This is a genomic window from Pseudomonas palleroniana, from assembly GCF_022836895.1.
Taxonomy (GTDB): Bacteria; Pseudomonadota; Gammaproteobacteria; order Pseudomonadales; family Pseudomonadaceae; genus Aquipseudomonas; species Aquipseudomonas palleroniana.
This window is the reverse complement of the sequence record NZ_CP092411.1, coordinates 2,829,939-2,887,609: the sequence shown is the minus strand read 5'-3', so window position 1 is coordinate 2,887,609 and position 57,671 is coordinate 2,829,939. Positions and strand designations below refer to the sequence as shown.

Here is a 57,671-nt window from a genome sequence, read left to right as displayed (position 1 = left end):
GGCGCCACCTGCTTGGGGCTGTAGGCATAACGGCCGGCGTGGAGGATCTGCATGCAGATCTTGCCGCCCGCTTCGTGCACGGCCTGGGTCACGATCTTGTGCTTCTGTGCTTCGGCATCGGTGGTCAGCTTGGCCGCACCGGCGTAGACCCCACCCTCATCATTCGGGCCAATGCCGCCGGTCACCATCAGGCCCACGCCGCCACGGGCACGCTCGGCGAAATAGGCCGCCATGCGTTCGAAACCGCCAGGCTTTTCTTCCAGGCCAGTGTGCATCGAGCCCATCAGGGTACGGTTGCGCAAGGTGGTAAAACCCAGGTCCAACGGGGCCAGCAGATGCGGGTAGGCAGCAGCGGTCATGGTCAAGCTCCACAACAGATCATCACGGGACGTGGGGCGTTCGTATGACACCCCATCGGTTTATGTCCCACAGACTAAGAGGCGCTGAACCCACGCTCAATGACTGAAACTGACAAGTTATTGATCCAAATGTACAGCGCCCCTTGGCAAGCCGCGCCATGGGCCCTACCCTAGTCGCGAACCCTGCACCCGGTCTGTTGTCTGTTGCCCCATGCGTAAACTTCTAGCTTTGAGCTTCACCCTGGCCCTGGTTGCCGCCGCCACCGCGTATCTGGTCTGGACCCAGGAGCGCCCTGTGGCGCATTACCTGTCGGACCTGCGTATTACCCTGGCCGTCAACGAAGGCATCCCGGCCGACCGTGGCAATTTGCTGGGCATCCAGCCGGAGCTGTTTCCCGCCGACTACCAGAGCCTGGAACGCCTGCACCTGAAACTCGCGGCCTACCTGCAAAAGGCCCGGGACCAGGGGCTGATCAACAGCAAGACCGTCGTGGTGCTGCCGGAGCATATCGGCACCTGGCTGATGCTGGGCGGCGAGAAAAACGAGCTGTACCAGGCCATCCACCTCAAGGACGCGATGAACTGGCTGTCGGCCAGCAACCCATTCCTGTTTGCCCGTGCCTGGCTCAGCGCCACCGGCGACAATCGCATGGACGATGCCTACCTGCGCATGAAAGCCGCATCGATGGCCCGCGACTATCAGGTACTGTTCGGCGGCCTGGCCAAAGAGTTCGGCGTCACCCTGGTGGCCGGCTCCATCACCCTGCCCAACCCGAACGTGAGCCAGGGGCAACTGCAGATCGGCCATGGCGCGCTGTACAACGCCAGCCTGGTGTTCGGCGCCGACGGTTTGCCCTTGGGCCAGCCGCAGCGCCAGCTCTATCCTATCTATGACGAACGTGGCTTTATCCAACCGGGCGCTGAAGACCTTGTCAGCGTGGTCGACACGCCGGCCGGGCGCCTCGGCGTTCTGGTCGGCAGCGACAGCTGGTACCCGGACAACTACCGCAAGCTCAATGAGCAAGGCGCACAGCTGATTGCGGTGCCGGCATTCGTGACCGGTCGCGACACCTGGGACCGGCCATGGCGCGGCTTCAAAAGTGTGTCCACGCCGCCTGAAATCAGCCTCAAGCCCGAAGAACTCAGCGAAGGCGAAGCCTGGCGCCGGCTCACCCTGATCAGCCAGCAGCCGATCAGCCAGGCCACGGCAGGCATGAGTGTATTTCTGCGCGGGCAGTTCTGGGACCTGGGCACCGCCGGGCACAGCTTCCTGAACAGCAACGGGCAGGTCAGTGCCGACAGCGACGCCCGTGGCGCACGCCTGTTGAATATCTGGCTGTAACCCGTGAAGCCGGTGCGCCTTGGGGATCTGTCGGTAGGCTTCGTGCACACCCTGGCCGATGCCATCCACAGCCACGGTATGGACCCGCAACCCTTGCTGCTGCAATACGGCCTGGACCCGGCACGCCTTGCCGAGGCTGGAGCACGCCTGTCGATCCCGCGTTATATGCGCCTGGGCCATGCGGCCATCCAACTGACCGGCGACCCCAGCCTGGGCCTGCGCATGGGCCAGCTCAGCCGCTTGAGCCAGGCCGGGCTGGCAGGTGTCACAGCCGCCCAGGCGCCCAACGTACGCGAAGCGGCACGTACATTGACGCGCTTCGAAGCCTTGTACGGCTCCAACTATCGCGGGCAGTCGAGCTTTCATGAGGATGCTGAAGGCGCCTGGCTGCGGTTTTATTCCATCAGCCCCTACAACGCTTACAACCGTTTTGTGGTGGACTCGATCATCGCCGGCTGGCTGCACCAATTGTCGGGCCTGGCCCAGCAGCCCGTGCGTGCGCAGCGTATCGACATCGAATTCGAAGCGCCGCAATACAGCGAACACTACCAGGCGCTAGGCGATGTTCACTTCGGCGCGGATGCCAACCAACTGCGCCTAGGCCAGCAAACCCTGGCCCTGCGTAACCCACAGCACTGCCCCAGCACCTGGCATCTGTTGCTGCAGTTGTGTGAAAGGGAGTTGGAACAACTGACCCGCACCCGCAGCCTGCGCGAGCGCATCACCCGTTTGCTCGGGCCGATGCTCAATGGCGGCCGGGAACCGGACCTTGAAGAAGTGGCGGCACGCTTGAAGCTGCCCACCTGGACCCTGCGGCGCAAGCTGGCCGAAGAAGGCACTCAGTTTCGCGCGATTCTTAACGACACTCGCCGCGACTTGGCGATGACCTACATTCGCGACACCGAACTGGCATTCGGCGAAATCGCCTATCTGCTCGGTTTTGCCTCGGCCCAGGCGTTTCAACGGGCGTTCAGGCGGTGGAACAACCAGACCCCAGGGGAATTTCGCCGCAGTCAGCGGCATTCCGCCTGAAGTCGGGGTTACAGCTCAGTGGCGTCATCCACCGGATCCAGCGGGTCCAATTCAAACGCCTGGTACTCCAGCAGTTCTTCCTGATAATCGTCCATGGGTCACTCCTCGCTAGGTTTAATGTGGCTGCAGATTAATGACCTGCACAGCCAGCCTAAAGTGCCGTCATGACGAAAAAAAGTCTGCGTCATGACGTTCCTGCACTCAAGGATTAAACGTAGCAGCATTACGGGGATTTAGCCCACCCGCGTCGAACAACTATTGCAATCATTGCAATTGCAATCAAAAGCGATTTTCTATTAGGGTAATGGCCTTCCTTGCCAGGTGTTCCTCTCCATGAACGTCGCCACCGCACATGCCGCTCGGTTCTGTATCGACGCCTTGAGCTCTGCCACCCTTGCCGGCAGTTCGCCTCTGGGCACTCTGATCAGCATAGCCAATACCCTTGAAGCCAGCCGTCAGGCCTGGGTGATTCGAGGCCAGTCACGCTCCCGGCGCGTGAGTCATTGGCCTACCTGGTTCGCACGCAATACCGCTGAGAGGCCCTTGCTGTATCTGCACAGCGCGCATTCGTCGGCGCAGTTGAGTGCACTGTCGGACATCACTCAACAGCGCGGCATCCTGTGTAACGACATTGAAAACCTGCCCTCGCCCTGGCCCAAGGGCGCTCAGCCTTCCTTGCCCCTGTGGCTGGCCACTCACCCGCGCTGTACGCCGTATGACCCCGCCTCGGGCGCGGAAACCCAAGCGATTGTATTGGCGGCGTTGCGTGCACTGTATGTCGACGGCAAGCCAGGGTTTTACTACCTCGCCCTCCATGATCATGAACTGGCAGCGCCCTTGAGTGAGCACAATCATGAAGCCGCATCCAAGGGCATGTACCCGCTCCAGCACGACCTATCTGCGGATGTACGGCTGCTCGGCGCCGGCCGGGCGCTGGCGGAGGTCGTGCAGGCCAAGCGCCTGCTGGAACAAGACTGGAATATCAGCGCGCAATTGTGGAGCTGCCCCAGCTATACACGCCTGGCTCGGGAGGCAGCGGCGGCGGCTCGCTGGAATCGCCTGCACCCCACGGCCTCCAGGCGCAGTTGCCATTTGCGTGATTGCCTGGCTGGGAGTACTGCGCCGGTGATTGCCGTCACCGGCTACCCGCAGGCGATTGTCGATCAATTGGCAGCGCACGTGGACGCGCGGTTCATCGCGTTGGGCGCGGGGTCAGTGCAAGCGGCGGCGCCGACCCGGTATTGGATTGTGCTGGCGGCCTTGAAAGCACTGGCGGATGAAGGCCATGTCGATGTCCGCCAGGTGGAAAAAGCGTTGAATCGGTACCGACTGCAATGAAGCGCAGGGCGAACTAAATGTGCGGGAGCCTGGCTCCCCCTATTTGAACTCAGGGTTTACGTCGACCACGAACCTGCACGCCAGCCTCCATCGCCAGCCCTGCCGTGCGCTCCAGCGCGTCCGCAAACGCCTGACGCTGAGCAGGTTCAATCTGCGACAGAAACAGCTCTTCCACTGTGCTTTCGTAGATCTTCCACATCTTTTTACGGAGCCCCCGGCCGGCATCGGTGATTGAGGCAAACGCCGCGCGACCGTCACCGTCTGAGCGGGAACGCACTACCAGGCCGTCCTTTTCCAGACGGTCAACCAGGCGCGTGAGGTTATAGCGCTCGATGGCCAGCACATCGGCCAATTCATGCATGCGGCGCGTACCGTCGGGGCCGCTTTCCAGGCCCCACAACGCGTCATACCAGGCATATGGCGGCAGGCCCGCCTCTGCCAGTCGACGCTCGATTTCACGGATGACCGTCCTGTGGGCCCTGACAAAACGAAACCATACATCAGGCTCTTTCGACGCCATGCAACACCATCCGCGGGAATTTCAAGAAGGTTGCAATAGTAGCCCATCCCGCGCTAGATTCCGCCATGTAGTTGCAATTGCAATCACTTATCGGCACTCCCACAAAGAGCCCGTCATACGAAATCCGCCTACCCTGGAGCCTCACATGACCCAGAACCACGCACTCAGACACGACGATGATCCCCTGGAGACACGCGAGTGGCTGGAGTCCATCGAATCGGTATTGTCCGCCGAAGGCCGCCCGCGCGCGCACTACCTGATCGATCAGTTGCTGGATTTCGACGTGGCGCGCCATGGCGACTTCCACGGGCGGGTCACCACGCCGTACGTCAATACCATCCCGGTAGACCGCCAGTTGCCCTACCCCGGCAACCTGGACATCGAACGCCGTACCAACGCTTTTATCCGCTGGAATGCGATGGCGATGGTATTACGTGCGGGCAAACACTCAGGCGTCGGTGGGCATATCGCGACCTATGCGTCAGCTGCCGTACTGTACGACGTAGGGTTTGACCATTTTTTCCGTGGCCGTACCGACAGCGTCGATGGCGACCTGGTGTATATCCAGGGCCACTCCGCCCCAGGCATCTATGGCCGGGCTTACCTGGAAGGCCGCATCAGCGAAGCACAACTCGACAACTTCCGCCGCGAGGCCGGTGGCGAGGGTATCTCGTCCTACCCGCACCCACGGCTGATGCCCGACTTCTGGCAGTTCCCCACCGTGTCCATGGGCCTCGGCCCGATCACCGCGGCTTACCAGGCGCGCTTTATGCGCTACCTGGAACTGCGTGGCCTCAAGCAACACCAGGGACGCAAGGTGTGGGCCTTCCTCGGTGATGGCGAAATGGACCAACCGGAATCCTTGGCCGCCCTTTCCATGGCCGGGCGCGAGAAGCTCGACAACCTGATCTTCGTGGTCAATTGCAACCTGCAACGCCTGGACGGCCCTGTGCGCGGCAATGCCAAGGTCATCCAGGAGTTCGAAAGCCTGTACCGTGCCGCCGGTTGGAACGTGATCAAAGTGATCTGGGGCAGTGGTTGGGACGCACTGCTGGAAAAAGACCAGAGCGGCCTGCTGCGCCAGCGCATGATGGAATGTGTGGACGGCGAATATCAAAACTACAAATCCCAGAACGGCGCGTATGTGCGCGAACATTTCTTTGGCAAATACCCGGAGTTGCTGTCGTTAGTTGCGGACATGTCCGACGACGAAATCTGGAAGCTGTCACGGGGCGGGCATGACCCGGAAAAGGTCTATAACGCCTACGCCGCCGCCATGCGTCACAAGGGCCAGCCCACGGTGATCCTGGCGAAAACCGTCAAGGGCTTTGGCATGGGTGAAGCGGGTGAAGGCCAGAACATTAACCATCAATTGAAGAAGATGGGCGCGGATGCGGTACGAGCTTTCCGCGATCGCTTTGGCCTGGACGTCACTGACGATCAACTCGCCGATATTCCCTACCTGAAGCTCGCCGCCGACAGCGTAGAAGCCCGCTACTTCGCCGCACGCCGCCAAGCGTTGGGCGGCTACGTACCGGCGCGCAACAGCGCGGTCGAGCCGTTGCAGATTCCCGAACTGTCGGCCTTCGCCACCCAGCTCAAGGACACGGGCGAGCGTGCGATCTCCACCACCATGGCCTTTGTACGCATCCTGGGCACGCTGCTCAAGGACCCACACCTGGGCAAACTAATCGTGCCGATCGTGCCGGACGAGTCGCGTACCTTCGGCATGGAAAGCCTGTTTCGTCAGATCGGCATCCATTCTGCCGTAGGCCAGCTCTATACCCCACAGGACGCAGGGCAACTGAGCTACTACAAAGAAAGCAAGGACGGACAGATCATGCAGGAGGGCCTGAATGAATCCGGCGCCATTTCTTCCTGGATTGCAGCCAGCACGTCCTACAGCAACCATGGCCTGATGACAGTGCCGTTCTATATCTTCTACTCGATGTTCGGCTTCCAGCGCGTCGGCGACCTCGCCTGGGCGGCAGGCGACGCGCGGGCGCGTGGCTTCCTGCTGGGGGCCACGGCCGGCCGCACCACCTTGATGGGCGAAGGCTTGCAGCATGACGATGGGCACAGTCACATCCTGTCGTCGGTGATTCCATGCTGCGTATCCTACGACCCGACGTTTGCCTACGAGTTGGCGGTAATCATCCGCGAGGGCATGCGGCGTATGTACGTGCAACAGGAGGATATTTACTACTACATCACCCTGCTCAACGAAAACTACCCACACCCGGCCATGCCTGAAGGCGTGGAAGACGGCATTCTCAAGGGCATGTACCGACTCAGTGCCAGCGACCAGGCCCAAGTGCAACTGATGGGCAGTGGCTCAATCCTGCGCGAAGTGATTGCCGCGGCTGAGCTGCTTGAAAAGGACTTCGGCGTGCCAAGCAATGTGTGGAGCGCAACCAGCCTGACTGAATTGCGCCGTAACGGCCATGAGGTGGAGCGCTGGAACCTGCTGCATCCGCAGAGCGAGCCGCGGGTGAGCTACGTCGAGCAATGCCTGGAACGGCAGACGGGGCCGCTGGTGGTAGCAACGGACTATATGAAGCTCTTCGCCGATCAGATCCGCCCTTTCGTCTCCGGCCGACGCTTTGTAGCGCTGGGAACGGACGGCTTCGGGCAATCGGATACCCGTGAAACCCTGCGGGCATTCTTTGAAGTGGACCGGCACTTCATCGCGCTGGCGGCCTTGAAGGCGCTGGCCGATGACGGTGTCATCGGCCGTGAAAAAGTCAGTGAAGCCATCAGCCGCTACGGGATCAACGTCGACAAGGCCAACCCCGCGGCCGTCTGAGTTACTGCCCAGGCGTCGGCAGGGGTGCAATCACCTCTGTCGGCGGCGGCAGGTCCGGGCGAGTAGGCGCCGGTGCAGGCTCTGCTTGCGGCACAATCGGCGCGGCCTCGACAGGCGGCGTGACAGGCTGAGAGCTGGCAGGCTGCGAGTTGGCAGGCTGAGAACCGGCTGGTTGCGAAACAGCGGGCTGCGAAACGGCTGCCGGTGCAGCGGCCGGCGATGAGGTGGTCGGCGCCTCCTTCGGTGGCTCGACCTTCTCGGTAGCCGGTGCAGCCTTGGGCTCCGGCACCCCCAGCTCGGCTTTCGGCTTCTCAGGGCTACTCTCGGCCCGCTTCGCTTCCTGCGGCAGGAACACGTCCACCAGCGCAAAGTAACGCTCATAGAACTTCGGTGCCGATACGGTCTCACTCGCCACCTTCACCATCGAGTCATCGGTGGAGCCGATCGGCATCGACACCGAGCCCAGCACACCTACACCCAGGCTCGCGGAGTTGTTGACCTTCTTCAGCGCATACCGGTCCTGCAAGGCGTTGGCGAACATCGTCGAGTGATTGTTGCCCTTGCCATCATTGGCACACACCACATTGAAGCTGATCTGCATGTGGGTTTCGCCGGTTTGCTGGAAGCTCTTGTTGCCCACCACCAGTTTGGGATCGCTGCTGGTGATGATGTAGCCCTGGCTCAGCAGCGCCCGCCGCGCCGCCTCGCAGGACGCCGTGGCACTGACCGGATAATCACGGGAAAACGTACCGGAATCGTCGAAGTTCTCATGTTCATAAATAGCGGTCTTGGGCGACGAGCAGCCCGCGGCGCCCGCCAACACAAGCGCCAACCCGAGGCTACGCACGTGAAATGATGTCGACATCGAAAATCCTGAGAAAAACAGTCAGGGCGGTATTGTGCAACAGAACGAGACCTTGGCGCGCATATTCCTGTCGGTAAAACGTCACAGATCTACAGATCAAGCACCATAAAAAAACCCCCGGTCTTTTCAGGCCGGGGGCTTTTCATTCAAACCGTCATCAGAACTTCTTGATGTCAGCCTGGGTTTCCAACTGCTTACGGTACGCCGCAAAGTCTTGCTGGCCGATGCGCGAAGCGAGGAATCGACGGTATTGCGCCTTTTCTTCGTCCGACGGGGCTGCCGCTTCGTTGACGCCGTTCAGGCGCACGATCACCAGGCTGCCATCAGCCAGGGTCACGGTAGTGAACGTCGGCTTGTCCTTGCTCGCAGGCTTGGGCATACGGAACAGGGCTTGCAGCACTGCTGGATCAACAGCCTCGGCGTTACGGGTCGCCGCTTCGGTGACTTTCCAGGCCTGGCCGTCGACCGGTTGGTCCAACGGGGTCTTGCCGTCGCGCAGGCTGGCGATCACTTCGTCAGCGTGAGCCTTGGCCGCCGCGCTGGCGCGCTCCTTGGTCATCTGGGTGCGAATCGCCGCAGCAACACGCTCCAGCGGCAATTGCGCCGGCTTGAGGTGCTCTTTGGCACGCAGCACGATGACGGTTTCCGGGTCCAGCTCGATGGCGGTGCTGTTGGCACCCTCATCCAGCACTTCCGGGCTGAACGCAGCGGTGACCACGGCACGGTTGGCCGCGATACCTTCACCACCCTCACGGCCAAATGGCGCGGAGGTGTGCACGGTCAGCTTCAGGTCGGACGCCGGCTGAGCCAGGTCGGAGGCTTCGAAAGCCGCGTCTTCCAATTGCTTGGTGGCTTCGACAAAACGCTGTTCAACCTGTTGGGTCTTGAGCTCGCGGGTCAGCTTGTCTTTCAGGCTGGCAAACGATGGCACCTGCGGTGCTTCAACGCCCAACAACTTGATCAGGTGCCAACCGAAGGTGGTGCGCACCGGGGCCGACACCTGGTCCTTGTTCAAGGCATACAGGGCAGTTTCAAAAGCCGGGTCATAGACGCCAGGGCCGGCGAAACCGAGGTCACCGCCATTGTTGGCCGAACCCGGGTCCTGGGAGAACTCCTTGGCCAGGGCTTCGAACTTCTCGCCCTTGGCCAGGCGCGCCTGGATTTCCTCGAGCTTGGCCTTGGCTTGCGCGTCGGTGGTCTTGTCATTGACTTCAATCAGAATGTGCGCGGCGCGACGCTGTTCAGCGAGGTTGGCGGTTTCTTTCTGATAGGCAGCCTGCAGTTCATCGTCCTTGACGGTGACCTGGTCGAAGAAGGATGACTTCTTCAGTTCCAGGTAGTCGATGACCACCTGGTCCGGGGTCATGAACTCTTTGGCGTGCTGGTCGTAGTAAGCCTTGACCTCGTCGTCGGTGAGTTTCACCGCCGCAGGGTCGGCCTTGACATTCACGGTGGCGAAATCGCGGGTCTGTTTTTCCAGACGGGCGAATGTGAGCACTTCGGCGTCGGTCACGAAACCGCTGCCGGCAATACCTGCGCGAACCTGGCCGATGAGCATTTCCTGGGTCAGCATCTGACGGAACTGCATACGGCTGTAGCCCAGCTGACGGATCACCTGGTCAAAGCGTTCGGGGTTGAACTTGCCGTCCACCTGGAATTCCGGCGTCTGCAGGATGACTTGGTCCAAGGCTGCTTCGGAGAAGCCGAACTTGGAATTCGCAGCGCCTTGCAGCAACAGCTTGCGGTCGATCAGCCCTTTGAGGGCCGCATCGCGCAGCAATTTCTCGTCCAGCAGGGAAGCATCGAAATCCTTGCCCAGCTGTTGCATCAGCTGGCGACGTTGCATATCGACGGCCTGGCTCAATTCGGTCTGGGTGATTTCTTCACCGTTGACCTTGGCCACGTCCTGCTTGTTGTTGGTCGAAGCCTGGAAAATGGCTTCGATACCGGTGAACGCCATCAATGCGACGATGATCCCGATAATGGTCTTGGCAATCCAGCCTTGTGAATTGTCCCTGATATTCTGCAGCATGCGTCCCCCAGAAACGGTTGAACTTCAAAATTAGGCAACCGTGGAGCGTGGGTAGAGTCCGGATAGAAGAAAGGCGCATCCGAGGATGCGCCTTCTCGTAACTGGCGGAGCGGACGGGGGTTTGAACCCACACCCCCGGCGTTGCGACCCGATGGATACCTGGGTCGGCTGTGCCGCTCCGCTGCCAGGCCAGACCTGCGTCTGACCCGGATAGGTAAGGCTTGAACGAGGCTTAGTTAACGGCTTCTTTCAGGGCTTTACCGGCTTTGAAACCTGGTTTCTTGGCAGCAGCGATTTGCAGTGCTTTGCCAGTCTGTGGGTTGCGGCCAACGCGAGCTGGGCGGTCAGTCACAGAGAAAGTACCAAAGCCTACCAGCACCACGGAGTCGCCAGCCTTCAGAGCGCCAGTGACGGATTCGATAACTGCGTCCAGCGCACGGCCAGCAGCAGCTTTCGGGATATCAGCGGATGCGGCAACAGCATCAATCAGTTCCGACTTGTTCACTCTAAGTCCCCTTATATATCTATTGAGTATGATTCTAAGTTTTTTGGTGAAAGCAAAAACCAGTGCTGAATGGCCTACAGACACTTAAGAGCCGCTTTATAACAAGGGCTCTAAAAATCTGTCAAGGAAGCCCCCAGGCTTAAACGCATTAATGCGTGCTAATTCTTTCCTTGGAATCAGACTCGCGTTTTTCATCCTTCGCGACAATCTCCGGAGCCACATCCGGCAAGGGCTCCGGCGCGTATTGCAGCGCAATTTGCAGGACCTCGTCAATCCATTTAACGGGTTTAATCTGAAGATCTTGCTTGATATTGTCAGGAATTTCCTTCAAGTCGCGGACATTCTCTTCAGGAATGATCACCGTCTTGATTCCACCCCGGTGCGCGGCCAGCAATTTCTCTTTCAGACCACCGATAGCCAGTACCTGACCACGCAGGGTAATTTCCCCGGTCATGGCCACATCCGCTCGCACCGGAATGCCGGTCAATGCCGACACCAGGGCCGTGCACATGCCTACGCCGGCGCTAGGGCCATCCTTCGGAGTCGCCCCTTCCGGCATGTGGATGTGCGTGTCGTGCTTCTCGTGGAAGTCCAGGGGGATGCCCAGGCTCTTGGCGCGGCTGCGCACCACGGTTTGCGCGGCAGTGATGGATTCAACCATCACATCACCCAGCGAGCCGGTCTTGATCAACTGGCCCTTGCCAGGGATCACCGCCGCTTCAATGGTCAGCAATTCGCCGCCCACCTGGGTCCATGCCAGGCCAGTCACCTGCCCTACCTGGTCCTGCTGCTCAGCCAGGCCATAACGGAATTTGCGCACGCCCAGGAAGTGCTCCAGGGAGTCTGCAGTGACCTTGACGCAGAAGCGTTTTTCCAGCGCATGCTCCTTCACGGCCTTGCGGCAGATCTTCGCGATCTGGCGTTCAAGCCCCCGCACACCGGCCTCGCGGGTGTAATAGCGCACGATGTCGCGGATCGTCTCGACCTCAAATTCGATCTCGCCCTTTTTCAGGCCATTGGCCGAAATCTGCTTGGGCGCGAGGTACTTGACGGCGATGTTGATCTTCTCGTCTTCGGTGTAACCCGGCAGACGAATCACCTCCATCCGGTCCAGCAAGGCTGGCGGAATGTTCATGGAGTTGGAGGTGCACAGGAACATCACGTCGGACAGGTCGTAATCGACCTCCAGGTAATGGTCATTGAAATTATGGTTCTGCTCCGGGTCGAGCACTTCGAGCAAAGCCGATGCCGGATCGCCACGCATATCGCTGCCCATCTTGTCGATTTCATCGAGCAGGAACAGCGGGTTGCGCACACCGACCTTTGTCATCTTTTGAATCAATCTTCCTGGCATCGAACCGATATAAGTTCGGCGATGACCACGGATTTCCGCCTCATCACGCACACCACCCAGGGCCATGCGCACGAATTTGCGGTTGGTGGCGTTGGCGATGGATTCGGCCAGCGAGGTTTTACCCACACCTGGAGGGCCGACCAGGCACAACACCGGACCACGAATCTTCTTCACGCGCTTTTGCACGGCGAGGTATTCGAGAATGCGTTCTTTGACTTCTTCGAGGCCATAGTGATCGGCGTCGAGGATATCTTCTGCACGAGCCAGGTCCAGGCGCACCTTGGTCTGGGCCTTCCACGGCACCTGCACCAGCCAGTCGATGTAGGAGCGAACCACGGTGGCTTCGGCCGACATCGGAGACATTTGCTTGAGCTTGTTCAGCTCGGCGGTGGCTTTGGCCAGGGCGTCTTTCGGCAGGCCGGCGGCATCGATACGCTTTTTCAGCTCCTCGATTTCGTTGTGGCCTTCCTCGCTGTCGCCAAGCTCCTTCTGAATGGCCTTCATCTGCTCATTCAGGTAGTACTCGCGCTGGCTGCGCTCCATTTGCTTCTTCACGCGACCACGGATGCGCTTCTCAACCTGCAACAGGTCGATTTCGCCATCCAGCAATGCCAGCACATGTTCAACGCGGGCGGCCAGGTCGATGATTTCGAGAATGTCCTGCTTCTGCTCGATCTTCAGCGCCATGTGCGCAGCCATGGTATCGACCAGGCGGCTTGGCTCATCAATGCTGTTGAGGGACGACAGGACTTCAGCCGGGACTTTCTTGCCCAACTGCACATACTGCTCGAACTGCGAGAGCAGGCTGCGTACAAACACTTCGGATTCGCGCTCAGGGGCTTCGACTTCGTCGATCAACGCGACTTCGGCACGCAGGTGACCATCCACCTCCATGAAACGCTCGACCGCGCCACGCTGCTCGCCTTCGACCAGCACCTTGACGGTGCCATCAGGCAGCTTGAGCAGTTGCAGCACGGTGGCAATGGTGCCGACGCGATACAGGGCTTCTTCGCCCGGATCATCATCAGCAGGATTCTTCTGGGCCAACAGCAGGATCTGCTTGTCGCCCGTCATCGCAGCCTCGAGGGCTTCGATAGACTTCTCGCGCCCCACGAACAGCGGGATAACCATGTGCGGATAGACGACGACATCACGCAACGGCAGGAGAGGCAATTCGCTGGTTGTCTTCATGATTTCGCCTCTATGACAGTTGAAAAATAAGCTTGGAGCCAAGATGGGGGCTGCATGCAAAAAAAACAAGCTCAATGCCAGCAGTTAAACGCATGAATACCTATGAATTTAAAAGCCGCCCTGAAAAACCACCCCAAAAGGCACACCAAAAACAAAGGGGCCCCGAAAGGCCCCTTGCTGGTACTGCAGCTGCAAAACGCTTACGCGTCCGGCGCAGCCTTGGCAGTCGGCTCACTGTTTTCGTAGATATACAGTGGCTTGGACTTGCCTTCGATAACGCTTTCGTCGATCACCACTTTACTCACCTCGGACTGCGAGGGGATCTCGTACATGGTGTCGAGCAACACGCCTTCGAGGATCGAACGCAGACCACGTGCACCGGTCTTGCGCTCCAATGCCCGCTTGGCCACTGATTTGAGCGCGTCGGTACGGAACTCGAGGTCCACACCTTCCATCTCGAACAGCTTGGCGTATTGCTTGGTCAGGGCGTTTTTCGGCTCGGTGAGGATCTGAATCAGAGCCGCCTCATCCAACTCGTCCAACGTGGCCAGGACCGGCAGACGGCCGACGAATTCCGGGATCAGACCGAACTTGACCAAATCGTCAGGCTCGACTTCACGCAGGGACTCGCCCACCTTCTTGCCTTCTTCCTTGCTGCGCACTTCCGCACTGAAACCGATGCCACCACGAGTGGAGCGCTGCTGGATGACCTTTTCGAGACCGGAGAACGCACCACCACAGATGAACAGGATGTTGCGCGTATCGACCTGAAGGAATTCCTGCTGCGGGTGCTTGCGACCACCTTGAGGCGGAACGGAAGCCACCGTGCCTTCAATCAGTTTCAACAGGGCCTGCTGCACGCCTTCACCGGAAACATCCCGGGTGATGGACGGGTTGTCCGACTTGCGCGAAATCTTGTCGATTTCGTCGATGTAGACAATACCCATCTGGGCTTTCTCTACGTCGTAGTCGCACTTCTGCAGCAGCTTTTGAATGATGTTCTCGACGTCTTCGCCCACGTAGCCAGCCTCGGTGAGGGTGGTGGCGTCGGCGATGGTGAACGGAACGTTCAACAGGCGAGCGAGGGTTTCGGCAAGCAGGGTTTTACCCGAGCCTGTCGGGCCGATCAGCAAGATGTTGCTCTTGCCGAGTTCGACTTCGTCGCCCTTCTTGTCACGCTGGTTCAAGCGCTTGTAGTGGTTGTACACCGCTACGGCCAGAACCTTCTTTGCACGCTCTTGACCGATTACATACTGGTCAAGGATGCCGCTGATTTCTTTAGGCGAAGGCAATTTATGCGCGCTGCTCTCGGCCTGGGCTTCCTGCACCTCCTCGCGGATGATGTCATTGCACAGGTCGACGCACTCGTCGCAGATAAACACCGAGGGGCCGGCAATCAACTTGCGTACTTCATGCTGGCTTTTGCCGCAGAAGGAGCAATAGAGCAGCTTGCCGTTGTCCTCGCCGTTGCGGGTGTCAGTCATTCGTTCGATCCAAATCCGATAGGCTTGCAACACAAGATGAAGGCTTATGCGGGCTTTTTCAAGCCCGCCGGTGGTCGGACATGCCGACCAGCCCTATTTTGAGCGGCTTATATTAAGCAGGGCGCTTGTCGATCACTGCGTCGATCAGCCCGTATTCACGCGCGGCTTCGGCACTCATGAAATTGTCGCGGTTGGTGTCACGCTCGATTTCTTCGAGGGTGCGCCCGCTGTGCTTGGCCATCAGCGTGTTCAGACGCTCACGAATAAACAGGATTTCCTTGGCGTGGATTTCGATATCCGACGCCTGGCCCTGGAAGCCGCCCAGTGGCTGGTGAATCATCACACGCGAGTTAGGCAGGCAGAAACGCTTGCCCTCGGCACCGGCAGTCAGCAGGAACGCGCCCATGCTGCAGGCCTGGCCGATGCAAGTGGTCGACACGTTCGGCTTGATGAACTGCATGGTGTCGTAGATCGACATGCCCGCCGTCACCGAACCGCCTGGAGAGTTGATGTAGAGATGGATGTCCTTGTCCGGGTTTTCCGCTTCAAGGAACAGCAGTTGCGCACAGATCAGGTTGGCCATGTAGTCCTCTACCGGACCAACCAGAAAGATCACTCGCTCCTTGAGCAGGCGCGAGTAGATGTCGTAGGCGCGTTCGCCACGAGCAGATTGCTCGACAACCATCGGGACCAGGCCGCCGGCGGCCTGGATATCAGAGTTCTGCTGAATATAGGAATTACGGAACATGCTCTGCAGTTACTCCCAAATAGTCATGTCTTGAAAACGCATAAGCCAGCGCGAGGCTGGCTTATGGTTGTATTTCCAACGAGTTGGACAATCAGTCGGCTTGTGCTGCTTCCGCCGGCTTGACTGCTTCTTCGTAAGAGACCGCTTTGTCGGTCACCTTAGCCTTCTGCAGAACAGTATCCACAACTTGTTCTTCCAGCACAACCGAACGTACTTCGTTCAGTTGCTGGTCGTTCTTGTAGTACCAAGCCACGACCTGCTCAGGCTCCTGGTAGGCCGAAGCCATTTCCTGGATCATTTCGCGAACGCGATCTTCGTCAGGCTTGAGGTCGTGTTGCTTGACCACTTCAGCCACGACCAGGCCCAGCACGACACGGCGCTTGGCTTGCTCTTCGAACAGTTCGGCCGGCAGTTGATCAGGCTTGATGTTGCCACCGAACTGCTGAACCGCTTGAACGCGCAGGCGATCCACTTCGTTGGACAGCAGAGCCTTAGGCACTTCGATCGGGTTGGCGGCCAGCAGACCGTCCATGACCTGGTTCTTGACCTTGGACTTGATGGCCTGACGCAGCTCGCGCTCCATGTTCTTGCGAACTTCGGTGCGGAAGCCTTCGATACCGGTTTCCTTGATGCCGAATTGCGCGAAGAACTCTTCGTTCAGCTCTGGCAGCTTAGGCTCGGAAACGCTGTTGACGGTCACGGTGAACTCAGCGGCTTTGCCGGCCAGGTCCAGGTTCTGGTAGTCAGCAGGGAAAGTCAGGTTCAGCACGCGCTCTTCGCCGGCTTTTGCGCCAACCAGGCCGTCTTCGAAACCAGGGATCATGCGGTTGGAACCCAGCACCAGCTGAGTACCCTTGGCGGAGCCGCCAGCGAATGCTTCGCCGTCAACCTTGCCCACGAAATCGATGTTCAGCTGGTCTTCGCTCTGGGCAGCGCGCTCGGCCACTTCGAAACGGGTGTTCTGCTTGCGCAGGATTTCCAGCATGTTGTCCAGGTCGGCATCAGCTACGTCAGCGCTCAGGCGCTCAACGGTGATACCGTCGAAACCGGCCACTTCAAACTCAGGGAACACTTCGAATACGGCAACGTATTCCAGGTCCTTGCCGGCTTCCAGGGACTTAGGCTCGATCGATGGCGAGCCAGCCGGGTTCAGCTTGTGCTCGACAACGGCTTCGTAGAAAGAAGCCTGGATCACGTCACCTACAGCTTCCTGACGCGCATCGGCACCAAAACGACGCTTGATTTCGCTCATTGGCACTTTGCCTGGACGGAAACCAGCGATCTTGGCCTTCTGGGCAGTCTGCTGCAGACGCTTGTTGACCGCAGTCTCGATACGCTCAGCCGGCACGGTGATGCTCAGGCGACGCTCGATAGCAGTAGTATTTTCAACAGAAACTTGCATGGATATTCCTCGTTGCACAGACGTTAGCCGGCCATTTCCGACCCCAATCAAGGGCATGCATTCTAGTGGGTCAAACTCAAGAAGTCACCCTACTGGAAATACGCCCGAAAACAGCCGGCAATTTATCGGTACGAAGGCACTGATGCCCCCCGCCCCGCTGACAAATACAGCCCATCACGCCAGGGCTCTGCGCCGCTCCTTCTATATATAGAGGAAGTCGTCATCCATCTCCCTGACGGCCCACCCCTCAGACGGGGCGGCAGGCAGTGCGGCATCATCGAGATACACAAATACGACGAAACGCCCTGCCCTTGCGACCCACTACCTGCAGTCGCGGAATATTCGAACCGCTGAAACCAAAAAAGGCGCCAGACTGTTAAATCTGGCGCCTTTCGAATATGGGGTGGACGAAGGGGATCGAACCCTCGACAACGGGAGTCACAATCCCGTGCTCTACCAACTGAGCTACGCCCACCATATTGCGTTAACAAAGAAACCAAACCACTTCTTTGTTGAGCCCTACCCTGCTTTTCAACGGGGCCAAGCTTTATTTGGTGCGGATGAAGAGACTCGAACTCTTACGCCTCGCGGCGCTGGAACCTAAATCCAGTGTGTCTACCAATTCCACCACATCCGCGCTTGAAGCTCTTAAAGCAAAGGCGCCAGATGATTAATCTGGCGCCCTTCTAAATATGGGGTGGACGAAGGGGATCGAACCCTCGACAACGGGAGTCACAATCCCGTGCTCTACCAACTGAGCTACGCCCACCATATAGCGCTACTTGTGCCAAAGCTGCCTAATGGCGCACCCGGCAGGACTCGAACCTGCGACCATCCGCTTAGAAGGCGGATGCTCTATCCAGCTGAGCTACGGGCGCCTTATTAATCTGTACTCTTGGAGGATTACAAACTAAGTGCTTCCAGCCTTGCAGAACAACTATTCTGCTCGACCTTCTTAACCAGTGCTAGGCTGTGCCCGACAAGTGCGACGAATAGTATAGAGGGCGTTGATACCCGTCAAATCTTTTTTGAAAAAAACTGATTTTATTTAAGGGGTTAGGGCAATTTGCAGACCAAGCGCCTTTGCCCTCACGTCATGGCGTGCGAGAATGCGCGCACTTTTCTTCCCCCTCTCGATGGTTAATCACGCGTAATGACTGCACAACTTATCGACGGCAAATCAATCGCCGCCAGCCTGCGCCAGCAGATCGCCAAACGCGTCACCGAGCGCAGCCAGCAAGGTCTGCGCACGCCCGGCCTCGCGGTGATCCTGGTCGGCAGCGATCCTGCCTCTCAGGTTTATGTCTCGCACAAGCGTAAAGACTGTGAAGAGGTCGGCTTTATTTCCAAGGCCTACGACCTGCCTTCCGAGACCACCCAGCAGGAGCTGACCGACCTGATCGACACGCTCAACGACGACCCGGCCATCGACGGCGTCCTGCTTCAACTGCCATTGCCCGAGCATCTGGATGCCTCCAAGTTGCTCGAACGCATCCGCCCGGACAAAGACGTCGACGGCTTCCATCCTTATAACGTCGGCCGCCTCGCACAACGCATCCCGCTGCTGCGCCCCTGCACCCCCAAAGGCATCATGACCCTGCTGGAAAGCACCGGTGTCGACCTGTACGGCCTCGATGCCGTGGTCGTCGGCGCGTCCAACATCGTCGGCCGCCCAATGGCCATGGAACTGCTGCTGGCCGGCTGCACCGTGACCGTCACCCATCGCTTCACCAAGGACCTTGCCGGCCACGTCGGCCGTGCCGACCTGGTGGTGGTCGCCGCCGGCAAGCCGGGGCTGGTCAAGGGTGAGTGGATCAAGGAAGGCGCCATCGTGATCGACGTCGGCATCAACCGTCAGGAAGATGGCAAGCTGGTCGGTGATGTGGTCTACGAGACCGCCCTGCCCCGCGCCGGCTGGATCACTCCCGTGCCAGGCGGTGTCGGCCCGATGACTCGTGCCTGCTTGCTGGAAAATACGCTGTATGCAGCAGAAACCCTGCACGACTGATAACCAGCCGTACTGAAAAAGCCCCGCGTTATCGCGGGGTTTTTTATTGCCGCTGCTAAAATACTTTTTTCTTTGTTTTTAAGTACTTTCGTCCGGGTTTAGAAGAACATTCGACAGTTATTGAGCCATAATCCTAAAATGTAACGGCATTTATCATAAAACCCGTTTCCGAACGGTATTTCCTTACTTTTTAGCGAGTTCACCCGCGTGAAAATTCGTCTCTCTATTGTCAGCCTATTTTTTGCATTTACAGGCACCTTCGCGCACGCAGCCGAAACCACCCAGGCCCCGCGCGATACTTCCAAACTGCAAATCGCCTCCGGCAGCGCCATGCTGGTCGACTTACAGACCAACAAAGTCATCTATTCCAGCAACCCCGACGTGGTGGTACCCATCGCCTCCGTGAGTAAATTGATGACCGGCCTGGTGGTGCTGGAAGCCAAGCAGAACATGGACGAATACATCGACATCAACATCAAGGACACGCCGGAAATGAAAGGCGTGTTCTCCCGTGTGAAAATCGGCAGCGAAATGCCGCGTAAAGAAATGCTGCTGATTGCCCTGATGTCCTCGGAAAACCGCGCAGCTGCCAGCCTGGCTCACCACTACCCGGGCGGCTACCCCGCGTTTATCGCGGCAATGAACGCCAAGGCCAAAGCGCTGGGCATGACCAGCACCCACTATGTGGAACCCACCGGCCTGTCGATTCACAACGTGTCCACCGCCCGTGACCTGAGCAAGCTGCTGGCCTATGCGCGCAAGTTTCCAATGCTCAGCCAGCTCAGCACCACCAAAGAAAAGACCGTGTCGTTCCGCAAACCCAACTACACCTTGGGCTTCTCCAACACCGACCACCTGATCAACCGCGCCAACTGGGATATCAAGCTGACCAAGACTGGCTTTACCAACCAGGCCGGCCACTGCCTGGTGCTGGTGACGAGCATGGGCAACCGCCCGGTTTCATTGGTGATCCTGGACGCCTTCGGCAAATTCACCCACTTCGCCGATGCCGGTCGTATTCGCAACTGGGTCGAGACCGGCAAGAGCACGTCGGTGCCGGACGTCGCGTTGCGCTACAAGGCCGACAAAAACCTGAAGAACCGCCCGATTGCCGCAGAGGTGCGCCGCTAAGCCCCCCGGTAACCACAACCGAACTCTTGTAGTGAGCGGGCTTGCCCCGCGCTGGGTGGCGCAGCCGCCCCAACAAGAACGCCGCGGTGTTTCAGGAATACCGAGGTGACCGGATTTGGGGCGGCTGCGCCGCCCAGCGCGGGGCAAGCCCGCTCACTACACTCGCGCCTTGGGCGCGGTTTTATTTGCGCTCCGCCAGCACCTTGAGCGCCTGCGCCGCCGCCCTCTCCTGCCCAGCCTGCGCCGTGGCGTTGGCCGCATCACGCCAGCGCTGTGCGTCCACATTGGCGGGCAACTGGCTCGGACGCTGGGTCAGGATGGCCCAGTGACCGGCGCTCTTCCACGCTGACTCAAAGTCGCTGAAGCTCATCGACAGCCGTCGCTCCATGCCCGAGCGCAGCAACACCGTGCTCTTTTGCTGATTGAACCCCACCACCACGACATAGCGGGTGCCCGACCAGAAACTCGGGTTGAGCCGCGCCATCACCGGGTAACCCGCGGCGACCTGCGCCAGCACCGCCGTCAGTTGGCTGTCCAGCGGATACACCATCAGCCCGTATTCGCGAGCCAGCACCTGCATGTTGCGCTCAAGGTCTGCCTCCGCGCCGGGTAGATGCAGTGGCTTATCCAGCAAGCCAGGTGTCATGACAATGCCTTGTTGCGACAGCATGCTGGCCAAAGCACTGGGGCCACTCAGGTAGGCCTCGCTGCGAAAGGTCGGCACACCATTGAGTTCGACGCGCTCCGGCAGGCCCGGCAGTTTCGACGGCTGCCCGGAACACGCCGCAAGCCCCAAGGTACATGCCAGCAACAGGGTGGTTTTAACGTTCGACCGTAACCGCAATTTTTTACTCTCTTGATCAACTGCCGGTGAGGCTCCAGATCATAGGGTGCTCTGCCACGTCGGTATAGCCTTGAGTCTCAGTAAAACGCCGGGGATAGAGCAAACAAGTTGGACAGACTCGACCATTGGTCAATAGCAGGCAACCGCCCGATAGCTAGACTGTCCATAAAGAAGTGTGTGTGCCCCAAGGGGCGAAAGGAGGCCAGAATGAGCCTTGCTACAACGATTTTCCTGTTGATCTGCGGTTGGCTGGCTGTCGCCAGTGCCATGTTGTGGGGCGTGATGCGCGTAACCCGTCGCCATCATCACCCCCACGTCACACCCGCCAAGCCACCAGAGGCGTCGGCGGCACGTCACGCTTAGCCTGGCATGCAATTGAAGTCCTGGGTCGCGGCAACTTCCTTGCCGTGACCATCCTTGAGCACGGCGCGCACGGTAGTGCCGAGGCTCGACTCCACCAGGGTGTAATGCTCACCCGCCTTGAAGTGCTTGTACTCGACCCGTCCCTGGCAGTCCTGCTGGTTGTCGTCGCCTGGCTCTTCTTCAAACAGGGTCACATCCAGGCGATGGTCGCCTGGCGGCACTTCAAAAAAACGCCCGTCATCCACGCGCTTGCCGTCGACGCGTTCGGCCATCAGGTCATTCGGGGCTTCTTCTTTCAAACCGATCCACGCCTCGCTTGGGTCCGCCTTGGGGATCGGGCCGGCACACGCCGACAACAGCAGCACAGCACCGAGGGCAGGAATCAAAAGCAAAGGTTTAAGTGACATGGCAGGGCTCCATAGGACATGAGTAAAAAGACGCAGCGAAATGTGTCGCGTCCGATGGATGACAAGCTTGGGGAGCAGCCCTTTGTAGAACAAATGAATACACATGAAAGGTTCTTAAGCGCTTAACTAAATGTTCCTTCATTTGGCTGAAAGGTGCGTGTTAGGTGGGTCGGGCAAGACTGCCGGGGTTTGCAATCCTGCTCCCTCGGAGGTTCACGCATGCTCGGGCTGGTAAAGACCGCACTGCAAAAGCCGTACACGTTTATCGTGTTGGCCATATTCATTTGCATCATCGGGCCGATGGCGGCCCTGCGAACCCCTACGGATGTGTTTCCCGATATCGGCATCCCCGTAGTCGCCGTGGTCTGGCAGTACAACGGCCTGTCACCGGACGCCATGGCCGGCCGGGTGATCTACACCTATGAACGCTCCCTGAGCACCACCGTCAACGACATCGAACATATCGAATCGCAATCGCTGCCCGGCATGGGCATCGTGAAGATCTTCTTCCAACCCGGCGTGGATATCCGTACCGCCAACGCCCAGGTGACCGCTGTTTCACAAACCGTGCTCAAGCAGATGCCACCCGGTATCACGCCGCCACTGATCCTCAACTACAGCGCCTCCACGGTGCCGATCCTGCAAATGGCGTTCTCCAGCCCCAGCCTCTCGGAAGCCAAGATCCGCGACCTGGTGCAGAACAACATTCGCCTGCCTTTAAGTGCCCTGCCCGGCCTGGCCATGCCTACCCCCATGGGCGGCAAGCAGCGGCAGATCACCCTCGACCTCGACCCCCAGGCACTCGCCGCCAAAGGCCTGTCGGCGCAGGACGTGGGCAATGCCCTGGCGCTGCAAAACCAGATCATCCCGGTGGGCACCGCCAAGCTCGGCCCCAATGAATACACGATTCTGCTCAACAACAGCCCCAAGGCCATCGATGAGCTCAACGACCTGCCGATCAAGACCGTCGATGGCGCGCTGATCACCATCGGCCAAGTCGCCCACGTGCGTGATGGCTCGCCACCGCAGACCAACATCGTGCGGGTCGACGGCCACCGCGCCGTACTGATGCCGGCGCTGAAAAACGGCAGCATTTCCACCCTGTCGATCATCGACGGCATTCGCCAGATGCTGCCGCGCATCAACGAAACCCTGCCACCTTCGCTGAAGACCTCGCTGCTCGGTGACGCCTCGGTGTTCGTCAAGCAATCGGTCGGTAGCGTAGCCCAGGAAGGCATCATCGCCGCGCTGCTGACCAGTGCAATGATCCTGCTGTTCCTCGGCAGTTGGCGCTCCACCCTGATCATTGCCGCCTCGATCCCCCTGGCGGTGCTGTCAGCCATCGCGCTGCTGGCTGTCAGCGGGCAAACCCTCAACGTGATGACGCTCGGCGGGTTGGCGTTGGCGGTCGGGATCCTGGTGGACGACGCCACGGTGACCATCGAGAACATCAACTGGCACCTGGAACAAGGCAAGGCGGTGAAAACCGCGATCCTCGACGGCGCCGCGCAGATTGTCGGCCCGGCATTCGTCTCGCTGCTGTGTATCTGCATTGTGTTCGTGCCGATGTTCCTGCTGAACGGGATTGCCGGCTACCTGTTCCGGCCGATGGCCCTGGCGGTGATCTTTGCCATGGCCAGCTCGTTCATCCTCTCGCGCACGCTGGTGCCGACCCTGGCGATGTTCCTGCTCAAGCCACATACGCCGGAACAAGGCGCGGGGCATCACCCGGAAGATGCATTCATCAACCACCACGAGGGCGAGCAGCACCAGAAACCGCGCAATCGCCTGCTGCAATCGGTGCTGAATTTTCAGCAAGGCTTCGAGCGTCACTTCTCGAACATCCGCGACACCTACCACGGCCTGCTGACCTTGGCGCTGGGCAACCGCAAACGCTTTATCGCAGGTTTCCTGGCGTGCGTGCTCGCCTCGTTCCTGCTGCTGCCGAGCCTGGGCCAGGATTTTTTTCCGGCCACCGACGCCGGCGCCCTGGCCCTGCACGTACGCTTGCCGCTGGGCACGCGTATCGAAGAAAGCGCGGCGGCGTTCGACCGCATTGAAGCGCGAATTCGCGAAGTGATCCCGCCGCAAGAGCTGGACACCATCGTCGACAATATCGGCATTCCGCTGAGCGGCATCGACATGGCCTACAGCAGCAGCGGCACTATCGGTCCGCAGGATGGCGACATCCAGGTCAGCCTGAAAAAAGACCATGCGCCCACCGCCGACTACGTTAAAAAACTGCGTGAAGCCTTGCCGCAGAGTTTCCCCGGCAGCCACTTCGCGTTCCTGCCGGCCGATATCAGCAGCCAGATCCTCAACTTCGGCGCCCCTGCACCACTGGATGTGAAAATCTCCGGGCGCAGCGATGCAGAAAACCGCGCCTACGCCGTGGAACTGGAACGTCGCCTGTCGCACATTCCAGGCATCGCCGACTTGCGTATCCAGCAGTCCACCGGCTACCCGTCGCTGCAAGTCAACGTCGACCGCATGCGTGCCAATGGCCTGGGGATTACCGAGAAGGACGTGACCAATAGCATGGTCGCCTCCCTCGCGGGCAGCTCGCAAACCGCGCCGACCTTCTGGCTGAACCCGGCGAACGGCGTGTCGTACTCCATCGTCGCCGCAACGCCGCAATACCGCCTGGACAGCCTGCCGTCACTGGAAGCCCTGCCGGTCACAGGGGCTGATGGGCAGTCGCAAATCCTCGGCGGCGTGGCAACCATCTCCCGCGTGCAAAGCCCGGCGGTGGTGACTCACTACAATATCCAACCGACCCTGGACCTGTACGCCAACGTGCAAGGCCGTGACCTGGGGGGCGTAGCCCGTGACGTGCAAAAAGTGCTCGACGATACCGCTTCCATGCGCCCCAAAGGCGCGGTGATCAGCCTGCATGGGCAAATCGACGCGTTGCACGAAGCCTTCAGCGGCTTGAGCTTCGGCCTGCTCGGTGCGGTTGTGCTGATCTACCTGCTGATCGTGGTCAACTTCCAGTCGTGGGTCGACCCGTTCGTGATCATCACCGCCTTGCCGGCTGCCTTGGCGGGCATCGTGTGGATGCTGTTCCTCAGCGGCACCTCGCTGTCGGTGCCGGCGCTCACCGGCGCCATCCTGTGCATGGGCGTGGCCACCGCCAACTCGATCCTGGTGGTGAGCTTCTGCCGCGAACGCCTGGCCGAACATGGCGATGCGCTAAAGGCTGCGCTGGAAGCCGGCTACACACGCTTTCGCCCGGTGTGCATGACCGCCCTGGCGATGATCATCGGCATGTTGCCGCTGGCCCTTTCCGAAGAGCAAAACGCGCCTCTGGGCCGGGCGGTGATCGGCGGCTTGATCCTCGCCACCACTGCCACTTTGTTGTTTGTTCCCGTGGTCTTCAGCCTGGTCCACGGTCGTCACTCTACTCGCGCTGTTGCTGGAGAAACTTCACATGTCGTCTGATCACAAACCCTCGCGCAAGCGCTTGATGCTCATGGGTGTCGGCGGCCTGACTGTGGCCGCCCTGTTGGTCGCCAACGGCCTGCACGCCCGCACACTGCACGAGCAATCGGTTACCGCCTGGACGGAAACCGCCGCCATCCCACAGGTGATGGTGTTCCAACCCCAACAGAACGCCGCCGGCGATACCCTGCGCTTGCCCGCGCACCTTGAAGCCTGGAGCAAGGCACCGATCCACGCCCGGGTCAGCGGCTATTTGAAGGACTGGAAAGTCGACATCGGCAGCCCGGTGAAAGCCGGCCAGGTGCTCGCCGAAATCGACAGCCCGGACCTCGATCAGCAGGTGGCACAAGCCCACGCCCGGCTGATTCAGCAACAGGCTGATGCACGCCTGGCGCAAACCACCGCCACACGCTGGCAAAACCTGCTGGCCAGCCACTCGGTGTCGCGTCAGGAGGCCGATGAAAAAACCTCCAATGCCGCCGCCGCCAAAGCCAACGCCGAAGCCGCCGCTGCCGATTACGCACGCCTGTCGGCGCTGGAGAGCTACAAGACCCTGCGCGCGCCCTTCAACGGCACCATCACCGCACGCAACACCGATATCGGCCAGTTGATCAAGGCCGATACCGATAGCGACCCGGAGCTGTTCGATATCGCCGACACGCATCAGCTACGCCTCTACGTGCCGGTGCCACAGAACTATGCGGCGGTGATCCGCCCGGGCCTTGAAGCCGAGCTGACAGTGCCCGAGCATCCCGGCGAACACTTCAAGGCGCGCCTGATCGGCGACTCCACCGCCATCGATCGCCGCTCCGGCACCCTGCTCGCCCAGTTCGTCGCCGACAACCCCAAGGGCGAGTTGCTGCCGGGTGACTATGCCGAAGCCACCCTGCCGATTCCGGCAGACACCCACGGCGTCAGCATTCCGGCCAGCGCGTTGATCTTTCGCGCCCAAGGCACCCAAGTCGCGGTGCTGGATGCGCAGAACCACGTGCACCTGCGGGACATCCACATCGGCCTCGACCTCGGCGAGCGCCTGGTCGTCGACCAAGGTTTGAAACCCGCCGACCGCGTGGTCGACAACCCACCCGACGCCCTGCGCGAAGGTGACCCGGTACAACTGGCCGATGCCTCCGGAGGTGCGCATGCGCCCAAGGCTTAAACCCCTCGCCGCATTGATGCTGCTGATGCTGCAAGGCTGCTCGATGGCCCCCGCCTACCAGGTGCCGGCGGTGGACCTGCCGGCCGGCTACCGTGAACAGACCAGCGACGGTCCGTGGCACAGCGCGCAACCGTCCGATCACCTGGCTCCCCAGTGGTGGAAGCTCTACCACGACTCGCGCCTCAATGACCTGCAACAACAACTGCTCAAGGCCAACCCGGACCTGGCTGCGGCGCTGGCACACTTCGATGCGTCCCAGGCCTACGCCAGCCAACTGCACGCAGGGCTGTTCCCGCAGATCACCGCCAGCGCACAAACCTTGCGTCAGCGCCAGTCGGATTCACGGCCACTGCGCGGCGCCACGCAGCCGTCGGTGTACAACAGCAATAGCGCAGGGTTTGCCCTGAGCTACGACCTGGACCTATGGGGCAAGATCCGTAATCAGGTCGCCGCCGGGGATGCCCAGGCGCAGGCGTCCGGAGACGACCTGGCGGTGGCACGCCTGAGCCTGCAACACCAGTTGGCGACCCTGTATGTGCAACTCAATGGGCTGGATGCGCAAGCGCGGATCCTCAACCGCTCGCTGGATGATTTCAGCCAGGCATTGCAACTGACCCGCAGCCGCTATGAAGGCCAGATTGCCTCGGAGCTGGACCTGACCCGCGCCCAAAACCAACTGGCCGAAGCCAAGGCACAATGGGATGAAGTGCATGGGCAACGCAACCTGACCGAACATGCCATCGGCGAATTGGTCGGCGTAGCGGCCAGCGACTTCACGTTGCCGGCGAGTGAGCAACTGATCGCTTTGCCAGGAATGCCTTCACAACTGCCCAGCCAACTGCTGCAACGTCGCCCCGACATCGCGGCGGCGGAACGCCGAGTGTTTGCCGCCAATGCCAATATTGGCGTGGCCAAGGCGGCGTGGTATCCGGATTTCAGCCTGACCGGCTTGATTGGCGGGCAGACCCAAGGCGTCGGCAACCTGCTGTCGGCCGGCAACCGATACTGGGCGCTGGGGCCGTTGGTAAACCTGCCGATCTTTGATGGCGGACGCTTGAGCGCCAATGAGCGCCAGGCCAAAGCCGAGTTTGAAGAAGCCTCTGCGCAATACCGCAGCCAGGTGTTGAAGGCCGTGCGGGAGGTGGAAGATAACCTGGCGCAGCTAAGGGATTTGCAACAGGAGGCACAGGATGAACAAGCGGCGGCGGCTGCGGCGCAGCATACCGAGTCTCTGGCGATGAACAGCTATCAGGCCGGGGCGGTGAGTTATCTGGATGTGGTGACCGCACAAACCGCAGCCTTGCAGGCGCAAAGGACATTGCAGGCGGTGCAGACACGGCAGTTACAGGCGAGCGTGGGGTTGGTCACGGCGTTGGGGGGTGGATGGCAACCTGACGCATGAGCTGAAGACCGCTATCGGGAGCAAGCCCCCTCCCACACTGGTCCTACGACCAGACACATTATGTATGCACGCCGCAGAGCCAATGTGGGAGGGGGCTTGCTCCCGATGGCGTCCGCCCAGACACATCCAGCCAAACCCCTGCCCATCAGTCTCTCGCTCCCCAATCTAGCCTCTCTAAACCCATCTAGAGAGGCCCAGGGAATGGCAGATCTACCCACTTCACACCGCCTGCGTATCGGTCGTTTCAGCGAACCGAACCGCATCTATCTCATCACCACCAACACCCACGAACGCTTACCCCTATTCAGCGACTTCCACCTCGGCCGCCTGGTGGTCTGGCAATTTCGGCTGGCCCAATACAAAGGGCTGGCGAACTCCATGGCCTGGGTCGTCATGCCGGACCATTTCCATTGGTTGCTCGAGCTGAAAAAAGGCTCGCTGGCGGATCTGATGTGCCAGGTGAAATCCAGAAGTACGCGAACCGTCAACGGTGCGAGTGGGCGCAAGGGACGACTGTGGCAGGAAAGCTTCCATGACCGTGCGCTGCGCAAGGAGGACGACTTGGTAAAAATGGCCAGATACGTGGTGGCCAACCCGCTGCGAGCGGGATTGGTGAAGCGCATAGGCGACTATCCGCTATGGGACGCAATCTGGATATAGCGCCAAACACGGCTCAATGTGAGTCCAATGTGGAAAGGGGCTTGCTCCCGATGGAATGCGTAGCAGGCCCATTTTTGAGGCCGCTGCGCGGCCTATCGGGAGCAAGCCCCCTCCCACAGGTTATCCATCGTCCGCTCTGTCGCTTATTAACTGACTGGCATTAGGGCTCACCCCCCGCCCACATTCCTCAGCTGCTTTCAGGCAGCGAGTTTGCCGCTGGCGATGGCGGCTGAAGCAGCAACCATTGCGCGCAACAAGACTGCACAGCCTGCCGCCAGATCATCCGGGGTGGCGTTTTCGATTTCGTTGTGGCTGATGCCGCCTTCACACGGCACAAAGATCATCCCTGCCGGGCCGAGTTCAGCGACGAAAATCGCGTCGTGCCCTGCCCCGCTGACGATGTCCATGTTCGACAGGCCCAAGCCATTGGCCGCGTCGCGCACAGCTTTGACGCAACCCTGGTCGAAATACAGCGGGGGGAAATCCGCCGTTGGCTCCATCTCGAAGCTCAGGCCATGTTTGGCACAGGTCTCATCGATCACCTTGCGCACTTGGGCAATCATCGAATCCAGTCGCGCCGGCTCCAGATGGCGGAAGTCCAGGGTCATGCGTACTTCACCCGGAATGACGTTGCGCGAGCCAGGATAGGCTTGCAGGCAACCCACGGTTCCACACGCATGGGGCTGGTGTCCCAACGCCGCTGCATTCACCGCCGCCACCACCGCTGCCGCGCCGACCAAAGCATCCTTGCGCAGGTGCATCGGCGTCGGTCCCGCATGGGCTTCAACGCCGCGCAGTTTCAGGTCGAACCACTTCTGCCCCAATGCCCCCAGCACCACGCCGATGGTTTTTTTCTCGTCCTCGAGAATCGGCCCTTGCTCGATATGCGCCTCGAAATACGCGCCGACTTTGTGCCCGCTGACCGGACGTGCTCCCGCGTAGCCGATCGCATTCAACGCATCGCCCACGCTGACCCCCTCCGCATCGACCCTGGCCAAGGTATCGGCCAAGGTGAATTTCTCGGCGAACACCCCGGAGCCCATCATGCACGGTGGAAAACGCGAGCCTTCTTCGTTGGTCCACACCACCACTTCCAGCGGGGCCTCGGTTTCCAGCTTCAGGTCATTGAGCGTGCGCAGCACTTCCACGCCCGCCAGCACGCCAAAGCACCCGTCAAACTTGCCCCCGGTGGGCTGGGTGTCGATATGGCTGCCGGTCATGACCGGTGGCAGGTTGGGATTGCGCCCGGGGCGGCGCGCGAAGATATTGCCGATGCCGTCGATGGTGACCGTGCAACCCGCCTCCTCGCACCACTGCACGAACAGATCGCGGGCCTTGCGATCGAGGTCGGTCAGGGCCAGGCGGCATACGCCGCCCTTGGGCGTGGCGCCGAGCCTGGCCAGGTCCATCAGGGACTGCCACAAGCGGTCGCGGTTGATGTGCTGATGGGTGGATTGCAGAACGTCCATCACAGCGTTCATGGGGGATCTCCTCAGGCTACATTTCTTATGGGTTGACCCGATTCCAGGCATGGAATGAGGCCAAAAATGTGGGAGCGGGCTTGCTCGCGAATGCGCTCTTCCAGACGACATTTGCAGCGACTGACGCGGCCTCATCGCGAGCAAGCCCGCTCCCACATTTGAATTGCATTTCAACCTCTCACAACGAGGATTTGGCCGTGACCGGGCTGATGCCGCGCTTGGCATTCAGGCCGTAATACAACACGCCGCCCAGTGCCGAACCGGTAAACCAGCCGTAGCTGTAGAACCAACTGAACGCGTCGCTGCCCAGCGACAGCAAGGTCAGCACCACCGGCACGCCGAAGGCGATAAAGCCACTCCAGTTCCAAGCAGGGTAAATGTCATCGCGGTACAGGCCGGCGAGGTCCAATTGCTGTTTGCGGGTGATGAAGTAGTCCACCACCATGATCCCGGCGATAGGCCCCAGCAGGCTTGAATAGCCGAGCAACCAGTTGGAATAGACGGTCTCCAGGCTCACATCGGAAACAATCAGCCCGAGCTTTTTCAGCAACTCGTGGCCCATCAATGCCAGCCCCACCAAGCCAGTCAAGATCACGGCGGTGGTGCGGTTGATCAGCTTGGGCGCAATGTTCTGAAAGTCATTGGTGGGCGACACGATGTTCGCCGCCGTGTTGGTGGACAACGTCGCGATAATGATCAACGCCATGGCAATCGCAACCCACACCGGGCTCTGGATATGCCCGATCAGGCTCACCGGGTCGGACACGCTGACACCCACCAGCTTGACCGACGCAGCTGTCATGATCACGCCGAGGGCGGCGAACAGGAACATGGTCAGCGGCAGGCCGAAAATCTGCCCCAGGATCTGGTCCTTCTGGCTCCTGGCGTAGCGGCTGAAGTCGGGAATATTCAGCGACAACGTGGCCCAGAAACCCACCATCGCAGTGAGCCCGGCCATGAAGTAACCGGTGAGGCTCGCGCCTTCAGGGCGCTTGGGTGGGATGGCCATGAGCTCGCTGAGCGACACATTCGGCATCGCCCACACCAGCAGACCGATCCCCACCGCCACCAGCAACGGTGCCGACAGGGTTTCCAGGCGCTTGATCGACTCGGCGCCACGCAATACCACCCACAGGTTCAGGGTCCAGAAGATCATGAAGCCGATCACTTCGCCAGTGCCGCCCAGGGACTTCCAGCCCTCGAAAATCGAGCCCAGGAACAGGTGGATCGCCAGCCCGCCAAACATCGTCTGGATCCCGAACCAACCGCACGCCACCAGCGCCCGGATCAGGCACGGCACATTGGAGCCGAGAATGCCGAAGGACGAACGCAACAACACCGGAAAGGGAATGCCGTACTTCGTGCCGGGAAACGCGTTAAGGGTCAGCGGGATCAGCACCACGATATTGGCCAGCAAGATCGCCATCAGCGCCTCGCCCACCGTCAGCCCGAAGTAGGCCGTCAGTACCCCGCCCAGGGTGTAGGTCGGCACGCAGATCGACATGCCGACCCACAGCGCGGTGATGTGCCATTTGTTCCAGGTGCGTTCATGCACCTTGGTCGGTGCCATGTCGTGGTTATAGCGAGGGCTGTCGAGGACGTCGGGGCCGGCGTCGAGTTCGTACAGGCCGTTGCGTTCAATGACTTGCGATCTGTTCTGTTGCATGGCCGCTCCACGGTTTTTTCGAATTATTGTTGCTCACCCAGGGTTTGAACCTGGGTGGCCGGAGTACCGCGTTAACAACATGACATCACGGGTCCGGCCAGCCGCCATTGCACTCAATAACCGTGCCGACCGCCCACCTCGAACCCACACCGCTTATATAACGTACTGATGTTTATCAACTTTCCGATTGAGCCTCAGGCACTCGCCGCGCTACTCAGGCTAAATAACGTGGAAGTTGTCAGAACCGTCAGGACTCAATCTGGTGCAACACAATTATTTTTATTTACCGGCCCCGTCAAGAGGCATCTCTCAAGCGTCTGATTTGCAATAAGAAATGTTGCTCAATTTAAGAACCTGTCAAGTGCGTCAAAATGGTGAGACATCGCTACATTTTGGTGATTTTTATTTTTTATCCTTATAAATCAATATATTAAATACGATATAAGCTTATAAAAAATCTTCTTGCCCAATCGAAAATCTCGGGCTAGTTTCTATTCCTGTCACCGATGACAAGAATTAACCGAGCATCGGAAAGCAGCATTACAACACTTAGAACTGGCACAAGCCGGTCAAGCCTGTGAGGAACTCGACATGTCGCTGTTGATCCGTGGCGCCACCGTTATTACCCATGATGAAAGTTACCGCGCCGATGTTTTATGCGCAGACGGTCTAATCCGGGCCATAGGGACTCAGCTGGATATTCCCGCCGGCACTGAAATACTCGACGGCAGCGGCCAATACTTGATGCCTGGCGGCATCGACCCTCATACCCATATGCAACTGCCCTTCATGGGCACCGTGGCCAGCGAAGATTTTTTCACTGGCACGGCGGCGGGCCTGGCGGGAGGCACCACCTCGATCATTGACTTTGTGATTCCCAATCCCCAGCAGTCATTGCTTGAAGCCTTTCACCAGTGGCGCGGCTGGGCACAGAAGTCTGCGGCCGACTACGGTTTTCACGTGGCGATCACCTGGTGGAGCGAGCAGGTACGCGAGGAAATGGCCGAACTGGTCAGCCATCACGGCATCAACAGCTTCAAGCACTTCATGGCCTACAAGAACGCGATCATGGCGGCCGATGACACGCTGGTCGCCAGCTTCGAACGCTGCCTGGAACTGGGCGCGGTGCCCACTGTGCATGCGGAAAACGGCGAGCTGGTGTATCACCTGCAACGCAAGCTGATGGCCCAGGGCATCACCGGGCCGGAAGCACACCCGCTGTCGCGGCCGTCCCAGGTGGAGGGTGAAGCGGCCAGCCGCGCAATCCGTATCGCCGAGACCCTGGGCACGCCGTTGTACCTGGTGCACGTATCGACCCAGGAGGCCCTCGACGAAATCACCTACGCCCGTGGCAAGGGCCAGCCGGTGTATGGCGAGGTCCTCGCCGGCCACCTGCTGCTGGACGACAGCGTCTACCAGCACCCCGACTGGCAAACCGCCGCAGGCTACGTGATGAGCCCGCCGTTCCGCCCACGCGGGCATCAGGAGGCGCTGTGGCGTGGGCTGCAATCGGGCAACCTGCACACCACCGCCACCGACCATTGCTGCTTCTGCGCCGAACAAAAAGCCGCCGGCCGTGACGACTTCAGCAAGATCCCCAACGGCACCGCCGGTATCGAAGACCGCATGGCGCTGCTGTGGGATGAGGGCGTCAACACCGGGCGCCTGTCGATGCAGGATTTCGTCGCGCTGACCTCCACCAATACCGCGAAGATCTTCAACCTCTACCCGCGCAAGGGCGCGATCCGGGTGGGTGCGGATGCCGACCTGGTGCTGTGGGACCCGCAGGGCACACGGACCATTTCCGCCAAGACCCACCACCAGAATGTCGACTTCAACATCTTCGAAGGCAAGACCGTACGCGGTGTGCCGAGCCACACCATCAGTCAGGGCAAGCTGGTCTGGGCCGATGGCGACCTGCGCGCCGAACGCGGCGCCGGGCGGTATGTGGAGCGGCCTGCGTATCCGCCGGTGTTCGAGCAGTTGAGCAAACGGGCTGAGCATTCCAGGCCGGTGGCCGTGAACCGCTGAGCGCGCATTCGCGAGCAAGCCCGCTCCCACATTCGACTGTGGGAGGGGGCTTGCTCCCGATGAGGCCAGTACTGGCAACAACAATGCCCGCCAGAGGCAACCCACAAAACCGTGAGGCCAACCCCGTGATCCAGACCCTGACCCACCTCCCCCACCCCCAAGAAGACGGCGCAACGCTGGCCAGCCATTTCAGCGACCTGGCGCCGCCCCTCAACCGTCGTCAAGCCCAGCTGGAAGCCTCGCGTTGCCTGTATTGCTACGACGCGCCGTGCGTGAATGCGTGCCCCAGCGAGATCGATATCCCCTCGTTCATCCGCAATATCCACACCGATAACGTGCAGGGTGCGGCGCAGAAAATCCTCTCGGCCAACATCCTCGGCGGCAGTTGCGCTAGGGTGTGCCCCACCGAAATCCTGTGCCAGCAAGCCTGCGTGCGTAACCACGCCGAGGAATGCGCCCCGGTGCTGATCGGCCTGTTGCAACGCTACGCGATCGACAATGCGCAATTCAGCGAACACCCGTTCCAGCGCGCCGCGCCCACCGGCAAACGCATCGCCGTGGTCGGCGCCGGGCCTGCGGGGCTCGCCTGCGCCCATCGCGCCGCCTTGCACGGGCATGACGTGGTGATTTTCGAGGCGCGGGAAAAAGCCGGCGGGCTGAATGAATACGGCATCGCCAAATACAAGTTGGTGGATGACTTTGCGCAAAAGGAGTTGGATTTCCTGCTGCAGGTCGGCGGTATCGAGATTCGCCACGGCCAGCGCCTGGGCGATAACCTGACCTTGAGCGAGCTGCACCAGCAATTTGACGCGGTGTTCCTCGGCCTCGGCCTGGCCGCCAGCAAACAACTCGGCCTGCCCCACGAAGAGGCTCCCGGCCTGTTGGCCGCCACCGACTACATCCGCGAACTGCGCCAGGCCGAGGACCTCACCCAACTGCCCCTGGCCGACCGCTGCATTGTGCTCGGCGCTGGCAACACCGCCATCGACATGGCCGTGCAGATGGCCCGCCTGGGTGCCCGTGATGTGAACCTGGTATACCGCCGTGGCCTGGCGGACATGGGCGCAACCCAGCATGAGCAGGACATTGCCAAGGCCAACCAGGTGCGCCTGCTGACCTGGGCCCAGCCCGAAGCCGTGCTGCTGGATGATCACGGTCGTGTGCGCGGCATGCGCTTTCTGCGCACACACATGGAAAATGGGCGTCTGCACGCGACCGGCGAAACCTTCGAATTGGCCGCCGACGCCATCTTCAAAGCCATCGGCCAGGGCTTCGACAACGCCGCCCTGCACGACCCGCTGGCCCAGCAACTGCACCGCGTCGGCGAGCGGATCTTCGTCGACGAGCAGTTGCGCACCAGTATTCCAGGCGTCTATGCCGGCGGCGATTGCGTCAGCCTCGGCCAGGACCTCACCGTGCAGGCGGTGCAACACGGCAAGCTGGCCGCCGAGGCCATGCACGCCCAACTCATGCTGAACGTGGAGGCTGCGTAATGGCCGATCTTTCGATTGTGTTCGCCGGTATCAAGGCCCCCAACCCCTTCTGGCTGGCCTCCGCACCGCCCACCGACAAAGCCTACAACGTGGTCCGCGCCTTCGAGGCGGGCTGGGGCGGCGTGGTGTGGAAAACCCTCGGGGAAGATCCGGCGGCGGTCAATGTGTCGTCACGCTACTCGGCCCACTACGGCGCCAATCGTGAAGTGCTGGGCATCAACAATATCGAGCTGATCACCGACCGTTCCCTGGAGATCAACCTGCGGGAAATCACCCAGGTCAAAAAGGACTGGCCGGACCGTGCGCTGATCGTGTCGCTGATGGTGCCCTGCGTCGAACAGTCGTGGAAAAACATCCTGCCCTTGGTGGAGGCCACCGGCTGCGACGGTATCGAGCTGAATTTCGGTTGCCCCCACGGCATGCCCGAACGCGGCATGGGCGCGGCGGTAGGCCAGGTGCCGGAGTATGTCGAGCAAGTCACGCGCTGGTGCAAGACGTACTGCTCGCTGCCGGTGATCGTCAAGCTCACGCCGAATATCACCGACATTCGTGTGGCGGCGCGGGCGGCCTATCGCGGCGGTGCGGACGCGGTCTCGCTGATCAACACCATCAACTCCATCACCAGTGTGGACCTGGAACGCATGGTCGCCCTGCCGGTGGTCGGCACCCAGAGCACCCACGGCGGGTATTGCGGTTCGGCGGTCAAGCCGATTGCCTTGAACATGGTCGCGGAAATCGCCCGTGACCCGCAGACCCAGGGCCTGCCGATCTGCGGCATTGGTGGCATCGGCAACTGGCGCGATGCCGCCGAATTCGTCGCGCTGGGGTGCGGCGCGGTGCAGGTGTGCACGGCGGCGATGTTGCATGGGTTTCGGATTGTGGACGAGATGAAGGATGGGCTGTCCCGTTGGATGGACAGCCAGGGCTACACCAGCCTGCAGGATTTTTCCGGGCGGGCGGTGGGCAATACCACGGATTGGAAGTACCTGGACATCAATTACCAGGTCATCGCCAAGATCGATCAGGCGGCGTGCATCGGCTGCGGGCGTTGTCATATCGCCTGTGAAGATACCTCGCACCAGGCGATCGCGAGTGTGAAACTGGCGGACGGCACGCATCAATACAGCGTGATCGATGATGAGTGCGTGGGCTGCAACCTGTGCCAGATCACCTGCCCGGTGGCGGATTGTATCGAGATGGTGCCGATGGAGACGGGCAAGCCGTTTTTGAATTGGACGCAGGATCCACGCAACCCTTATCGGGAGGCGGTGTAGGGCTTCAGGCCGCTATCGGGAGCAAGCCCCCTCCCACAGTTGATTGCATACCTCCAGGTGAATGCGGTCATTTGTGGGAGGGGGCTTGCTCCCGATGAGGCCACCACTCACAACACAAACCTCAAGGTTCCAACCCAATCCCCCGCAAAATCACACTGGTCACCGTCTGAATGGCCTTCTCGAACTGCATGTCCGACAGCGGCTGGTGATCATTCAGAATCGTCACCTGATGATCAAAGTCCGCATAGTGCTGGGTCGATGCCCAGATCATATACAGCAGGCTCGACGGCTCCACCGGCAGGATGCGTTTGTCTTCCACCCATTGGCGAATTTTCGCTTCCTTCATCTTGGCCCAGTCGTACAGGCTTTCATCCAGCGCCTGGCCCAGGGTCGGCGCGCCGTGGATGATTTCGTTGGCCCAGACTTTCGACCCATAGGGCCGCGTGCGCGAGCGCTGCATCTTGGCGCGGATGTAGCTGCTCAACACCACACGCGGATCGTCGAAGGTTTCGAAGCTGAGGGCGTCCTGTTTCCACACGTCCAGCAGGTCGAACAGCACCGCGCTGTACAGTTCGCTCTTGGTGGTGAAGTAGTAATGCAGGTTGGAGCGCGGCAATTGCACTTCTTCGGCGATGTCGGCCATGGCGGTGCTGCCATAACCTTTCACCGCGAAGACTTTTTCCGCCGCCAATAGGATTTTTTCGACGTTGACTCGACGAATTCCGATCTTGTGATTGCCCATAAGGGCTCCCTGACAACAACATGGCCTCAAGACTACCATCGGCTCCAGGGCGCGGCGACACACCACAATGAAACTTCTGACGCGAACCTTTCCCCTGGAAAACGGATTGGTTAGCATCGCTCTCCCGATCAAGGATCCAGATCATGACTATCCGACCTCGTGTCGCCACTGACGATCCCGTGCTCGGCGCACTGTGGGAACGCTCGGTACGCGCCACCCATGACTTCCTGCCAGAGGACGACATCCAACGTCTGCTGCCCCTGGTGCGCGACACCTATTTGCCCATGCCTGCCCTGGATGTGTGGGTGTATGAAGACCCGCAGGGTATCGCCGGTTTCATCGGCACCGGCGGGCATAACGTCGAGATGCTGTTTATCGAACCCGACCGCCGTGGCCAAGGCATCGGCCGGCAATTGCTCGATCACGCGCGTGCGCGCCATGACACCCTGACGGTAGACGTCAACGAACAAAACCCACAGGCCGTGGGGTTTTATCTGCACTATGGCTTCATCCAGGTCGCACGCTCGCCGCTGGATGGCGAAGGCAAACCCTTTCCCTTGCTGCATATGGCTCTACCGACTTCCTAACCTGAAGGTATCGAACAATGTTGATCAAGAAAGCCCTGACCACCGTCGCCCTGCTCGCATCGCTGCTGGGCGCCTCGGCCGCGTTTGCGCATGCCCACCTCAAGAGCTCGACGCCTGCGGCCGACAGCACCGTCGCGGCGCCTGCCGACCTGCGCCTGACGTTCAGCGAAGGCGTCGAAGCCGTCTTCACCAAGGTGTCGCTGAGCAAGGACGGCACCGAAGTCGCGATCAAGGGCCTGGAAACCCCCGACGCCGATAAGAAGACCCTGGTCGTCACGCCTGCCGCACCGCTGGCCGCCGGCAACTATCAAGTAGTGTGGAACGCGGTGTCGGTCGACACGCACAAGAGCAACGGCGAATACAGCTTCAAGGTCGGCCAATAATCCATGGCGACACTGCTGGTGCTGTGCCGCTTTGTGCACTTCATCGTCGTGCTGTTGATGTTCGGGGCCTGTGCCTTCAGGCCCTGGTTGTCAGGCACTGAACGGCAACCGGCACTTGACCGGCACCTGCTGCACATCACCCGCGTGCTCGCCGGGTTGGCGCTGTGTTCCGGCGTGGCCTGGTTGTTGTTGATCACCGCCAGCATGGCCGGCAGCTGGAACGCGGCGCTGCAACCGGCGACCGTGCAGTTGGTGCTGGGCAAAACCTTCTTTGGCCAAGTGTGGGCCTGGCATCTGTTGTTGAACTTGCTGCTGGTGATCGCGCTGGTCAAACCCTGGCCGGCCTTGCGCCTGCCGTTGATCAGCCTGCTGCTGGTCACGCTGGCACCGGTGGGCCATGGCGCCATGCTCAATGGGTTGAGCGGGCAACTGCTGATCCTCAACCAGGTGGTACACCTGGTGTGCGTCGGCGCCTGGCTCGGTGGTCTATTGCTGCTGGTATTGATCCTCAGGCACCCGCGACAGGATGCGCTGGCAACCATCATCAAGCGCTTCAGCGGCGTGGGTTATGGCTTGGTCAGCGGGTTGCTGGTGACGGGGCTGATCAATGTGCGCGTGCTCACCGGGCAGCTATGGCCCACGCCCTTGTTCAATGGTTTTGCCCTGATTCTGTTGATCAAGGTGCTGCTGGTGCTGGGCATGTTGGCACTGGCGCTGTTGAACCGCCTGCGTATCGAGCGCTGTGAGGAACGCCTGGACAGCTTGAAGGCCAGTGTGATGCTGGAGTGGTTACTGGGCGTAGCAGCGGTGGCGGCGGTGTCCCTGCTCGGCACGCTCCCGCCGATGCTCCTCGCCGACTGAGCCCCAACTTCCGGCCACCTCATCATACAACCCCCAGCACACAGAAAATCCCCTGTGGGAGGGGGCTTGCTCCCGATAGCGGTGTGTCAGCCACTGGAAGCATTGCTGATAGACCGCTATCGGGAGCAAGCCCCTCCCACAGGTCGGGTTGACAAGCTGGGGGGAGCGTAAGGATACTCGAGACAAGTCATACGACAACCTACAACAATAATGGAATCCACATGACCACAATCACCTCGCCCACACCCTTCAATCGCCTGCTGCTCACCGGCGCCGCCGGTGGTTTGGGCAAAGTCCTGCGTGAACGCCTGCGCCCCTATGCTCGGGTGTTGCGCCTGTCGGACATCGCCCCGATGGCCCCGGCCGCCGACGCGTCTGAAGAAGTGCAACCCTGTGACCTCGCCGACAAACACGCCGTGCACCCGTTGGTCGAAGGTGTCGACGCGATCCTGCATTTTGGCGGCGTGTCGGTGGAGCGCGCCTTTGAAGAGGTACTCGGCGCCAACATCTGCGGGACTTTCCACATCTACGAAGCCGCCCGCCGCCACGGCGTGAAGCGCGTGATCTTCGCCAGTTCCAACCATGTGATCGGCTTCCACAAACAAGGCGAAATCCTCGACGCCCACTCCCCTCGCCGCCCGGACAGCTACTACGGCCTGTCCAAATCCTACGGCGAAGACCTGGCCAGTTTTTACTTCGACCGTTACGGCATCGAGACCGTGAGCATCCGTATCGGCTCCTCGTTCCCCGAACCGCAAAACCGCCGGATGATGCACACCTGGCTGAGCTTCGACGACCTCACGCAACTGCTGGAACGTGCGCTCTACACCCCCAACGTCGGCCATACCGTGGTGTACGGCATGTCGGCTAACCTCGACACCTGGTGGGACAACCGCTACGCCGCGCACCTGGGCTTTGTGCCCAAGGACAGCTCCGAAGTGTTCCGCGCCCAGGTCGAAACCCAGCCACCCGTGGCTGAAAACGACCCGGCCAAGGTCTACCAAGGCGGTGCGTTTTGCGCGGCCGGCCCCTTCGGTGACTGAACCATGCCCGCTGAATTGATCGTCGACGCCCGCAACACCGTGGGCGAATGCCCAGTCTGGGTACCCGAGGAACAGGCGCTGTATTGGGTCGATATTCCCAACGGCGGCCTGCAACGCTGGAGCGCCGCCACCGGCCACCTCGCGGCCTGGAAAGCCCCGCAAATGCTTGCCTGCATCGCACGTAGCGACGCCGGCAACTGGGTTGCCGGCATGCAAACCGGGTTTTTCCAACTCACCCCGCACAACGACGGCAGCCTCGACACCACCCCCTTGGCGACCGTCGACCACCCGCGCGCGGACATGCGCCTGAACGACGGTCGCTGTGATCGCCAGGGCCGCTTCTGGGCCGGCAGCATGGTCTTGGACATGGGCCTTGGGGCCGCCGAGGGCACTCTTTATCGCTTCGCCGCAGGTGCAACGCCGCAGGCTCAGCTAAGCGGGTTTATCACCCTCAACGGCCTGGCCTTCAGCCCCGATGGGCGCACGATGTATGTCTCGGACTCGCATCCGTCGGTGCAGCAGGTCTGGGCGTTCGATTACGATCTGGAGAGCGGCACACCGTCCAATCGCCGTGTGTTCATCGACATGCACGCGCACCCCGGCCGCCCCGACGGCGCGGCCGTCGATGCCGACGGCTGCTATTGGATCTGCGCCAACGACGCAGGGCTGGTCCACCGTTTCACCCCCGAGGGCCGGCTCGACCGCTCGCTCAGCGTGCCGGTGAAAAAACCCAGCATGTGCGCGTTCGGCGGCAGTCGCCTGGACACCTTGTTCGTCACCTCGATTCGGGACGACCACAGCGAGCAGTCCCTGGCCGGCGGCGTGTTCGCCCTCAACCCCGGTGCCCAGGGGTTACCCGAACCTACGTTTGCGTGTCGCAAGCCTGGGTGACGCTGGCACCTGTTGAGCGGCGTGGTCTCAAGGCGGGCTGTTTTTCAAGCGCCCCGCGGTGTCGATACTGACGACCACCGACAACCCCGGCCGCAGCCGCTCGCTCTCGGCCTGGTCGGGGTCGACCGTGATCCGCACCGGCACGCGCTGGGCGATCTTGACGAAGTTGCCAGTGGCGTTATCGGCCTGCAACAGGCTGAACTCCGAACCGGTCGCCGGGGAAATATGCTGCACCGTGCCATGAAACTTGCGGTGGTTCAGCGCATCCACGGTGAAGGTCACCGGCTGGCCGACCTGCACGTTGTCCATCTGGGTTTCTTTCATATTGGCGATCACCCACAACTGCGGGGGCACCAGGGCCATCAACTGCGCGCCGGAATTGACATAGGCCCCAAGGCGCACGCCAATCTGCCCCAACTGGCCGTCACGCGGTGCGGTGATGCGGGTGTTGGACAGGTCGATGCGCGCCAGTTCCACCGCCGCCTCGGCACTGGCCACGGCGGCCTCCAGCGAACCGCGATTGACGATCACGGTTTGCAGATCCTGCCGGGCAATTTCCAGGCTGGCCTGGGCTTGGGCCACCGAGGCGATCGTCTGCGCGTTCGCCGCACGGGTCACGTCCAGCTCGCGCTTGGACACGGAACCGTCGCCGATCAGCTCTTCATTGCGGCGCAGGTCGGCAAGGCTCTTGCGCGACTGCGCCTGGCTATCGGCCAACGCGGCCTGGCGCAGCTTGATGGTGGCTTCGGCGCTGTTGCGCTGCTGCACTACATTGGCCAACGCGGCTTTCTGTACCGCCAGTTGGGCCAGTGCCTGGTCGAGGCGTTGCTTGTAGATGCGGTCGTCCAGGCGCACCAGCAGGTCGCCGGCTTTCACGTACTGGAAGTCCTGCACCGGCACCTCAAACACATAACCGCTCAGTTGCGGGCCGATGATCGTCACCTGGCCGCGCACCAGCGCATTTTCAGTGGTCTCCACGGCGCTGCTGAACGGCGGCAATTGCCAGGCATACAACACGATCAACACACCGACGATGGCAATCGCGGCAAAGCCCAGCGAAGAGACGATGCGCACCCGCAACGAGCGCGGTTCGGTAATGGTCGAGCCCGGTGGGGTGCTGCCTTCCGGGGTCGAGGCAATGGCGTTGGTGGTCGTGGTTGTCGATTCGGTCATGAAGAAACGCCGCTAGGTTGAACGGGAGGAGTGGCTGCTCGGGTGGTGCTCATCAGCCATAGGCTGCGCAAAAAGATCCAGGTCATGGTCAGTATCGCGATGATTGCGATCAGCATGAAGACATCGTTGTAAGCCATTACGTTCGCCTCCCGGGTCGCGGCCGTGGCGAGGCTGCGGATGCCCATCAGGTTACGCAATTCCGGGTCGGCGACGATACCGCCATAGGCCGAACCGCCGCTCTGTACCCGTGCGGCCACGCGGGGGTCGAGCAAGGTCAAGTGCTCGACGATCATGCTTGAATGATATTTCTCGCGCACGATCTGGAAGGTGCCGAGCAACGCCGCGCCGATCAGGCCGCCGAGGTTCTGGCAAATGCCGAACATCACCGAAAAACTCACCAGGTTGCGCGGGTTGGTCAGCACGTTCTTCGTGCCCAGCACCATGGTCGGCCCCAGGAAGAACGTACCGCCAAAGCCCAGCAGGAACTGACTGATATACAGGTTCTGCGGCCGGGTCAGGTTGCTGGAAAAACTGTCCATCACCGACCCCGTGGCCATCAGCGCCAAGGAAATCACCAGCGGCATCAGCAGGTGCGCGGGGTTGATGGTCAACGCGCTGACCACCAGCCCGGCGATCGCGCCGGCCAGCATGACCACGTACAGCGTGTGCATCTGTTGGTAGCTCATGTTCAACATCTGCATGAACCCCACCGCGCCGGTGGACTGTTCGGACAGCACCATGCGAATCAGGATCACCGCCAGCGCCAGGCGAATCATGGTGCCGCTGCCCAGCCAGCGGGTCATCAGCATCGGGTTGGCGCGGTTATGTTCGATGGCCAGGCCAGCCATGATCAGTATCAGCGAGGCGGCCGAGGCGATACCGATCCACGGCGCTTCCAGCCACCAGTCGATACGGCCCAGGGACAACACCGCGCACAGCAGCGCCACGCCGCTGGCGAGGATGGCGAAGGTGAGGAAGTCGAGTTTTTCAAAGGTCTTGAAACGGTCGCCCGGTGGCAGCTTGAGCAGGAACACGCAACCCAGGCAGATCAGCGCCAAGCCCAGCTCGAACAGGTACAGGCCGCGCCACTCGGCAATCTGCAGCAAGTCTTCGGAGAACAGGCGCGCCAGCGGCAAGGCCAACTGCGCGGTGCCCAACCCCAGGACCAGGGCTTTGAGGCGCCACTTGGCCGGGAATGCCTGGATCATGTAGTACAACCCCAGGGAACTCAGCGCCGCACCCACCATGCCGTGCGCCGCCCGCACCGCAATGGCCGAACTGAGGTCGTTGACGAACAAGTGGCCGAAGGTCACCAGCGCATACAGCACCAGGAACACTTCGGTAAACGCGCGCAGGCCGAACTGCTGGCGGAACTTCACCAGCAGCAGGTTCATGCACACGTTGGTCATCACATAGGCGGCGGGCAGCCAGGCCATTTCGGCGGTGGTCGCCCCCAGTGCGCCTTGCAGGTATTGCAGGTTGGCGATGACCAGGGCATTCCCCAGCCCCCCGGTGATTGCCACCAGCACGCCCACCAGCGCGAACAGCCAGCGTTTGTGGGTGGGGTGCAGCGGTGTCGACGGCGAACCGGGCAGGCTCGGGCGCTCGTGGGGTTCCCAGGTGTGAGGGGTGTATTTGTCCATTCGATGACCTAGATGAACCGACGGTTGAGGTCGGTAAAAGCACGACTCAGGGATAGTAAACCTGAGAGCCGCTCATCTTGCCATCTTGGGGTGGGGTTCACGTCAGTCTGTGGCTGCTCGGATGCCTCTAAAGCGCATTCCCGATCAGATCCAGCCCAGCCAACTCCAGTAAGTCGCCGCAAATACCAGCATCAACCCATACCCCACCAGCGTCACCCAGACCCCGACCTTGGCAAATTGCCTGGCCGTAAACGTCGCCGTGCCCAGGCACACCATGTTCTGCGGCGCATTGATCGGCAGGATGAACCCATAGCTCATGACAAACCCCAGCAGCATGGTCATCCCCAACCGGTTGAACTCCCCCGGCAAGGTCTGCAACACCGCAATCAGGATCGGCAACAACGCCGAGGTCAGGGCCGTGGCGCTGGCGAAGCCCAGATGGATCAGGATCAGGAACGCGCCAAGAATCGCAAACACGCCCAACGGCCCCACCTGATCCAGCCCAGTGTGCGCCACCACCTGCGAACCCAGCCATTGCCCGGCGTGGGTGGTCAGCAGCGCCGTGCCCAGGCTGATGCCCACGCCGAACACAATCACCGTGCCCCACGGAATGCGCGATTGCACATCCTTCCAGGTCATCACGCCCAGGCCCGGCAGCAGCAGGCATACCAGCCCGGCGTAAGTGGTCGAGGTGGTGTCGAAATTGTGCAGGCGCCCTTCCGTGGCCCAGGCCAACAACAGCAGTATCGACACGGCGAGCAGGCGTTTCTGCGGGCCGGTCATGGGGCCGATGTCCAGCAGCGACTGCGCCACCGCTTCTTTACCGCCGGGGATGCTGTCGGTTTCCGGCGGCAGCAGCTTGAGCACCAGGTACAACAACACGGCCGACATAATCAGCGCCCACGGCGCGCCGGCGATCAGCCAGTCGATCCACGACACGCGCTGGCCGAGCATCTTGTCCATGAAGCCGACGCTCAGCAGGTTCTGCGCCGCGGCGGTCTGGATACCGACGTTCCAGATGCTGGTGCCCTGGGCCACCACGATCATGATACCGGCGGCAATGTTCGAGCGTTTATCGACACCAAAGGCGGCAATCACGCCCATCATGATCGGCACCACACAGGCACTGCGCGCCGTGGCACTGGGCACCACCAGGCTGAGCAGGATCGTCACGGCAATCGCGCCGAGCAGGATGCGCCGGGTACTGGTGCCGACGCGGCTCAGGGTCACCAACGCAATGCGCCGGTCCAGGCCGGTGTGGGTCATCGCCGCCGCAATGAACAACGCGCCCGCCACCAGCGCCAGCGCGGGGTTGGAGAAGCCGGTCAGCGCCATGCTGATGGCCGGGCTGGAGCCGATCAGTTGCGTCGGGTCTTGCAGCGAGGGTGCAGTGCCGAGCAAAAACGCCATGAGCGAGGTGATCATGATCGCGCTGGCTTCATAGGACACCGCTTCGCTGATCCACACCACCACGGCAAACGCGAGGATCGCCAGCATACGCTGCCCAGCAACGGGCAGGTCGACCGGCAGCGGCAACCACAGCACGCCGACCATCACCAGTACGGCGACCACCAGGCCCAGGGGTAACTTGAAGGATGCAGCGGTTGTAGCAGGGGCGTTCATGGGCGGCTCCGGGCCTCTGGATCGGGCCTGGAGCATGAGGCAAAGCGTCGCGTCGCGTGTTGACAGGTATCAACACCCTAGGCCAATAACTGGCTCAACACTGCGCGCAACTTGCCCGGTTTGACCGGCTTATTCAGCAACGGCGCATCCAGCCGGCGCAACGCGCGGCGGCATTGGTCGGTGCGGTCGGCGGTAATGATCACCGCCGCAATCTTCTGCCCGAAATGCTCGCGCAGGTGCTTGACCACCTCGCACCCCAGCACCCCATGGTCCAGGTGGTAGTCCGCCAGGATCAGCTCCGGCGCCCTGCCCTGCAACGCCAGCAATGCGCCCGCCTGGTCGGTGGCGGTCAGCACTTCGCAGCCCCATTGGCCGAGCAATGCACGCATGCTGTCGAGGATGCTCACTTCGTTGTCGATCACCAGTAAACGCCGCCCCGGCAGCGGGTTGCCGGTCGTCGCTTGCACCGGCAGTTGGGTGATTGCCGCAGGCATCTCGGCGCTCATCGGCACCTCAATACTGAACATCGAACCGCGCCCCGGCCAGGACCGCACCGCCACCGGGTGGCCGAGGATCTCGGCGATCCGCTCGACAATCGCCAGGCCCAGCCCGACGCCCTTGCGGTCCGCCGCACGGCCGACGTCGAGCTGGTTGAACTCCAGGAAGATCGCCTCCAGCCGGTCCGCCGCAATACCACGCCCGGTATCCCAGACCTCGAGGCGCAGGCGATCGCCCCGGCGGCGCGCGCCGAGCAGGATACAGCCCTCATCGGTATAGCGGCAGGCATTGCTCAAGAAGTTACGCAAGATGCGCGTCAACAACCGCAAGTCGCTGCGGATCGCATAGCGGCCGGTGTGCACCCGCAGGTTCAGCCCCGACGCCTGGGCCACCGACTGAAACTCCGAAACCAGCGGCGCAAACAGCTCATCGAGCCGATACACGGCCATGTCCGGCTTGACCGCCGCCTGGTCCAGGCGCGAGATATCGAGCAAGTCCGTCAGCAGGTCCTCGGCGCCTTCCAGCGCCTGGTGCGTACGTTCCACCAGCACCTGCTCGACGCTGGGCAACTGCCGTTCGCGCAACGTGGAGATCAACAAACGGGCGGCATTCAGTGGCTGCAACAGGTCATGGCTGGCGGCGGCAAGGTATTTGTCCTTGCTGCGGTTGGCGGCTTCGGCGGCGTCGCGAGCGTCGCGCAGGTCCTGTTCGATCCGTTCGCGCTGGGCGATCTGCTGTTGCAGGTTGTGGTTGGCTTCCAGCAGTTCATCGGTACGTGCGGCCACCCGTTGTTCCAGCTCGTCGTTGAGACGGATGTAGCGCTTGCGTTCGGCCTCCAACTCATCCAGCCGTGCGGTGAGTTCCGGGTAATGGCTCTTGCGCGCCGACTGGTCGCCAAGGCCCAGCAACCCGGCGAGGGCGCGCTGCTGGTCGTCAGAGAGCTTCGCCATAGACGACCTCGACGTCACGCTGGCTCGACTCCCGAGGGTTGGTGAGGATGCAGGGGTCGTGCATCGCATGGCGCGACAGGAACGGAATATCCGCCACACGCACCCCATGCAGCCCCAGGGTTTCGTGGAAGCCAATCGCATGTTTCAGCGCGATCAGATGGTCCACCAGGCGCCCGCAGATCTGTCGATGGTTGAGCCCCCGGCAGTCGATGCCGAACGTCTCGGCGATCACCTGGAAACGCTCCGGCGCCGAGTTGTAATTGAACGCCACCACATGCTCCACCAGCACCGCGTTGCACAGGCCATGGGGCAAATCGAGAAACCCGCCCAGGCTGTGGGACATGGCATGCACCGCGCCGAGGATCGCATTGGAAAACGCCAGCCCGGCCTGCATGCTGCCGAGCATGATCTTCTCGCGCAGGGCGATATCGCCGGGGTTGGCGATCATCTGCACCAGGTTGCCGTTGATCAGGCGCATCGCTTCCAACGCGTGAGGATCGGTGAGCGGGCCGTGGCCGGTGGAGACGAACGCTTCGATGGCATGCACCAACGCGTCAATGCCGGTACAGGCCGACAGGAACGGGTCCATGCTGGCGGTGGTTTCCGGGTCGATCAGCGACACATCCGGCACCACCGCCTTGCTGACGATGGAGAACTTCATGCGCTCCTGCTGATTGGAGATGATCACGAACTGCGAGACATCCGCCGAGGTGCCGGCGGTGGTCGGAATCAGGATCAGCGGCGGGCTGGGTACGCGGAGGGTATCCACGCCTTCAAAATCGAGGATGCTACGGCCGTGGGCGACCACAATGCCGATGGCCTTGCCGCAATCCATCGGGCTGCCGCCGCCGATGGCGACAATCACGTCACAGTGGTGTTCACGGTACACCTCGGCACCGAGCATCACTTCCTCGACACGGGGGTTGGGCGAGACGGCGCTGTACAGGCAGTAATCGATGCCGAGCGCTTGCAGGCTGGCTTCGACATCGGCCACCCAACCGGCGGCAATCACGCCGGGGTCGCTGACCACCAGCACCTTGCGTGCGCCGAAGGTCTTGGCGTAATTACCGACGTTGTGCCGGCAGCCGGCACCAAAGATGATTTCAGGAGAAACGAATTTACGCAGCGGGCTCAGAGTCTGGCTCATGGGTAAGCCTGTTTTTATTATTCTGGAAGATGCGCTCCACACTAACCCATCCGGCTGCGATTGCAATCAGACCAAAGGGGCATCCTCCACACAGCACCGGCCAGCACAAGGCTGGCCGGCGGTGAATCAACGGCTGGCGAAGTACATGGTCACTTCGAAGCCGATACGCAGGTCGGTAAACGCGGGTTTAGTCCACATGGGCATGTCCTCTTGTTGTGCCGGAAGATCCCGGTCGGGTTATTAATGCATGGGGGGTGTGGGCGGCGAATGCTACTTTCGAAGTAGCGGTTGCAGTGCATTAGTCGCGGATGCAGGCAAATCAAAATGGGAGATGCAGAACCCGCCATGACCCAATGCCACTACCTCGACCAATCCCAACATTGAAATACGGTCCATGTGGGAGGGGGCTTGCTCCCGATAGCAGTGTGTCAGTCAACACCTATGCCACTGACACACCGCTATCGGGAGCAAGCCCCTCCCACAATGAATTGCATTGCAAGTTGAGGGTTAGAAGAAGCCCAGCGGATTGATGTCGTAGCTCACCAACAGGTTTTTGGTCTGCTGGTAGTGATCGAGCATCATCTTGTGGTTCTCACGCCCCACGCCCGACTTCTTGTACCCGCCAAACGCCGCATGCGCCGGGTACAGGTGATAACAGTTGGTCCACACCCGCCCGGCCTTGATGGCGCGGCCCATGCGGTAGGCGCGGTTGATGTCGCGGGTCCACAGGCCGGCGCCCAGGCCGAATTCGCTGTCGTTGGCGATCGCCAGTGCTTCGGCCTCGTCCTTGAAGGTGGTCACGCCCACCACCGGGCCGAAGATTTCCTCCTGGAACACGCGCATCTTGTTGTGCCCCTTGAGCAAGGTCGGCTGGATGTAATAGCCGCTGGACAGGTCGCCCTCCAGACGCTCGGCCGCGCCGCCGGTGAGCAGCACGGCGCCTTCTTGCTGGGCGATCTCCAGGTAGGACAGGATCTTGTCGTATTGCTGCTGCGACGCCTGGGCGCCGACCATGGTTTCGGTGTCCAGTGGGTTGCCGCGCTTGATCTTGACGATCTTCTTCATCACCTCGGCCATGAACGGCTCGTAGATCGACTCCTGCACCAGCGCCCGCGACGGGCAGGTGCACACCTCGCCCTGGTTGAAGAACGCCAGCACCAGACCTTCAGCAGCCTTTTCAATAAAGGCCGGCTCGGCGCGCATGATGTCTTCAAAGAAGATGTTCGGCGACTTGCCGCCCAGCTCGACGGTGGACGGGATGATGTTCTCGGCGGCAGCATGCATGATGTGCGCGCCCACCGGGGTGGAACCGGTGAAGGCGATCTTGGCGATGCGCTTGCTGGTGGCCAGCGCCTCCCCCGCTTCGCGTCCAAAACCCTGCACGATGTTGAGCACGCCCGGCGGCAGCAGGTCGCCGATCAGCTCGGCGAACACCATGATCGACAGCGGCGTCTGCTCGGCAGGTTTGAGCACAATGCAGTTACCGGCCGCCAATGCCGGTGCCAATTTCCACGCGGCCATCAGCAGTGGGAAGTTCCACGGAATGATCTGCCCGACCACGCCCAGCGGCTCGTGGAAGTGATAGGCCGCAGTGTGCTCGTTGATCTCGGCGGCGCCGCCTTCCTGGGCGCGGATGCAACCGGCGAAGTAACGAAAGTGGTCGGCGGCCAGGGGCACGTCGGCGTTGAGGGTTTCGCGCACGGCCTTACCGTTGTCCCAGGTCTCGGCCACGGCCAGCACTTCGAGGTGTTGCTCAATACGGTCGGCGATTTTCAACAGCACCAAAGCACGATCCTGGGCCGAGGTTTTGCCCCAGGCATCGGCGGCGGCGTGGGCCGCGTCCAGGGCCTTGTCGACATCGGCGGCGCTGGAGCGTGGGAATTCGGCGATCACTTCACCGGTGACCGGCGAGGTGTTGGTGAAATACTCACCCTTGAGCGGCGCGACGAACTCGCCGCCGATGTAATTGCCGTAGCGTGGCTTGAACGTGACGATGGCGCCGGGGGTGCCAGGTTGTGCGTAGATCATGATGAGGCCTCTGTCGGGGTCCGAGCCTGTCGGTGAACAGGCGATGAGCCGATGGTAAAGAGCCCTCGCTGCCGGGCGAATGCGCCGTTGGCAGGAGGGCCCTGGTCATTTGGTCGTAGAACTAGTGCTTGGCCACCAGCTCCTTGGGGAGCTTGAAGGTCCAGAGCATGCCGCCCTGGTTGAAGTCCTTGACCCGCTTGGCCACTTCGCCGCCCCACAGCGGCACCGCGCCGCCCCAGCCGGAGAGCACCGATACGTACTGCTCGCCGTCCATCTCCCAGGTCACAGGCGAGCCGAGCACGCCGGAGCCGGTCTGGAACTCCCAGACTTTTTCCCCGGTCTTGGCGTTGAAGGCTTGCAGGAAGCCTTCCGGCGTACCGGTGAAGACCAGGTTGCCCTTGGTGGTCAGCACCCCGCCCCACAGCGGCGCGAAGTTCTTGTGGCGCCAGACTTCCTTGCCGGTTTTCGGGTCGATGGCGCGCAGCACGCCGATATAGTCTTCATTCAGCGGTTTGATGGTGAAGCCCGCGCCGAGAAACGCCGCGCCTTTCTTGTAGGCGATGCCTTCGTTCCAGATGTCCATGCCCCACTCGTTGGACGGCACGTAGAACAGCCCGGTGTCGCGGTTGTAGGCCATCGGCATCCAGTTCTTCGCCCCCAGGAATGCCGGGGCGACAAACACCGAGGTGCCTTTGGTTTCGCTGCCGGGGGCGCCGGGGCGGCTGGCTTCGTTGTAGATCGGGCGGCCGTCTTTATCCAGGCCGCTGGCCCAGGTGATCTTGTCGACAAACGGGAAGCCGCGGATGAATTTACCGTTGGTACGGTCGAGCACGTAGAAGAAGCCGTTGCGGTCGGCGGTGGCCGCCGCCTTGATTTCCTTGCCGCCTTCGCTGTAGTTGAAGGAGATCAATTCGTTGACGCCGTCAAAGTCCCACCCGTCATGCGGCGTACTCTGGAAATGCCACTTGATGCTGCCGTCATCCGGGTTCAGCGCCAGGCGCGAAGAGGAATAGAGGTTATCGCCGGGGCGCAGGTGGGAGTTCCACGGTGCCGGGTTGCCGGTGCCGAACAGCAGCAGGTTGGTCTCCGGGTCGTAGTAGCCGCCCAGCCAAGGCGCGGCGCCGCCGGTTTTCCATAGGTCACCGGGCCAGGTCTTGCCCGGCGCACCGCCGGAAATGCCGTTTTCCACGGCCTTGCCGTCCTTGTACACGTAGCCCATATGCCCTTCTACCGTGGGCCGGGTCCACAGCAGGTCGCCGTTTTTCGGGTCATATGCTTCGATCTTGCCCACCACACCGAACTCGCCACCGGCCACGCCGGTAATCAGCTTGCCGTTGATCACCAAGGGCGCGGCGCTGATGGAGTAGCCTTCCTTGTGATCGGCGACTTTTTTACTCCATACCACTTTGCCGGTGTCTTTGTTCAGCGCCACGAGTTTGGCGTCGAGCGTGCCGAAGAACACCAGGTCGCCATACAGTGCCACGCCCCGGTTGATCACGTCGCAGCACGGGCGAATGTCATCGGGCAAGCGCGCGTCGTATTGCCAGAGTTTCTTGCCGGTGCGCGCATCGACCGCGAATACCCGCGAGTAGGAGCCGGTGAGGTACATGACCCCGTCCTTGACCATCGGCTGCGCCTGCTGCCCGCGTTGTTTCTCGCCACCAAAGGAAAACGCCCAGGCCGGGCGCAGGTCTTTGACGTTGTCGACATTCAGCGTATCGAGCGGGCTGTAGCGCTGGCCCTGGACGCCCAGGCCATTGGTTACGATCTGGCCGGGGTTTTTCGGGTCCTGGAGAATATCCTGATCGGTCACGGCGGCATGGGCCTGGCCGGCCAGCAGGAGGGCACCGAGCAACACACTCAAGGCGAAGGGTTGGCGGCGTGCGGGTTGGGTCATGACGGCTACCTCTGCGGTTTTTTTATACCCGGGAAATTTTCTCGGTCTACCGGCGATTCTTGAGCGCAGCGGCCGCCGTCACAATTGACCGCTGTATCGAGATTGCTAGTTCCTTAGTAGCGGGGCCGGCGTGTCGACCCGTTGCAATTGCTCGCGTTCGTAACGCGGGTACAGGTGGCTGACGCTGCGGATCAGCTCGTAGCGGTTCAGGCTGATCGCGGCGAAACGCTCGGGGATCGGGCTGCGGATCAGCTCGGCCATCTCGCTGCCCTGTGCGGCGCCGTCGCGCAGCAGCTGGTCGAGCCAGGTCAGGTAGTCGCGCATTTGCTCAAGGGGGCGCGCATCGCCGGCGACCGGGCCGTGGCCGGGCACCAGCAGGGTCCAGGGCAAGGCCTGCAGACGTTCGATATCCGCCAGCCAGGCCGCCAGCCCCGGGCTGTTGGGAGTGGTGAGCGCACGTTGGTAGAACACCAGGTCGCCGGCGAACAGCACACCGGTCTTGCTGTCGAGGATCGCCAGGTCCGCGCCGGTATGCCCGGTGAACGCCAGCAAGCGCAGATCATGGCTGCCGACGCTCAGCACACCCGGTTCGAGCACCTGGGTAGGCAGCAGCACTTCGGTCCCGCGCATCCAGTCACCGACCAGGCGATAGAGGTTTTCAGCCATGCCATCGCCCTGCTCGTGGAGCAAGCGCGTGGTGTCGGCCAGGGCGCCGATCGGCACCGCCTTGAACGCCTGGTTGCCCAGGGCGTGGTCGGGGTGATGATGGGTCAGCAGCACCTGGATCACCGGTTTGGCGGTGACACCGGCAATCGCCTGGCGCAGCGCTTCGCCGTAGCGCCTGGACGGCCCGGTGTCGATCACCACCACGCCGGCTTCGGTGACGATGAACGCAGTGTTGACGATGTTGCCGCCATTGGCCTTGTTGAAGTTGTCGGTGCTGCCTTCCAACAGCCAAGTGTCGTCGGCAATCAGACGGGGCTTGAGCGCGTAGTCGAGATCCGCCAGCGCGGGCAGGCTCAGGCACAGGCAACACAGCAGTATCCAGCGCATACCGCGCTCCTTGAGGTCAGGGGATGGCGGCGTCGATCTGGTTGCCGCTGTTGTCCCGCAGCAGCAGGCGCGTCGGCCCCGCCTTTTGGATGTCGAATGCCAGGTTGGGGTTTTCGCTGACCGCCGGGAACAACTCTAGCTCCGCCAGTACCTGGCCCTGAGCGTCGCGCAGTTGGGCGTGGTTGAGATAAAACTCCGGGATACCGCTGACCAGGCCATTGTCCATCGGGTGCGCCACCTGCACGCGCACGCGGCTGAACTCACCACGCGGATAACGCCCGCCCAGCACCTCGCCGATATGCTCTTCCCAGCCCGGCTGGGTGCGCACCACACTGGGTGCGGTGCAACCGCCACCGGCCGCGTCGATCAGGGCCGAGCCGACATGCCACACGCCATCATCGGTGAGCACCGCCGCGCGCAGCGGCGTGGCTTGTTCGATACGGATGCGGATCGACAACCACGGCAATACGCCGGCCTTGGGGTGGAAGTCGACGATCTTCGGCAACGGGTTGAGTTCGGCCCAAGCCAGGATGTTCACCACGTGGCCATTGAAGGCGCGGGCGTCGATCTCCAGCGGCACCTGCCGCGCATCTTCGGCAAACGGCGGCGCCAGCAGCTTGACCCGCTCGTCGAACACGAACGGTGCATCGCCCAAGAACTGCTTCTGATAAAACGCCCACATCACCGACGGCACCGGGTCCACCTGCGTGGCGTGGGCCGCAAGCGGCAGCCAGCACGCCAACATCAGCCTCAGGCGCCAGTTCATTGGTACATCTCGGGCACTTCATAGCGCAGGCCGTAATGCTGGTAGATGGCTTGCAGCGAGCCGTCGCGGATCAAGCCTTCCAACGCCTCCTCCACGGCATAGGCCAACTGGCGGTTGCTTTCATGCACCGCCATGCCGATCTCCCAGCGTTGTTTGCCCATATTGGGGTAGGCGTTTTCAGCCAAAGCCAGTTGCGGGTCGTGGGCCTCATGCACCTGCCAATCGATTTCACCGCGCATGGCCATCACCGCGTCGATTTTCCCGGCCTTCATCGCCGCAAAGGCCTGGGGTACGCCCGGGTAATGATGGGTCTTGCCGGCGAGCATGCCGTTGAACACCGAAGTGAGGTAGAACGACGGCACGCTGTCGACTTCGACGCCGATGGGGTGCTGTTCGAATACCGCCACACTGGCGACACTGTCCAAGCGCCGACGGTCATAGGCCACCTGCCATTGTTCATTCTGGTAGGGGCCGAACATCACCACCTGGCCGTTTTCCAGTTCGCCCTGGTCGTTGCGCCTCTGCGCATAGTCGTGATCGTAGGGTGCACGCAGCATCAGGTCGGCCAATTGATGATGGTGCAACGGGCTGCCGCGCCAGATGTAGTCGCGCAGGTCGTCGTCGAGCTTCTCCCCGGCGGGCGCCCAGATCAGAGTCAACCGTACGCCCAGGGCCTTGGCCAGCGCCTGCGCGAGCTCCACATCGACCCCGCGCGGCGTTGTGCCCTGTTCGAAGCTGTAGGGGGCGAAGTCCTTGTACACCGCCACTTTCAGCTCACCCGCGGCGATGATCTGGTCATAGCTGCGCACCTGCGCCTGGGCGATCTGGCCGCACAGCAAGCACAGGCCCAGCAGCGCTGCGAACAGGCGCATGGCTTACTCCTCGACGCGCACGGAGTCCAGGTAAGTGCGCACCGCCCACAAAGCCTCCTGGCTCAGGTAGTCGGCCATTTTCGGCATGTACACCCGCCCGTCACGCACTGCGCCATTGCGCACGCGCTCCACAAACCACTCATCCCCCGCCTCGCCGGCGTCCAGCAGGCGCAGGTCAGGCGCGATACCACCGGACTTGGCTTCCAGCCCATGGCACGCGGCGCAGTTCTGGTTGTAGGCGGAGGCGCCGATCTCCACGGCTTTATCGTGCTCGGGCGAGGTGCGATAAGGGTTCACGGCAGCCCAGCCGTCAGCGTCGACCGCCACCCCGGCATCCTTGATCGCCGTCAGCCCTTTGGTCTCCACCGCTTGCGGCACCACATTGCCATGGGCCAGCGCGGAACCGGCACCGATCACACCGACCAACAGCCCGGCCACGAGCAAGGCATTGCGTTTTGTTGTCATTATTTTTGCCCTCTGGATTGCACGCAAAACCTCATGGTTCGAGGTTATGGCAGGCATCTTAAAAACCCTGGGCCACGGGCCGTATGCTGCTTTGGTGGCCGCGCCCTCCTCCCTTGGTAGTAGGGCTTGTGGGGCAGGTCTGAAACAGCGGCGCTGCGGGACGTCTTGCCGGCCTCGGCGGACTTGCGGGCTACGACCTTGGTACTGGCTCAGCGGTACTTTCTGCATATTTGCAGGGGGAACGGGGCTTTCTATGCTGGCGCTACCTGTCATGGAGTGCCTTATGCGCCAGCTTGCCCCCTACGCCGTGATCTGCCTGCTGGCGGTGGTGTGTGCCCCTGGCAGCCAGGCCGCCGAGGCACCGTTGCCGGTGCCCATCGGTTACCTGGGGTATCGCCCCGACCCGGGGCCGTTGCTGTCCAATGTGATCGGCGAACCCGCCGACGCCGGGCAACGCGGCGCTGAATTGGCGATCATCGACAGCAACAGCACCGGCGCCTTTCTCAACCAGCATTACAGCCTCACCAGCGCCACGGTCGACACGCCCGAGGCCCTGCTCGCCGCCGCCAAGGCCCAGCATGACCAGGGCCTGCGCCTGTTCGTGGTCAACGCCCCCGCCGCCAGCCTGCGCCAACTCAGCGCTGCGTTGCCCGACAGCCTGCTGTTCAACGCCGGCAGCCCCGATGACCGCCTGCGCAGCACCGACTGCCTGGGCAACGTGCTGCACAGCCTGGCGAGCCGCGCAATGCTGGCCGATGCGCTGATGCAGTTTCTGGTGGTGCGCAAATGGCAACGGGCGCTGCTGATCGTCGGCCCGACCGAGGATGACCAAGCCTATGCCGCCGCACTGCGCCGCGCCGCCAAGCGTTTCGGCGTGCGCTGGGTCGCGGAAAAAGCCTGGCGTTTCGATAACGATCAACGCCGCAGCGCCCAGGCCGATATGCCGCTGTTCACCCAGGCGGATGACTATGACGTGGTACTGGTGGCCGACGAGCGCGGCGACTTCGGCGAATACGTGCCCTACCAGACCTGGTACCCGCGCCCGGTGGCCGGCACCCAGGGCCTGACCCCCACCGGCTGGCACAAAACCGTGGAGACCTACGGCGCCGCGCAATTGCAAAAGCGCTTCGAAGCCCTGGCCGGGCGCTGGATGAACGACCGCGACTTCGCCGCCTGGATGGCGGTGCGCAGCGTCGCCAGCGCCGTCAGCAAGCTGCGTCAGGCCGACCCCATGGCAATCCGCCAACTGGCGCTGGGCGAGCAACTGCCGCTGGATGGTTTCAAGGGCCGCAAGCTCAGTTATCGCCCTTGGAATGGCCAACTGCGCCAGCCGATCCCCATCGTGCAGCCGCGTGCGCTGGTCAGTACCTCACCTCAAGAGGGTTTCCTGCACCCCTTCAATGAAATGGACAGCTTGGGCTATGACCAGCCCGAGGTGACCTGCCGCTATCCCTGAACACTTAAAACAATAAGGAATCCGCCATGCGCCGCACCCTGCTTTCATGCGCCCTGCTGCTTGCCGCCGGGCACGCCGTGGCCAGCACCGCCTGGGTCTCCAACGAGAAAGACAACAGCCTGAGCCTGATCGACATGCAGACCCTGCAAGTCACCGACACGCTCAAGGTCGGCCAGCGTCCACGCGGCCTGCTGCTGTCCCATGACAATAAGCTGTTGTACATCTGCGCCAGTGACTCGGACCGGGTGCAAGTGATGGACGTGGCCACCCGCAAGATCATCAAGGAGCTACCCTCCGGTAAAGACCCCGAGCAATTTGCCCTGCACCCCAATAACCGCTGGCTGTATGTGTCCAACGAAGACGATGCACTGGTCACGGTGATCGACACCGAAACTGCCAAGGTGCTGGGCCAGATCAACGTCGGCGTCGAACCCGAAGGCATGGCGGTCAGCCCCGACGGCAAGTGGGCAGTGAACACCAGCGAAACCACGAACATGCTGCATTGGATCGACACCCGTACCCAGACGCTGGCCGACAGTACCCCGGTGGACCAGCGCCCGCGCTTTGTCGAATTCAGCCACGACGGTGCGCAGCTCTGGGCCTCGGCGGAAATCGGCGGCACCGTGACGATTCTCGACGTGGCCAGCCGTGCGATCCTCAAGACCCTGACCTTCAAGATCAAGGGCGTGCACCCGGACAAGGTGCAACCGGTGGGCATCAAGCTCAGCGCCGACGGCAAGTACGCGTTTGTCGCCCTGGGCCCGGCCAACCATGTGGCGGTGATTGACGCCAAGACGTTCGAAATCCTCGACTACCTGGTGGTCGGCCGCCGCGTCTGGCAACTGGCGTTCACGCCCGATGAGAAACAGTTGCTGGCCACCAACGGCGTGAGCGGCGATGTGTCGGTGATCGATGTGGACAGCCTCAAGGTGGTCAAGTCGATCAAGGTCGGGCGCTACCCATGGGGTGTGGTGGTGACACCATGAACGCGTTGGACGTCAGCCGGCTCAGCTTCGCCTATGGCCCCCGGCAGGCATTGCAGGCGGTGAGTTTCAGCCTGGCGCCGGGGCAGTTTGCAGCGTTGCTGGGGCCGAACGGGGCCGGCAAGTCGACCTTGATCGCCCTGCTCACACGCTTGTACGACTTGCAGGCCGGCGCGATCCGGGTGGGCGGGCATTGCCTGGCCCAGGCCCCGCGTGCGGCATTGCAGCAACTGGGGGTGGTGTTCCAGCAAAGCACCCTGGACCTGGATTTG

General features: G+C 61.4%; 48 protein-coding genes and 4 tRNA genes (2 of these 52 cut by a window edge). 22 read left to right on the top strand and 30 right to left on the bottom strand.

Features of this window, described 5'->3' with window-relative positions; all coding sequences use genetic code 11:
• Positions 1–359, bottom strand: partial view of an NADPH-dependent 2,4-dienoyl-CoA reductase gene (locus tag MJP36_RS13210; protein ID WP_244385516.1) — the beginning only. The gene continues 1,681 nt to the left of window position 1, outside the view; the window shows 359 of its 2,040 coding nt (coding positions 1–359); it begins with the start codon at positions 357–359; its stop codon lies off the left edge, out of view.
• A gap of 211 nt (positions 360–570) precedes the next feature.
• Between MJP36_RS13210 and MJP36_RS13205 the strand changes: the two genes are divergently transcribed.
• The 3 genes from MJP36_RS13205 (at position 571) to MJP36_RS13195 (ending at position 4,071) form a co-directional block, all read left to right on the top strand.
• Complete coding sequence (locus MJP36_RS13205; protein ID WP_161549199.1) at positions 571–1,701, top strand: carbon-nitrogen hydrolase family protein; 1,131 nt, start codon at positions 571–573, stop codon at positions 1,699–1,701.
• Positions 1,702–1,704: 3 nt separating this feature from the next.
• Positions 1,705–2,733, top strand: a complete 1,029-nt coding sequence (locus MJP36_RS13200; protein ID WP_104994197.1) for an AraC family transcriptional regulator — start codon at positions 1,705–1,707, stop codon at positions 2,731–2,733.
• Between the two features lie 333 nt (positions 2,734–3,066).
• Positions 3,067–4,071 (top strand): transketolase-like TK C-terminal-containing protein, encoded by a 1,005-nt coding sequence (locus MJP36_RS13195; protein ID WP_244385515.1) that lies wholly within the window; start codon positions 3,067–3,069, stop codon positions 4,069–4,071.
• A gap of 49 nt (positions 4,072–4,120) precedes the next feature.
• Here the strand turns inward: MJP36_RS13195 and MJP36_RS13190 are convergent, their stop codons facing one another.
• Positions 4,121–4,591: a MarR family winged helix-turn-helix transcriptional regulator gene (locus MJP36_RS13190; protein ID WP_090370091.1), complete on the bottom strand. Its 471-nt coding sequence runs from the start codon at positions 4,589–4,591 to the stop codon at positions 4,121–4,123.
• A gap of 145 nt (positions 4,592–4,736) precedes the next feature.
• On the opposite strand from MJP36_RS13190, the gene aceE reads away from it, so the two are divergent.
• The gene (aceE, locus tag MJP36_RS13185; RefSeq protein ID WP_244385514.1) at positions 4,737–7,397 is read left to right on the top strand and encodes a pyruvate dehydrogenase (acetyl-transferring), homodimeric type; all 2,661 of its coding nucleotides are present in this window, start codon (positions 4,737–4,739) and stop codon (positions 7,395–7,397) included.
• Position 7,398: 1 nt separating this feature from the next.
• Here aceE and MJP36_RS13180 read toward each other — a convergent pair whose 3' ends face one another.
• The 11 genes from MJP36_RS13180 to MJP36_RS13130 form a co-directional block, all read right to left on the bottom strand.
• The gene (locus tag MJP36_RS13180; protein ID WP_244385513.1) at positions 7,399–8,262 is read right to left on the bottom strand and encodes a DUF2242 domain-containing protein; all 864 of its coding nucleotides are present in this window, start codon (positions 8,260–8,262) and stop codon (positions 7,399–7,401) included.
• A gap of 157 nt (positions 8,263–8,419) precedes the next feature.
• Positions 8,420–10,294 (bottom strand): SurA N-terminal domain-containing protein, encoded by a 1,875-nt coding sequence (locus tag MJP36_RS13175; RefSeq protein ID WP_244385512.1) that lies wholly within the window; start codon positions 10,292–10,294, stop codon positions 8,420–8,422.
• Positions 10,295–10,526: 232 nt separating this feature from the next.
• Positions 10,527–10,799, bottom strand: a complete 273-nt coding sequence (locus MJP36_RS13170; RefSeq protein ID WP_060756760.1) for an HU family DNA-binding protein — start codon at positions 10,797–10,799, stop codon at positions 10,527–10,529.
• A 148-nt stretch (positions 10,800–10,947) separates the two neighbouring features.
• Positions 10,948–13,344 carry an endopeptidase La gene (gene lon, locus MJP36_RS13165; protein WP_060756761.1) on the bottom strand — a complete coding sequence of 799 codons (2,397 nt, stop codon included), beginning with the start codon at positions 13,342–13,344 and terminating at the stop codon, positions 10,948–10,950.
• Positions 13,345–13,544: 200 nt separating this feature from the next.
• Positions 13,545–14,828 carry an ATP-dependent Clp protease ATP-binding subunit ClpX gene (gene clpX, locus MJP36_RS13160; RefSeq protein WP_003238279.1) on the bottom strand — a complete coding sequence of 428 codons (1,284 nt, stop codon included), beginning with the start codon at positions 14,826–14,828 and terminating at the stop codon, positions 13,545–13,547.
• A gap of 112 nt (positions 14,829–14,940) precedes the next feature.
• Positions 14,941–15,576: an ATP-dependent Clp endopeptidase proteolytic subunit ClpP gene (clpP, locus tag MJP36_RS13155; protein WP_016974096.1), complete on the bottom strand. Its 636-nt coding sequence runs from the start codon at positions 15,574–15,576 to the stop codon at positions 14,941–14,943.
• A gap of 91 nt (positions 15,577–15,667) precedes the next feature.
• Positions 15,668–16,978: a trigger factor gene (tig, locus tag MJP36_RS13150; protein WP_244385511.1), complete on the bottom strand. Its 1,311-nt coding sequence runs from the start codon at positions 16,976–16,978 to the stop codon at positions 15,668–15,670.
• Between the two features lie 399 nt (positions 16,979–17,377).
• Positions 17,378–17,453 (bottom strand) — tRNA-His (locus tag MJP36_RS13145).
• A 77-nt stretch (positions 17,454–17,530) separates the two neighbouring features.
• A tRNA-Leu gene (locus MJP36_RS13140) sits at positions 17,531–17,615 on the bottom strand.
• Positions 17,616–17,671: 56 nt separating this feature from the next.
• Positions 17,672–17,747, bottom strand: a tRNA-His gene (locus tag MJP36_RS13135).
• A gap of 32 nt (positions 17,748–17,779) precedes the next feature.
• Positions 17,780–17,856 (bottom strand) — tRNA-Arg (locus MJP36_RS13130).
• A gap of 275 nt (positions 17,857–18,131) precedes the next feature.
• On the opposite strand from MJP36_RS13130, the gene folD reads away from it, so the two are divergent.
• The gene (gene folD, locus MJP36_RS13125) at positions 18,132–18,986 is read left to right on the top strand and encodes a bifunctional methylenetetrahydrofolate dehydrogenase/methenyltetrahydrofolate cyclohydrolase FolD (RefSeq protein WP_244385509.1); all 855 of its coding nucleotides are present in this window, start codon (positions 18,132–18,134) and stop codon (positions 18,984–18,986) included.
• 207 nt (positions 18,987–19,193) lie between these two features.
• Positions 19,194–20,117, top strand: coding sequence for a D-alanyl-D-alanine endopeptidase (gene pbpG, locus MJP36_RS13120; protein ID WP_060756764.1), 924 nt, complete (start codon positions 19,194–19,196; stop codon positions 20,115–20,117).
• Positions 20,118–20,298: 181 nt separating this feature from the next.
• Here pbpG and MJP36_RS13115 read toward each other — a convergent pair whose 3' ends face one another.
• Positions 20,299–20,961 (bottom strand): peptidase C39 family protein, encoded by a 663-nt coding sequence (locus MJP36_RS13115; protein ID WP_104994203.1) that lies wholly within the window; start codon positions 20,959–20,961, stop codon positions 20,299–20,301.
• A gap of 207 nt (positions 20,962–21,168) precedes the next feature.
• Between MJP36_RS13115 and MJP36_RS13110 the strand changes: the two genes are divergently transcribed.
• Positions 21,169–21,324, top strand: coding sequence for a hypothetical protein (locus tag MJP36_RS13110; RefSeq protein WP_244385508.1), 156 nt, complete (start codon positions 21,169–21,171; stop codon positions 21,322–21,324).
• Here the strand turns inward: MJP36_RS13110 and MJP36_RS13105 are convergent.
• Positions 21,321–21,731, bottom strand: coding sequence for a PA0061/PA0062 family lipoprotein (locus MJP36_RS13105; RefSeq protein ID WP_060756766.1), 411 nt, complete (start codon positions 21,729–21,731; stop codon positions 21,321–21,323). The two genes, MJP36_RS13110 and MJP36_RS13105, sit on opposite strands and share 4 nt — an antisense overlap.
• 219 nt (positions 21,732–21,950) lie before the next feature.
• Here MJP36_RS13105 and MJP36_RS13100 point away from each other — a divergent pair, with 219 nt between their 5' ends.
• The 4 genes from MJP36_RS13100 (at position 21,951) to MJP36_RS13085 (ending at position 28,393) form a co-directional block, all read left to right on the top strand.
• Positions 21,951–25,172 carry an efflux RND transporter permease subunit gene (locus MJP36_RS13100; RefSeq protein ID WP_244385507.1) on the top strand — a complete coding sequence of 1,074 codons (3,222 nt, stop codon included), beginning with the start codon at positions 21,951–21,953 and terminating at the stop codon, positions 25,170–25,172.
• Complete coding sequence (locus MJP36_RS13095; protein ID WP_244385505.1) at positions 25,162–26,331, top strand: efflux RND transporter periplasmic adaptor subunit; 1,170 nt, start codon at positions 25,162–25,164, stop codon at positions 26,329–26,331. The genes MJP36_RS13100 and MJP36_RS13095 overlap by 11 nt, the downstream gene beginning before the upstream one ends.
• A complete protein-coding gene (locus MJP36_RS13090; protein WP_104994206.1) occupies positions 26,315–27,733 on the top strand; it encodes an efflux transporter outer membrane subunit in 1,419 nt (472 codons plus the stop codon). The genes MJP36_RS13095 and MJP36_RS13090 overlap by 17 nt, the downstream gene beginning before the upstream one ends.
• 201 nt (positions 27,734–27,934) lie before the next feature.
• A complete protein-coding gene (locus tag MJP36_RS13085) occupies positions 27,935–28,393 on the top strand; it encodes an REP-associated tyrosine transposase (protein ID WP_244385504.1) in 459 nt (152 codons plus the stop codon).
• Between the two features lie 197 nt (positions 28,394–28,590).
• On the opposite strand, the gene MJP36_RS13080 is transcribed toward MJP36_RS13085, so the two are convergent.
• Positions 28,591–29,874 (bottom strand): Zn-dependent hydrolase, encoded by a 1,284-nt coding sequence (locus tag MJP36_RS13080; RefSeq protein WP_244385503.1) that lies wholly within the window; start codon positions 29,872–29,874, stop codon positions 28,591–28,593.
• Positions 29,875–30,052: 178 nt separating this feature from the next.
• Positions 30,053–31,540: an NCS1 family nucleobase:cation symporter-1 gene (locus MJP36_RS13075; protein WP_090370071.1), complete on the bottom strand. Its 1,488-nt coding sequence runs from the start codon at positions 31,538–31,540 to the stop codon at positions 30,053–30,055.
• 591 nt (positions 31,541–32,131) lie between these two features.
• On the opposite strand from MJP36_RS13075, the gene hydA reads away from it, so the two are divergent.
• The 3 genes from hydA to preA all read left to right on the top strand — a co-directional run bounded on the left by hydA (position 32,132) and on the right by preA (position 36,338).
• Positions 32,132–33,571, top strand: a complete 1,440-nt coding sequence (gene hydA, locus MJP36_RS13070) for a dihydropyrimidinase (protein WP_104994209.1) — start codon at positions 32,132–32,134, stop codon at positions 33,569–33,571.
• Positions 33,572–33,696: 125 nt separating this feature from the next.
• Positions 33,697–35,064, top strand: a complete 1,368-nt coding sequence (locus tag MJP36_RS13065) for an NAD(P)-dependent oxidoreductase (protein ID WP_244385623.1) — start codon at positions 33,697–33,699, stop codon at positions 35,062–35,064.
• Positions 35,064–36,338 carry an NAD-dependent dihydropyrimidine dehydrogenase subunit PreA gene (gene preA / locus MJP36_RS13060; RefSeq protein ID WP_060756774.1) on the top strand — a complete coding sequence of 425 codons (1,275 nt, stop codon included), beginning with the start codon at positions 35,064–35,066 and terminating at the stop codon, positions 36,336–36,338. Before MJP36_RS13065 ends, preA begins: the two co-directional genes overlap by 1 nt.
• A gap of 121 nt (positions 36,339–36,459) precedes the next feature.
• Here the strand turns inward: preA and MJP36_RS13055 are convergent, their stop codons facing one another.
• Positions 36,460–37,080 (bottom strand): TetR/AcrR family transcriptional regulator, encoded by a 621-nt coding sequence (locus MJP36_RS13055; protein WP_060756775.1) that lies wholly within the window; start codon positions 37,078–37,080, stop codon positions 36,460–36,462.
• A gap of 143 nt (positions 37,081–37,223) precedes the next feature.
• Here MJP36_RS13055 and MJP36_RS13050 point away from each other — a divergent pair, with 143 nt between their 5' ends.
• From MJP36_RS13050 to MJP36_RS13030, 5 genes are all read left to right on the top strand, one after another.
• Positions 37,224–37,667, top strand: coding sequence for a GNAT family N-acetyltransferase (locus tag MJP36_RS13050; RefSeq protein ID WP_060756776.1), 444 nt, complete (start codon positions 37,224–37,226; stop codon positions 37,665–37,667).
• Positions 37,668–37,684: 17 nt separating this feature from the next.
• Entirely contained in the window at positions 37,685–38,050 is a 366-nt protein-coding gene (copC, locus tag MJP36_RS13045) for a copper homeostasis periplasmic binding protein CopC (protein WP_244385502.1), read from the top strand.
• Positions 38,051–38,053: 3 nt separating this feature from the next.
• Positions 38,054–38,911 carry a copper homeostasis membrane protein CopD gene (gene copD / locus MJP36_RS13040; protein WP_244385501.1) on the top strand — a complete coding sequence of 286 codons (858 nt, stop codon included), beginning with the start codon at positions 38,054–38,056 and terminating at the stop codon, positions 38,909–38,911.
• A gap of 221 nt (positions 38,912–39,132) precedes the next feature.
• Positions 39,133–39,954, top strand: coding sequence for an NAD-dependent epimerase/dehydratase family protein (locus MJP36_RS13035; protein ID WP_244385500.1), 822 nt, complete (start codon positions 39,133–39,135; stop codon positions 39,952–39,954).
• 3 nt (positions 39,955–39,957) lie between these two features.
• Positions 39,958–40,845 carry an SMP-30/gluconolactonase/LRE family protein gene (locus tag MJP36_RS13030; RefSeq protein ID WP_090370056.1) on the top strand — a complete coding sequence of 296 codons (888 nt, stop codon included), beginning with the start codon at positions 39,958–39,960 and terminating at the stop codon, positions 40,843–40,845.
• Positions 40,846–40,872: 27 nt separating this feature from the next.
• On the opposite strand, the gene MJP36_RS13025 is transcribed toward MJP36_RS13030, so the two are convergent.
• From MJP36_RS13025 to pedF, 12 genes are all read right to left on the bottom strand, one after another.
• Complete coding sequence (locus MJP36_RS13025; protein WP_060756781.1) at positions 40,873–42,018, bottom strand: HlyD family secretion protein; 1,146 nt, start codon at positions 42,016–42,018, stop codon at positions 40,873–40,875.
• Positions 42,015–43,661 (bottom strand): MFS transporter, encoded by a 1,647-nt coding sequence (locus MJP36_RS13020; protein WP_060756782.1) that lies wholly within the window; start codon positions 43,659–43,661, stop codon positions 42,015–42,017. The genes MJP36_RS13025 and MJP36_RS13020 overlap by 4 nt, the downstream gene beginning before the upstream one ends.
• Positions 43,662–43,805: 144 nt before the next feature.
• Positions 43,806–45,284, bottom strand: coding sequence for a DASS family sodium-coupled anion symporter (locus tag MJP36_RS13015; RefSeq protein ID WP_244385499.1), 1,479 nt, complete (start codon positions 45,282–45,284; stop codon positions 43,806–43,808).
• Positions 45,285–45,361: 77 nt separating this feature from the next.
• Positions 45,362–46,732: an ATP-binding response regulator gene (locus MJP36_RS13010; RefSeq protein ID WP_244385498.1), complete on the bottom strand. Its 1,371-nt coding sequence runs from the start codon at positions 46,730–46,732 to the stop codon at positions 45,362–45,364.
• On the bottom strand, positions 46,716–47,879 hold the full coding sequence (ercA, locus tag MJP36_RS13005; protein ID WP_104994217.1) for an alcohol dehydrogenase-like regulatory protein ErcA: 1,164 nt from the start codon (positions 47,877–47,879) through the stop codon (positions 46,716–46,718). The genes MJP36_RS13010 and ercA overlap by 17 nt, the downstream gene beginning before the upstream one ends.
• 126 nt (positions 47,880–48,005) lie before the next feature.
• Positions 48,006–48,077, bottom strand: coding sequence for a pyrroloquinoline quinone precursor peptide PqqA (gene pqqA, locus MJP36_RS13000; protein ID WP_010209364.1), 72 nt, complete (start codon positions 48,075–48,077; stop codon positions 48,006–48,008).
• Positions 48,078–48,386: 309 nt separating this feature from the next.
• Entirely contained in the window at positions 48,387–49,907 is a 1,521-nt protein-coding gene (exaC, locus tag MJP36_RS12995; protein ID WP_060756786.1) for an acetaldehyde dehydrogenase ExaC, read from the bottom strand.
• 121 nt (positions 49,908–50,028) lie between these two features.
• Entirely contained in the window at positions 50,029–51,804 is a 1,776-nt protein-coding gene (locus MJP36_RS12990; RefSeq protein ID WP_060756787.1) for a PQQ-dependent methanol/ethanol family dehydrogenase, read from the bottom strand.
• Between the two features lie 105 nt (positions 51,805–51,909).
• The gene (locus MJP36_RS12985) at positions 51,910–52,857 is read right to left on the bottom strand and encodes a quinoprotein relay system zinc metallohydrolase 1 (protein WP_244385497.1); all 948 of its coding nucleotides are present in this window, start codon (positions 52,855–52,857) and stop codon (positions 51,910–51,912) included.
• Positions 52,858–52,873: 16 nt separating this feature from the next.
• Complete coding sequence (locus tag MJP36_RS12980; protein ID WP_244385496.1) at positions 52,874–53,623, bottom strand: quinoprotein dehydrogenase-associated SoxYZ-like carrier; 750 nt, start codon at positions 53,621–53,623, stop codon at positions 52,874–52,876.
• On the bottom strand, positions 53,620–54,495 hold the full coding sequence (locus MJP36_RS12975) for a substrate-binding periplasmic protein (RefSeq protein ID WP_244385495.1): 876 nt from the start codon (positions 54,493–54,495) through the stop codon (positions 53,620–53,622). The genes MJP36_RS12980 and MJP36_RS12975 overlap by 4 nt, the downstream gene beginning before the upstream one ends.
• Positions 54,496–54,498: 3 nt before the next feature.
• Positions 54,499–54,960 carry a cytochrome c-550 PedF gene (gene pedF, locus MJP36_RS12970; RefSeq protein WP_090370041.1) on the bottom strand — a complete coding sequence of 154 codons (462 nt, stop codon included), beginning with the start codon at positions 54,958–54,960 and terminating at the stop codon, positions 54,499–54,501.
• A 283-nt stretch (positions 54,961–55,243) separates the two neighbouring features.
• On the opposite strand from pedF, the gene MJP36_RS12965 reads away from it, so the two are divergent.
• The 3 genes in view from MJP36_RS12965 to MJP36_RS12955 are tightly spaced (at most 26 nt apart) and all read left to right on the top strand, a layout consistent with a single transcriptional unit that may run on beyond the window.
• Positions 55,244–56,416: an ABC transporter substrate-binding protein gene (locus MJP36_RS12965; protein ID WP_161549219.1), complete on the top strand. Its 1,173-nt coding sequence runs from the start codon at positions 55,244–55,246 to the stop codon at positions 56,414–56,416.
• 26 nt (positions 56,417–56,442) lie between these two features.
• Positions 56,443–57,402: a YVTN family beta-propeller repeat protein gene (locus tag MJP36_RS12960; RefSeq protein ID WP_198761856.1), complete on the top strand. Its 960-nt coding sequence runs from the start codon at positions 56,443–56,445 to the stop codon at positions 57,400–57,402.
• Positions 57,399–57,671 carry the beginning of an ATP-binding cassette domain-containing protein gene (locus MJP36_RS12955; protein ID WP_244385494.1) on the top strand. 468 nt of this gene lie beyond the right edge of the window, so 273 of the gene's 741 nt are visible here — the first part of the coding sequence; its start codon is at positions 57,399–57,401; its stop codon lies off the right edge, out of view. The genes MJP36_RS12960 and MJP36_RS12955 overlap by 4 nt, the downstream gene beginning before the upstream one ends.

Coding starts and splice junctions, on each gene's coding strand:
- MJP36_RS13195 (WP_244385515.1), top strand. CDS start 3,067: ATGAACGTCGCCACCGCACATGCCGCTCGGTTCTGTATCGACGCCTTG.
- MJP36_RS13085 (WP_244385504.1), top strand. CDS start 27,935: ATGGCAGATCTACCCACTTCACACCGCCTGCGTATCGGTCGTTTCAGC.
- MJP36_RS13090 (WP_104994206.1), top strand. CDS start 26,315: ATGCGCCCAAGGCTTAAACCCCTCGCCGCATTGATGCTGCTGATGCTG.
- MJP36_RS12965 (WP_161549219.1), top strand. CDS start 55,244: ATGCGCCAGCTTGCCCCCTACGCCGTGATCTGCCTGCTGGCGGTGGTG.
- MJP36_RS13055 (WP_060756775.1), bottom strand. CDS start 37,080: ATGGGCAATCACAAGATCGGAATTCGTCGAGTCAACGTCGAAAAAATC.
- MJP36_RS13030 (WP_090370056.1), top strand. CDS start 39,958: ATGCCCGCTGAATTGATCGTCGACGCCCGCAACACCGTGGGCGAATGC.
- exaC (WP_060756786.1), bottom strand. CDS start 49,907: ATGATCTACGCACAACCTGGCACCCCCGGCGCCATCGTCACGTTCAAG.
- MJP36_RS13100 (WP_244385507.1), top strand. CDS start 21,951: ATGCTCGGGCTGGTAAAGACCGCACTGCAAAAGCCGTACACGTTTATC.
- MJP36_RS13035 (WP_244385500.1), top strand. CDS start 39,133: ATGACCACAATCACCTCGCCCACACCCTTCAATCGCCTGCTGCTCACC.
- copD (WP_244385501.1), top strand. CDS start 38,054: ATGGCGACACTGCTGGTGCTGTGCCGCTTTGTGCACTTCATCGTCGTG.
- copC (WP_244385502.1), top strand. CDS start 37,685: ATGTTGATCAAGAAAGCCCTGACCACCGTCGCCCTGCTCGCATCGCTG.
- preA (WP_060756774.1), top strand. CDS start 35,064: ATGGCCGATCTTTCGATTGTGTTCGCCGGTATCAAGGCCCCCAACCCC.
- folD (WP_244385509.1), top strand. CDS start 18,132: ATGACTGCACAACTTATCGACGGCAAATCAATCGCCGCCAGCCTGCGC.
- MJP36_RS13205 (WP_161549199.1), top strand. CDS start 571: ATGCGTAAACTTCTAGCTTTGAGCTTCACCCTGGCCCTGGTTGCCGCC.
- MJP36_RS12960 (WP_198761856.1), top strand. CDS start 56,443: ATGCGCCGCACCCTGCTTTCATGCGCCCTGCTGCTTGCCGCCGGGCAC.
- MJP36_RS12985 (WP_244385497.1), bottom strand. CDS start 52,857: ATGCGCTGGATACTGCTGTGTTGCCTGTGCCTGAGCCTGCCCGCGCTG.
- hydA (WP_104994209.1), top strand. CDS start 32,132: ATGTCGCTGTTGATCCGTGGCGCCACCGTTATTACCCATGATGAAAGT.
- MJP36_RS13075 (WP_090370071.1), bottom strand. CDS start 31,540: ATGCAACAGAACAGATCGCAAGTCATTGAACGCAACGGCCTGTACGAA.
- MJP36_RS13015 (WP_244385499.1), bottom strand. CDS start 45,284: ATGAACGCCCCTGCTACAACCGCTGCATCCTTCAAGTTACCCCTGGGC.
- tig (WP_244385511.1), bottom strand. CDS start 16,978: ATGCAAGTTTCTGTTGAAAATACTACTGCTATCGAGCGTCGCCTGAGC.
- MJP36_RS13020 (WP_060756782.1), bottom strand. CDS start 43,661: ATGGACAAATACACCCCTCACACCTGGGAACCCCACGAGCGCCCGAGC.
- MJP36_RS13175 (WP_244385512.1), bottom strand. CDS start 10,294: ATGCTGCAGAATATCAGGGACAATTCACAAGGCTGGATTGCCAAGACC.
- MJP36_RS13025 (WP_060756781.1), bottom strand. CDS start 42,018: ATGACCGAATCGACAACCACGACCACCAACGCCATTGCCTCGACCCCG.
- MJP36_RS13110 (WP_244385508.1), top strand. CDS start 21,169: ATGAGCCTTGCTACAACGATTTTCCTGTTGATCTGCGGTTGGCTGGCT.
- MJP36_RS12975 (WP_244385495.1), bottom strand. CDS start 54,495: ATGCGCCTGTTCGCAGCGCTGCTGGGCCTGTGCTTGCTGTGCGGCCAG.
- aceE (WP_244385514.1), top strand. CDS start 4,737: ATGACCCAGAACCACGCACTCAGACACGACGATGATCCCCTGGAGACA.
- MJP36_RS12990 (WP_060756787.1), bottom strand. CDS start 51,804: ATGACCCAACCCGCACGCCGCCAACCCTTCGCCTTGAGTGTGTTGCTC.
- MJP36_RS13180 (WP_244385513.1), bottom strand. CDS start 8,262: ATGTCGACATCATTTCACGTGCGTAGCCTCGGGTTGGCGCTTGTGTTG.
- clpP (WP_016974096.1), bottom strand. CDS start 15,576: ATGTTCCGTAATTCCTATATTCAGCAGAACTCTGATATCCAGGCCGCC.
- ercA (WP_104994217.1), bottom strand. CDS start 47,879: ATGAGCCAGACTCTGAGCCCGCTGCGTAAATTCGTTTCTCCTGAAATC.
- MJP36_RS13080 (WP_244385503.1), bottom strand. CDS start 29,874: ATGAACGCTGTGATGGACGTTCTGCAATCCACCCATCAGCACATCAAC.
- MJP36_RS13105 (WP_060756766.1), bottom strand. CDS start 21,731: ATGTCACTTAAACCTTTGCTTTTGATTCCTGCCCTCGGTGCTGTGCTG.
- MJP36_RS12980 (WP_244385496.1), bottom strand. CDS start 53,623: ATGAACTGGCGCCTGAGGCTGATGTTGGCGTGCTGGCTGCCGCTTGCG.
- MJP36_RS13190 (WP_090370091.1), bottom strand. CDS start 4,591: ATGGCGTCGAAAGAGCCTGATGTATGGTTTCGTTTTGTCAGGGCCCAC.
- lon (WP_060756761.1), bottom strand. CDS start 13,344: ATGAAGACAACCAGCGAATTGCCTCTCCTGCCGTTGCGTGATGTCGTC.
- pedF (WP_090370041.1), bottom strand. CDS start 54,960: ATGACAACAAAACGCAATGCCTTGCTCGTGGCCGGGCTGTTGGTCGGT.
- clpX (WP_003238279.1), bottom strand. CDS start 14,828: ATGACTGACACCCGCAACGGCGAGGACAACGGCAAGCTGCTCTATTGC.
- MJP36_RS13010 (WP_244385498.1), bottom strand. CDS start 46,732: ATGGCGAAGCTCTCTGACGACCAGCAGCGCGCCCTCGCCGGGTTGCTG.
- MJP36_RS13095 (WP_244385505.1), top strand. CDS start 25,162: ATGTCGTCTGATCACAAACCCTCGCGCAAGCGCTTGATGCTCATGGGT.
- MJP36_RS13050 (WP_060756776.1), top strand. CDS start 37,224: ATGACTATCCGACCTCGTGTCGCCACTGACGATCCCGTGCTCGGCGCA.